The sequence below is a fragment of the Streptomyces sp. NPDC029122 genome (assembly GCF_055569445.1).
The window spans coordinates 105,838-147,067 of the sequence record NZ_JBVHWK010000020.1 but is presented as its reverse complement, the minus strand read 5'-3'; the positions used below and the strand labels follow the sequence as shown (position 1 = coordinate 147,067).

The window sequence follows — 41,230 nt, the reverse complement described above, 5'->3', positions numbered from 1 at the left end:
CAGATGTGGAAGCCCGGTAACGGGTGGAGCTGACTGGTACTAATAGGCCGAGGGCTTGTCCTCAGTTGCTCGCGTCCACTGTGTTAGTTCTGAAGTAACGAACTCGCCTTGTCGGCTTGAGTTCCAACTTCATAGTGTTTCGGTGGTCATAGCGTTAGGGAAACGCCCGGTTACATTCCGAACCCGGAAGCTAAGCCTTTCAGCGCCGATGGTACTGCAGGGGGGACCCTGTGGGAGAGTAGGACGCCGCCGAACAACCCGCCCTTTTAGCTCAGTCGGTAGAGCGTCTCCATGGTAAGGAGAAGGTCAACGGTTCGATTCCGTTAAAGGGCTCTGACTTGAAAAGGCCCCCGCCTCGTGGCGGGGGCCTTTTTGCGTTCCAGGTGTGCCTCGGCCGCGAGGCGAAGGCCGTGGCCCTTGTCGGAAGGGCCGGGTTCCCGGAGACGCCGGAAGGCCGGCTGTCGGCCGGGACAGGGCAGTTGCTCTTCCGCTCGCACGGAAGGGGCAGGGCTCAGGAACCCTCGCGCTGCTGGGGGACGCGGAAGGCCAGGATGGCCATGTCGTCCGAGGCCGGTTCGGCGGCGAAGCGCTCGACCGCGCGCAGGACCCGGGAGGCGACGGCGCCCGCCGTGAGGCCGGTACAGGTGCTGAGGACCTCGGCGAGGCCGTCGTCACCGAGCATCCTGGTGCCTTCGCGCCGTTCGGTCACGCCGTCCGTGACGCAGAGCAGCACGTCACCCGGCTCGAGGGTCAGGGTCTGCTCGTAGAGGTCGAGGTCGTCGATCACGCCGAGCAGCGGCTGCGGTTCCGCCGCCGCGGTGACCTGGCCGTCCGGGCGCAGGCGCAGCGGCAGGGGGTGGCCCGCGCAGACGACCTTCATCAGGGCGCCGCCGTCGGGCTGGGGGTGGAGTTCCCCGTAGAGGAGAGTGAGGAAGCGGCTCCGGGCGCCCTCGTCGAGGATGGCCGCGTTGAGCCGCTCCAGCACCGCGGGCCCGCCGAGGCCCTCCCGGGCCAGGAGGCGCAGGGCGTGGCGGGCGAGGCCGGTCACCGCCGCCGCCTCGGGGCCCGTACCGCAGACGTCTCCGATGGCGAAGCCGTACGCGCCGTCGCGGATCGGGAAGACGTCGTAGAAGTCGCCGCCCACCTCGTTGCCCTCGCCGGCGGCGCGGTAGATGACCTCGACCTCCATGCCGGGGATGGCGGGGGAGCCGGGCGGCAGGAGGCTGCGCTGGAGGGAGCGGCTGATGGCGGTGCGCTCGGAGTAGAGGCGGGCGTTGTCGAGGGCGAGGGCGGCCCTGCGAGAGAGGTCGTCGGCGAGTTCGAGGATCTCCTGGCGGAAGTGCTCCCCGGTGGGCTTGCCGAGGGTCAGCATGCCGATCACCCGGTTCCGGGCGAGGAGGGGCAGGACGACCGTCTCCCCGCCGACGGCGGCGGTTGCCGCCAGCCAGTGGCGGGCACCGGCCTCACGGACCGGCTCGGGCGGGCTGACGCGGGAGAGCAGGGCCTTCAGGCCGTCGATGCGTTCCTCGTCCTCGTGTAGGACGTAGGCGAGGTAGGGGTCCGAGGCCGGATCGGCGATGGTGTAGACGGCGCACCAGGTGGCGAGCGTCGGGACGGTCATCTGGGCCATGAGGGCCAGGGTCTGGTCCCGGTCGAGGGTGCCGGCGAGCAGGTCGGAGGCTTCGACGAGGAAGGAGAGCGAGCCGCGGCGCAGCCGTTCCAGCTCGCCGAGGCGGGCGGACTCGACGGCGAGGGCGATGCGGTCGGCGGCGAACTGGAGGCGCAGGGCCTCTTCGTTGGTGTACCGGCCGGGGCCCTCCGCCGCGACGCCGAGGGAGCCGGTGAGACGGCCCTCGACCTTGAGGGGGACGGTGACGACGGAGCGCATGCCGGTGGACTCCAGGAGCGGTACGGCTCCGGGGACGACGGAGAGGTCGTCGTGGACGGCGGGCAGGCGGGCCGATCCGTAGCGGCTGGTACCCGCCTCGACGGGGACGCGGGCGAAGCGCTGGCGGGTGGAGGGCAGGCCGGTGGTGGCGCGCACCTCGAGCTCGGTCTCGTCGTCCGTGGCCAGCAGCAGGAAGGCGGCGTCGGCGTCGAGCATGTCACGGGCCCGCTCGACGGTGCGCTGGAGCAGTCCGTCGAGGTCGTCGGGGGCCGGGGAGCCGATGAAGACCTCGAAGGGGTCGGCGGGGCGGGGCTCGCCGTGCTGGCCGTCGGAGGAGGGTACGCGTACGGGGGTCTGGAGCAGGGCGCGCTCGTCGTCGTGCACGAGGAGGCAGACGATGGAGGGTTCGCCGTGGGCGTCGCGGACCCGCAGGTGGGAGGCGTAGACGGGGATGACGCGGCCGTCGGCGCCCCGGATGCCGTAGCTGCCCTCCCAGCGGGACAGGCGCAGGGCCTCGGCGATGCCGGTGCCCGTGCCGGGGGTCTGGGGCCAGGCGGCGATCTCGGCGAGGGGACGGCCGAGGACCTTCTCGGCGGGGTAGCCGAAGATGTGCTCGGCGTCCTCGTTCCAGGCGGAGATGGCGCCGGTGGCGTCGATCTGGAGCACGGCGACGCGGACCCGGCTGTCGGTCAGGGGCAGGAACTGGTCCGGTACGACGGGGCCCGCGGAGCGGGTACCGACCGGCCGGTCCGGGAGGTCGAGGCGGAACCACACGTGTTTGTGGGTGGCGGTGTACTCGACGCCCCAGCGGGTGGCCAGGGCGGCGCAGAGCATCAGCCCGCGGCCGCTCTCGCGGTCGGGATCGGCGTACGGGCGCTCGCCGGGGTGCCGCAGCGGCAGCTCCCGCTCGGGGTAGCGGTCGCCGACCTCGACGCGTACGCCGCCCTCCGCGCGCAGGCACAGGACCTCGGCCCTGGTTCCGGCGTGGACCACGGCGTTGGTCACGAGCTCGCTGGTCAGCACGACCGCGTCGTCGACGATGTCCGCGAAGCCCCAGCCCTGCAGGGTGTCGCGGACGAACGCGCGGGCGGCGGCGACCGACCGCCCTTGAGGGTCGAAACTGGCAGCCGCCCGTGCCGTGATCACAAGTCTCCTTCGACGCGGTTGGACATCGGATGCCAGGTTACTTACCTTCGCGGTCGCCAGGAGCCGTCGTACGGGATTCCACCCGGAGGGTGCGGCGGGTGTGCGATGGTGCCGAAGTGTTATCGCCGGGTTCGGCCAGGGTGAAACACTGGGCAGGCTTGGAGAGCCGGCTCTTGGACGGTCGGCGTCCGGTGGAACAGCGGTCGACCCTTTCGGGAGGGACACGGTGGAGTCTGGCGCAGCGGTGCGGCGTACGGGAACGCGCCCCAAGGGGGGACGGTCCCGGCGGAACGGGACGACGGAAGTCGATACCGCCGCTCTGAACCGCCTGCTCACGGCCCTGGTGTCGATGCGGGACGGGAATTTCCGCAAGCGGCTGACGGTGTCCGGCGAGGGCGTGATGGCGGAGATCGCCGCCGTCTACAACGAGGTCGCCGACCGCAATCTGCACTTGACCGGGGAGCTGTCCCGGGTCCGGCGCACGGTGGGCCGCGAGGGCAAGCTGAGCGAGCGGCTGGAAACGGGGGCCTGCGAGGGCTCCTGGGCGGCCGCGATCGACGCGTCGAACCAGCTGGTGGACGATCTGGCCCGGCCGGTGTCCGAAGTGGGCCGGGTGCTGTCGGCGGTGGCCGAGGGCGACCTCGACCAGCGGATGGACCTGCGGACGCAAACGTCGGACGGGGCGGGGCATCCGCTGCGCGGAGAGTTCCTCAAGGTCGGGCGTACGGTCAACAACCTGGTCGACCAGCTGTCGGCGTTCACCGACGAGGTGACGCGGGTGGCGCTGGAGGTCGGTACGGAGGGCAAGCTGGGCGGTCAGGCCCAGGTGCGGGGGATGTCCGGTTCGTGGAAGGACCTGACCGACTCCGTCAACACGATGGCGTACCGGCTCACCGCGCAGGTGCGTGACATCGCCCTCGTGACGACGGCGGTCGCCAAGGGCGACCTGTCGCGCAAGGTCACGGTGCACGTGGCCGGCGAGATGCTCCAGCTGAAGAACACCGTGAACACCATGGTGGACCAGCTGTCCTCGTTCTCCTCCGAGGTGACGCGGGTCGCCCGGGAGGTGGGTACGGAGGGCGAGCTGGGCGGCCAGGCGAAGGTGCCCGGGGTCGCGGGCGTGTGGAAGGACCTGACCGACTCCGTCAACACGATGGCGGGGAACCTGACCGCGCAGGTGCGGGGGATCGCGCAGGTGACGACGGCCGTCGCGAACGGCGACCTGTCGCAGAAGGTGCGGGTCAGCGCGCGCGGCGAGGTCGCGCAGCTGGCCGAAACGATCAATCAGATGACGGAGACCCTGCGGACCTTCGCGGACGAGGTCACGCGCGTGGCCAGCGAGGTCGGCGCGAAGGGCCTCCTCGGCGGGCAGGCACAGGTGCCGGGGGCCGCCGGTACCTGGAAGGACCTCACCGACTCGGTGAACACGGTCTTCCGCAACCTCACCACGCAGGTGCGGGACATCGCCCAGGTGACGACCGCCGTGGCCAACGGCGACCTGTCGCAGAAGGTCACGGTCAACGTGGCCGGGGAGATGCTGGAGCTGAAGAACACCGTCAACACGATGGTGGACCAGCTCCAGTCGTTCGGTGCCGAAGTGACGCGTGTGGCCCGTGAGGTCGGCGTCGAGGGTGAGCTGGGCGGGCAGGCGCAGGTGCCGGGGGCGGCCGGTACCTGGAAGGACCTCACCGACTCGGTGAACACCGCCTTCCGCAACCTCACCGGGCAGGTGCGCAACATCGCCCAGGTGACCACGGCGGTCGCCAACGGCGATCTGTCCCAGAAGGTCACGGTGGACGTCTCCGGCGAGATGCTCCAGCTGAAGAACACCGTGAACACGATGGTGGACCAGCTGTCCTCCTTCGCCGACCAGGTCACGCGGATGGCGCGGGACGTGGGCACGGAGGGCAGGCTCGGCGGTCAGGCCCGGGTCGAGGGGGTCTCCGGCACCTGGAAGGAGCTCACCGACTCCGTCAACTTCATGGCCGGGAACCTGACCTCGCAGGTGCGCCAGATCGCCCAGGTGACGACGGCGGTGGCGCGCGGCGACCTGTCGCAGAAGATCGACGTGGACGCCCGGGGCGAGATCCTGGAGCTGAAGAACACCATCAACACGATGGTCGACCAGCTCTCCGCCTTCGCGGAGCAGGTGACCCGGGTGGCCCGGGACGTGGGTACGGAGGGGCGCCTGGGCGGCCAGGCACAGGTGCCCGGTGTGGCCGGGGTCTGGCGTGACCTGACGGACTCCGTCAACGGCATGGCCGGGAACCTGACCTCGCAGGTCCGCAACATCGCTCAGGTCGCGACGGCGGTGGCGCGCGGTGATCTGTCGCAGAAGATCGACGTGGACGCCCGGGGCGAGATCCTGGAGCTGAAGAACACCCTGAACACGATGGTCGACCAGCTGTCGAACTTCGCCGAGCAGGTGACGCGGGTGGCCCGCGAGGTGGGTACCGAGGGCATCCTGGGCGGTCAGGCCGAGGTCAAGGGCGTCTCGGGCACCTGGAAGGACCTCACGCAGTCCGTCAACTTCATGGCGAACAACCTGACCTCGCAGGTCCGCAACATCGCCGAGGTGACCACCGCCGTCGCCATGGGCGACCTCTCCAAGAAGATCACGGTGGACGCCAAGGGCGAGATCCTGGAGCTGGTCACGACGGTCAACACGATGGTGGACCAGCTGTCGTCGTTCGCGGAGCAGGTGACGCGGGTGGCGCGCGAGGTGGGTACCGAGGGCATCCTCGGCGGCCAGGCGCGGGTGCGCGGGGTCACCGGCATCTGGAAGGACCTCAGCGACAACGTCAACACCATGGCCGGGAACCTGACGGCGCAGGTGCGCGGGATCGCGCAGGTGTCGGCGGCCGTCGCCAACGGCGATCTGACGAAGAAGGTCACCGTCGAGGCGCGCGGCGAGGTCGCGCAGCTCGCGGACACCGTCAACACGATGGTGAAGACCCTGTCCTCCTTCGCGGACGAGGTCACGCGGGTGGCCCGCGAAGTGGGTACGGAGGGCCGCCTGGGCGGCCAGGCGCACGTCCCCGGGGTCTCCGGGACGTGGAAGGACCTCACCGACTCGGTGAACTTCATGGCGTCCAACCTCACCGGGCAGGTGCGGCAGATCGCCATGGTCACGACCGCCATCGCCAAGGGCGACATGACCAAGAAGATCGACATCGACGCGCGGGGGGAGATCCTGGAGCTGAAGACGACCATCAACACGATGGTCGACCAGCTGTCCTCCTTCGCCGACCAGGTGACGCGGGTGGCGCGCGAGGTGGGTACCGAGGGCATCCTCGGCGGCCAGGCGCGGGTGCGGGACGTCGACGGCACCTGGCGGGACCTCACCGAGTCCGTGAACGAGATGGCCGGCAACCTCACCCGGCAGGTGCGCGCGATCGCGGCCGTGGCCACCGCGGTCACCCGGGGCGACCTGAGCCTGAAGGTCGACGTGGACGCGGCGGGCGAGATCCAGGTGCTCCAGGACAACATCAACACGATGATCGTGAACCTGCGCGACACCACCCTGGCCAACAAGGAGCAGGACTGGCTCAAGGGCAACCTCGCCCGGATCTCGGCCCTGATGCAGGGTCGTCGGGACCTGGACGACGTGGCCTCGCTGATCATGAGCGAGCTGACCCCGGTGGTCTCCGCGCAGCACGGGGCGTTCTTCCTCGCCGTACCGGCGGGCGGGACCAGCGAGATCGGGACGGACGGCGGCGCGGAGGGCTCGTACGAGCTGCGGATGCGCGGGAGTTACGCGTACGCGGGCGCCCAGATGCCCATCTCCTTCCGGCCGGGCGAGGGGCTGATCGGCACGGTCGCCGAGGAGAAGCGGACGATCCTCGTCGAGAACACCCCGCCCGGCTACCTGAAGATCTCCTCGGGGCTGGGCGAGGCGCCGCCGGCGCACGTGATCGTGCTGCCGGTGCTGTTCGAGGGGAAGGTGCTCGGCGTCATCGAGCTGGCGTCGTTCACGGGGTTCACGCAGATCCAGAAGGACTTCCTGAGCCAGATCGCCGAGATGATCGGTACGAGCGTCAACACCATCTCCGTGAACTCCAAGACGGAGATGCTGCTCAAGCAGTCGCAGGAGATGACCGAGCAGCTGCGCGAGCGCTCCGACGAACTGGAGAACCGGCAGAAGGCACTCCAGGCCGCCAACGCGGAACTGGAGGAGAAGGCCGAGCTGCTGGCCCAGCAGAACCGGGACATCGAGGTGAAGAACACCGAGATCGAGGAGGCCCGGCAGGTCCTGGAGGAGCGGGCCGAGCAACTCGCGGTCTCGATGCGCTACAAGAGCGAGTTCCTCGCGAACATGTCGCACGAGCTGCGCACCCCGCTGAACTCGCTGCTGATCCTGGCGAAGCTGCTCGCCGACAACGCGGACGAGAACCTCTCGCCGAAGCAGGTGGAGTTCGCGGAGACCATCCACGGCGCGGGCTCGGACCTGCTCCAGCTGATCAACGACATCCTCGACCTGTCGAAGGTCGAGGCGGGGAAGATGGACGTCTCTCCGACGCGGATCGCGCTGGTCCAGCTCGTGGACTACGTGGAGGCCACCTTCCGGCCGCTGACCGCGGAGAAGGGACTGGACTTCTCGGTGCGGGTCTCCCCGGAACTGCCCGCCACGCTGCACACCGACGAGCAGCGGCTGCTCCAGGTGCTGCGCAACCTGCTGTCGAACGCGGTGAAGTTCACCGACAACGGGGCGGTGGAGCTGGTGATCCGGCCCGCCGGGTCGGACGTTCCGACGGCCATCCGGGAGCAGCTGCTGGAGGCGGGGTCGCTGCGCGACGCGGACGCCGACCTGATCGCCTTCTCCGTGACCGACACGGGGATCGGGATCGCGGCGAGCAAGATGCTGGTGATCTTCGAGGCGTTCAAGCAGGCCGACGGCACCACCAGCCGCAAGTACGGCGGTACGGGCCTGGGGTTGTCGATCAGCCGGGAGATCGCCCGGCTGCTGGGCGGGGAGATCCACGCGGCCAGCGAGCCCGGGCGGGGGTCGACCTTCACGCTGTACCTGCCGCTGCACCCGAGCGAGCTGCCGCCGCAGGGGTACGCCGCGCCGACGCCCGGCGGGGCGCGCGGGGAGTACCGCAGGGCGGCGGAGGAGGAGCCGTTCGCCGCGCAGCCGCTGCCGGCGGCGCTGGCGGCGCCGCTGGGCGCGGCTCAGCCGCAGCGTGCGCTGCCGGTGGCGGAGGCGGCCGCTCCGGGCTCGTCGGCGCTGTTCCGGCGCCGGCGCAAGCCGCTGGCGGGCCCGGCGCCGCGCACCGAGGTGCCGGGGCAGCCGGAGGGTGACGCGTGGAACGTGGAGGAGCCGCTGCCGGTGGCGCCCCGTACGTACGACTTCCACGGCGAGCGGGTGCTGATCGTGGACGACGACGTGCGGAACGTCTTCGCGCTGACGAGCGTGCTGGAGCAGCACGGGCTGGCGGTGCTGTACGCGGAGAACGGCCGGGAGGGCATCGAGGTCCTGGAGCAGCACGACGACGTGGCGGTGGTGCTGATGGACATCATGATGCCGGAGATGGACGGGTACGCGACGACCTCGGCGATCCGGCGGATGCCGCAGTTCGCGGGGCTGCCGATCATCGCGCTGACGGCCAAGGCGATGAAGGGGGACCGGGAGAAGGCCATCGACTCCGGGGCTTCCGACTACGTCACGAAGCCGGTCGAGCCCGACTACCTGCTGACGGTCATGGAACAGCACATGCGCGGAAACTGATCGGAGTGCGGGGCGTGGGGGGAGGCCGGGAGGGGAACCTTTGGGCCTCTCCTCACGTTTCCGCTACGTGCACAGTGACATCTTGGTGACAGGGTGTGGCGATCTCGGGACTGGGGCTACGATGACCGGCACAAGGACGGACGGCGCAAGGATGCCGTCCTCTGGGGCGGGGCCCGGCGCGCACGCCGGCGCCAGGAGCCGGGGAGGCCCCATGCCGGGGCGAGGAGGACAGGGCATGGTGCAGAAGGCCAAGATCCTCCTGGTCGACGACCGGCCGGAGAATCTGCTGGCGCTGGAGGCCATCCTCTCCGCGCTCGATCAGACACTGGTCCGGGCGTCGTCGGGGGAGGAAGCGCTCAAAGCGCTGCTGACGGACGATTTCGCGGTCATCCTGCTGGATGTCCAGATGCCGGGCATGGACGGATTCGAAACGGCCGCGCACATCAAGCGGCGCGAGCGGACCCGGGACATCCCGATCATCTTCCTCACCGCGATCAACCACGGTCCGCACCACACCTTCCGCGGTTACGCGGCGGGGGCGGTGGACTACATCTCCAAGCCGTTCGACCCCTGGGTGCTGCGCGCCAAGGTCTCCGTGTTCGTCGAGCTCTACACCAAGAACTGCCAGCTGCGGGAGCAGGCGGCCCTGCTGCGCCTCCAGCTGGAGGGCGGCGGTACGAACGGCGACGGCGGCAGGGAGACGGCCGGGCTGCTGGCCGAGCTCTCCGCGCGGCTGGCGGCGGTCGAGGAACAGGCCGAGGCGCTGACCAAGCAGCTCGGCGAGGACGCGGCGGACGCCGGGGTGGTGGCGACGGCCGCCCACCTGGAGCGGAAGCTGACCGGGCTGCGGCGGGCGCTGGACGCGCTGGAGCCCGGAGCCAGCGGCGGAGCGCCGGTCCTGCCCGCGCAGGGCTGAGGCGCCGGGCCGCCCGCCGCCCCGTCGGGCGGTGGTGAAACGGCCCGCCGGGAACGCCCGCTGGGTATCCGTCAGTTCTGTCGCGGAGTCAGAGCGCCCGCGGGCGGGGCGACACGAACGGGTGAAGGGGTGGGCACGCGTGTCCACCGGCGTGCGCCCGGGTAACCTCGGGCCCATGGCCTCACGTACGTCCGGCAAGGGTTCCCAGAGCACGGCGGGCACCGCGAAGGGCCGCACCGGCCGTACGACGGAGCCGGCCAAGAAGGCGGCCCCGCGTAAACCCCCCGCCAAGAAGGCCGCCGCGGCCAGGCGTCCCCCGGCGAAGAAGGCCGCCGCCAAGCCGGCGCCGACGCCGACCGGGGGAGTGGTGCGGCTGGTCCGCTGGTGCTGGCTCGCGATCGCGCACGCGGTCGGCGGGCTCTTCCGCGGGCTCGGCCGGGGGGCCAGGAACCTGGATCCGGCCCACCGCAAGGACGGCGTGGCGCTGCTGCTGCTCGCCCTCGCGCTGATCGTCGCCGCCGGAACCTGGTCGAATCTGAGCGGGCCCGTCGGTGACCTGGTCACGATGCTGGTCACCGGGGCCTTCGGGCGGCTGGACCTGCTGGTGCCGATCCTGCTGGGGGTCATGGCGGTACGCCTCATCCGCCATCCCGAGCAGACCGACGCCAACGGGCGCATCGGGATCGGCCTGTCCGCCCTCGTCATCGGCGTCCTCGGGCTGGTGCACATCGCCTGCGGGGCGCCCGGCCGGGGCGAGGGGACCACCGCCATGCAGAACGCGGGCGGGCTGATCGGCTGGGGCGCCTCCAAGCCGCTGATCTTCACCATGGGGGCGCCGCTGGCCGTGCCCATGCTGGTGCTGCTGACGGTCTTCGGGCTGCTGGTGGTCACCGCCACTCCCGTCGCCGCGATCCCGCAGCGGCTGCGCCGCCTGGGGATCCGGCTGGGGATCATCCAGCCCAACGAGTACGACGAGGGGTACGGGGAGCCCCAGGCCGCCGGGCGGCCCGGCCGGTCGGACCGCCCTGACGCGGGACAGTGGCAGGCCAGCGCCGGCGGCACCGGTGGCGCGGTGGACGAGGCCGAGGAAGCGGCCCTGGCGCGGCGGCGCCGGCCCCGGCGGGGCGCCGCGCGGCCGGGCGAGCGGGAGCCGGACGCCGTCGACGTGGCCGCGGCGGCCGCGGCCGCGCTCGACGGGGTGGTCTACGGAGGGCTGCCGCCGAACCCGCTGGTCGCCGATCTCACCCAGGGCATCGCCGCCCGGGGGGAGGGGGCGGAGGTCACCGCTCCGGTGCCGCCCGCCCGGGAGGAGCGGCCCGCTCCCGCTCCCGCTCCCGCCCCCGCCGCGGCTCCGGCGGACGACTGCGACGTGCCGCAGGAGCGCACCGCCGCGGCGTCCGGGACGCTGGCGGTGCCGGACCTGACGAAGACGCCGCCGCCGGCCCAGCCGCTGCCGCCGCGCGCCGAACAGCTCCAGCTGCGCGGGGACATCACGTACGCGCTGCCCTCGCTGGACCTGCTGGAGAAGGGCGGGCCCGGCAAGACCCGCAGCGCCGCCAACGACACGGTGGTGGCCGCGCTGACGAACGTGTTCACCGAGTTCAAGGTGGACGCGCAGGTCACCGGCTTCACCCGGGGCCCGACGGTCACGCGCTACGAGGTGACGCTCGGCGCCGCGGTGAAGGTCGAGCGCATCACGGCGCTGGCGAAGAACATCGCCTACGCCGTGGCCTCCCCGGACGTACGGATCATCAGCCCGATCCCGGGCAAGTCGGCCGTGGGCATCGAGATCCCGAACACCGACCGCGAGATGGTCAACCTGGGCGACGTCCTGCGGCTCGCGGACGCCGCCGAGGACGACCACCCCATGCTGGTCGCGCTCGGCAAGGACGTCGAGGGCGGCTACGTGATGGCCAACCTCGCGAAGATGCCGCACGTGCTGGTCGCGGGCGCCACCGGCTCCGGCAAGTCCTCCTGCATCAACTGCCTGATCACCTCGATCATGGTGCGGGCCACCCCGGAGGACGTCCGGATGGTCCTGGTCGACCCCAAGCGGGTGGAGCTGACGGCCTACGAGGGCATCCCGCACCTGATCACGCCGATCATCACCAACCCCAAGCGGGCCGCGGAGGCCCTCCAGTGGGTCGTGCGCGAGATGGACCTGCGCTACGACGACCTGGCCGCCTTCGGCTACCGGCACATCGACGACTTCAACCAGGCCATCCGGGACGGCAAGATCAAGCTGCCGCCGGGCAGCGAGCGGGAGCTCAGTCCCTACCCGTACCTGCTGGTGATCGTCGACGAGCTCGCGGACCTGATGATGGTGGCCCCGCGCGACGTCGAGGACTCGATCGTCCGCATCACCCAGCTGGCCCGTGCGGCCGGCATCCACCTGGTGCTCGCCACGCAGCGCCCCTCGGTGGACGTGGTGACCGGTCTGATCAAGGCGAACGTGCCCTCTCGGCTGGCCTTCGCCACCTCCTCCCTCGCCGACAGCCGGGTCATCCTGGACCAGCCCGGCGCGGAGAAGCTGATCGGCAAGGGTGACGGACTGTTCCTGCCGATGGGCGCGAACAAGCCGGTCCGCCTCCAGGGCGCCTTCGTCACCGAGGACGAGATCGCCGGGATCGTCCAGCACTGCAAGGACCAGATGGCGCCCGTCTTCCGGGACGACGTCACGGTGGGGCAGAAGCAGAAGAAGGAGATCGACGAGGAGATCGGCGACGACCTGGACCTGCTGTGCCAGGCGGCGGAGCTGGTGGTCTCCACCCAGTTCGGCTCCACCTCGATGCTCCAGCGCAAGCTGCGGGTGGGCTTCGCCAAGGCGGGGCGGCTCATGGACCTGATGGAGTCCCGGGGGGTCGTCGGGCCGAGCGAGGGCTCCAAGGCGCGCGACGTGCTGGTCAAGCCCGACGAGCTCGACGGGGTGCTCGCCGTCATCCGCGGCGAGGAGACCCCGTAGGACACCGGGAGTCCCCTGGCGCTCGGGACCCCGCTGTCGGGGGCTCATGGGCGGCCCGCTAGAACGGGGGTCCGGCCGTCTCACCCGACCGAATGGGATCGTGGCCGTATCGTCACCGGATCCGACGGCAACCGTTTCCCCTGGGCGTGCGTCAAGTTGAGGGAGGCACCGGCGGCCGGTTTCCGTCGCCATTCGGATGGCGTAGGAAGGTGCCCCTCCGGTTGCCCCACCCTTTCGTCACCCCCCTAGACTGGACATCCAGCAGGTGGCTACACGCTCGAAAGGCGCCCTTGTGTCCATCGGCAAATCCAACTCCCCCGAAGAAGAGCGGACTTCGGCCGACGTCCGGTCCGAGGACCGGTCCGAGGACCGCATCGTCGAGCGCTCCGTCGAAGAGCCGTCCATCGGGACGGCCCTGAAGAAGGCCCGGATCGCCGCCGGGCTCACCGTCGACGAGGTCAGTTCCACCACCCGCGTGCGCATCCCGATCGTGCACGCGATCGAGGAGGACGACTTCACGCGGTGCGGCGGCGACGTGTACGCCCGCGGTCACATCCGTACGCTCGCCCGCGCCGTCGACCTCGATCCGGTACCCCTGGTCGACAGGTACGACGCGGCCCACGGCGGCCGGCCGGCACCCACTCCCGCCGCGCCCATGTTCGAAGCCGAGCGGATCCGCCCCGAGCGGCAGCGGCCCAACTGGACCGCCGCCATGGTCGCCGCCATCGTCGCGGTCATCGGCTTCGTGGGCTTCACCGCCTTCGGCGGCGGCAGCGACGAGTCGGCCAAGCGGCCGGTGGCGGAAGGTTCCGCCTCCCCGAAGCCCGCGCCCAAGCAGTCCGCGGGCAAGCAGCCGGCCGCCCCGACCCCCCAGGCCACCAGGCCCAAGCCCGAGGACAGCGCCATCGCCGCCGCTCCGAAGGGCGTCGTCACCGTCGTCCTGACGGCCGACGTCGGCGAGAGCTGGATCTCCGCGAAGGACAGCACCGGCCGGCTCCTCTTCGACGGCACCCTCACGCAGGGCGAGTCGAAGACCTTCACGGACAAGGAGTCCGTCGACCTCGTCCTCGGTGACGCCGGAGCCGTCAAGCTGTTCGTGAACGGCAAGGAGATCAAGGAGAGGTTCGAGTCGGGTCAGGTCGAACGTCTCACCTACACCAAGGACGACCCGCGCCAGGGGCAGGCCCAGGCGGGCTGACCAGCACGGAATAGAAAATTCCAGATCCCCGGGATCCCGCGCGGCGACCGCCGCCGGCCCCGGGGATCTTGTCGTGGGGGGACGTGGGCGGGGGTCGGCGCCGGGACGAAGTAGTCTTGAGTCCATGCCCGAACGCCGTACCGTCGCCCTTGTCACTCTTGGCTGCGCCCGTAACGAGGTGGACTCGGAGGAGCTCGCAGGCCGCTTGGCGGCGGATGGCTGGGAGCTCGTCGAGGACGCCGCCGACGCGGACGTAGCCGTCGTCAACACCTGCGGCTTCGTCGAAGCCGCCAAGAAGGACTCCGTAGACGCCCTGCTGGAAGCCAACGATCTCAAGGATCACGGCAAGACCCAGGCCGTCGTCGCCGTCGGCTGCATGGCCGAGCGCTACGGCAAGGAACTCGCCGAAGCGCTTCCCGAGGCCGACGGAGTCCTCGGCTTCGACGACTACGCCGACATCTCCAACCGTCTCCAGACCATCCTCAGCGGTGGCAGCGTCGAGGCGCACACCCCGCGCGACCGGCGCCAGCTGCTGCCGATCAGCCCGGCCGAGCGCCAGAGCGCCGACGTGGCGCTGCCCGGCCACGCGCAGGCGGCCCCCGAGGAGCCCGCGCCGGCCCCCGCCGACCTGCCGGACGGGCTCGCGCCCGCCTCCGGGCCGCGCGCGCCGCTGCGCCGCCGCCTGGACAAGAGCCCGGTCGCCTCGGTGAAGCTCGCCTCCGGCTGTGACCGCCGCTGTTCCTTCTGCGCCATCCCGTCCTTCCGCGGCTCCTTCATCTCGCGCCGTCCCAGCGACGTGCTGGGCGAGACGCGCTGGCTCGCGGAGCAGGGCGTCAAGGAGATCATGCTGGTCTCCGAGAACAACACCTCGTACGGCAAGGACCTGGGCGACATCCGCCTGCTGGAGACCCTGCTGCCCGAGCTGGCCGCCGTCGACGGCATCGAGCGCGTCCGCGTCAGCTACCTCCAGCCCGCCGAGATGCGGCCCGGGCTGATCGACGTCCTCACCTCGACCCCCAAGGTCGTGCCGTACTTCGACCTGTCCTTCCAGCACTCGGCCCCCGACGTGCTGCGCGCCATGCGCCGCTTCGGCGACACCGACCGCTTCCTGGAGCTGCTGGACACCATCCGCTCCAAGGCCCCGCAGGCCGGCGTCCGGTCCAACTTCATCGTCGGCTTCCCCGGTGAGAAGGAGTCGGACTTCGCCGAGCTGGAGCGTTTCCTCACGCACGCGCGGCTCGACGCCATCGGCGTCTTCGGCTACTCCGACGAGGACGGCACCGAGGCCGCCGGCTACGACGGCAAGCTGGACGAGGACACCATCGCCGAGCGGCTCGCGCACATGCAGCGGCTCGCCGAGGAGCTGACCTCGCAGCGCGCGGAGGACCGGATCGGCGAGACCCTCGAGGTGCTCGTGGAGACGGTCGTCCCGCTCGACGAGGCGGAGGACGGCGAGGGCGCCTACGGGCGTGCCGCGCACCAGGCCCCCGAGACCGACGGGCAGGTCGTCTTCACCGACGGCGCCGGCCTGGTCCCCGGGCGCATCGTCACCGCCAAGGTGGTCGGGACCCTGGGCGTCGACCTCGTCGCCGAGCCCCTCGGCGTGGAACTCGAGGAGGCGGCCGGATGACCGGAGTCCCGGCATCGGCGGCGGGCGGGACCGGCCGCCGGCCCACGCCCGGCGCGAAGCTCGGGACTGCGGCCGTCAACCAGGCCAGCCTGTGGAACATCGCCAACATCCTGACGATGATCCGGCTCGTCCTCGTGCCGGGATTCGTCCTGCTGCTGCTCGCCGACGGGGGCTACGACCCCGTCTGGCGGGCGCTGGCCTGGGCGGCCTTCGCCGTCGCCATGATCACGGACATCTTCGACGGGCATCTGGCGAGGACGTACAACCTGGTCACGGACTTCGGGAAGATCGCCGACCCCATCGCCGACAAGGCGATCATGGGGTCGGCGCTCGTGTGTCTCTCGTGGCTGGGTGACCTGCCCTGGTGGGTGACCGGGGTGATCCTCGGGCGTGAGCTCGGCATCACGCTGATGCGGTTCTGGGTGATCCGGTACGGGGTGATCCCGGCGAGCCGGGGCGGCAAGCTGAAGACCCTGGCCCAGGGCACGGCGGTGGGGATGTACGTCCTCGCGCTGACCGGGCCGCTCGCCACCCTGCGGTTCTGGGTGATGGCCGTCGCCGTGGTGCTGACCGTCGTCACCGGTTTGGATTACATCCGGCAGGCCGTGGTGCTGCGCCGGGCCGGTCTGGCGGCGGAGCGGACCGCGAAGTGACACACGGGGCGGGGGAGGCGCCGGAGGCCGCGGAAGCGGCGGAAGGCGCCGCGGGAACGGCGGCGGTGGCCGAAGACGTGCTCCGGATGCTTGCGGAGAGTGATCAGACGCTGGCGGTCGCGGAGTCGCTGACCGGCGGAATGGTGGCTTCGGAGCTGACGGCGGTGCCCGGGGCCTCGCGCGCCTTCCGCGGCTCGGTGACGGCGTACGCCACGGAACTGAAGCACCGCGTCCTCGGGGTGGACGCGGCGCTGCTCGCGGCCGAAGGCGCGGTGAACGCGCAGGTCGCGGAGGAGATGGCCGCCGGAGTGCGGCGGGTGCTGGGTGCCTCGTGGGGGATCGCGACGACCGGGGTGGCCGGCCCCGACCCCCAGGACGGGCAGCCGGTGGGCACCGTTTTCATCGCCGTGGCAGGCCCGGCGGGCAGGAAAACGGCCCGGCTGCGGTTGAACGGCTCCCGTGCGGAAATCCGTAGGGAAAGCGCACGGACAGTGCTCGAACTCCTCTCGAGCGAACTCCGCGAGAATCTGCGGGGGCAGGATACGGAACAGAACGGGGGGATTTGATGTTTGCAGCCCTGAGTGAACACGACATCGCTCCCCGCACGGCCGCGGCGCGAGGCGGTACGGTGGGGCGTGAAGGTTACGGCTACACGGTCAGAGGAGGGAGCCACCGATGATTCTGCTCCGTCGCCTGCTGGGTGACGTGCTGCGTCGGCAGCGCCAGCGCCAGGGCCGTACTCTGCGCGAAGTCTCCTCGTCCGCCCGAGTTTCGCTCGGCTATCTCTCCGAGGTGGAGCGGGGGCAGAAGGAGGCATCCTCCGAGCTGCTCTCCGCGATCTGCGACGCGCTGGACGTACGGATGTCCGAGCTGATGCGCGAAGTCAGTGACGAGCTGTCGCTGGCGGAGCTTGCGCAGTCGGCCGCCGCAAGCGAACCGGTGCCGGCACCGGTGCGCCCGATGCTCAATTCGGTCTCCGTGGCCTCGGTCACGGGCGGACCGGAGCGGGTGACCATCAAGGCACCCGTGGAAGCGGTGAACGTCGTAGCCGCTTGAGCGTGCCGTTGGTAGGTGAGCGTGGCGGGAGCCCCGGATGGTGCGTCGAGCATCGGCCGGGGCTCCTTGCCGTTCCCGGGGCGCGCGTGTCCCCGGAGCCCTTGCGGGGCTGCCGACGGGCGTTCTGGGTGCGGGGGCGGGGAGGGTGCGGGAAGATGGGCGCGTCGGGGAACCTGCCCCCTGGGAGGTGGCCGTGCGGCGGTTGCTGCGCATGCCTGTCCCGGCGCTCCTCGCCCTGGTGGTGGCGGCGCTGTGGTGGTGGGCCGTACTGAGGCTCGCGCTGGCGCCGGCCGAGGCGGGCGCGGTGGAGGGTGCGATGGCGGTCGGCGGCTGGGGCCTGGGACTGCTGCCGGTGCACTGCGTGCCCGGACCCGTGCGCGGGGCCGGCCGGGCGGGGTCCGGGGCGGGCGCTACCAGGGCATCGACACCCCGCCGTTCGGGCGCAGGATCTGGCCCGTCATGAAGGACGAGGCGTCGCAGGCCAGGTAGAGCACGGCCTGGGCGACGTCCTCGGCTTCCCCGACCCGGCGCAGCGGCGACATGCGGACCATGGCGGCCTCGGTCCGCCGCTGCACCTCGGGGCCGTGGCGGCCGGTCATGGGGGTGCGGATCCATCCCGGGGCGACGGCGTTGACGCGGATCCCGTGCGGGCCGCACTCGGTGGCCAGGGTCCGGGTCAGCTGCACCACGGCGGCCTTGGCGGCGCTGTAGCAGAGCAGGCCCGGCTGGGCGGCGTCCACGGCGCCGGAGGCCATGGTGACGACCGACCCGGGGCGGCCGGCGGAGATCATGGCGCGGACGGCCTCCTGGCAGGTGCGCAGCACGCCCTTGAAGTTGACGTCCAGGATCCGGTCGGGGTCCTCGTCGGTGGTCTCCAGGACGCTGCTGGTGTGCATGACCCCGGCGATGGCGGCGACGGCGTCGAGCGGTCCGGCGGCGGCGACGGCGGTGCGCAGGGCGGCCCGGTCGGTCACGTCGAGGGGGTGGACGGTGGCGGAGCCGCCGTCCTCGGAGATCAGGGCGGCGGTCCCGGCGAGGCCCCGTTCGTCGAGGTCGGCGCAGTGGACGGCGGCTCCGGCCCGGGCGAGGAGGAGGGCGGTGGCGCGGCCTATGCCGCTGGCGGCTCCGGTGACGAGCGCGGTGCGGTCGGTGAGGTCGTACGGGGCGGTCGGTGTGGGCATGCCAGGACGGTACGAGCCTATCTGACGGACCGTCAACGGCCGGGGCGTTCCGGAACCGGGCCGGACTGGCAGCCCGGACACCAGTACGTGGGCCGGCCGTCCTGCGGGGCCTCGCGCACCGGGGTGCCGCAGCGCAGGCAGGGGCGGTGGGCGCGACCGTAGACGAAGAGCTCCCGGCCGGGGCGGCGGATGCCGGTGGTGTTGCGGGAGCCGCCGTGGCCGGCGTTGGCCGCCAGGAGGCGCTGGGCGGCGGCCGCGATGCGGGGGAGGGTGGTCCCGGGGTCGGGGAGCGCGCCGACCGGGGTCCAGGGCGTGACCCCGGCCAGGAAGCAGAGCTCGCACTTGTAGATGTTGCCGATGCCCGCCAGGTTGCGCTGGTCGAGCAGGGCCTCGCCGAGGGGGCGTCCGGGGTCCGCGAGGAGGTTGGCGGCGGCCAGGGCCTGGTCCCAGTCGGGGCCGAGCAGGTCGGGGCCCAGGTGGCCCACGGCCCGGGCCTCGTCGGCGGTGCGCAGCAGTTCCAGTACGGGGAGCCGGTAGCCGACCGCGGTGGCGTCGGCGGTGGCCAGCACGGCCCGGATCTCGAATGCGGGTCCGCCGCGCCACTTCTCGCCGGGGCCGAAGAGGTTCCAGGTGCCGTCCATCCCGAGGTGGCTGTGAAGGGTGAGGCCGCCTTCGAGACGGGCGAGGAGGTGCTTGCCCCGCGGGGTGACGGCGAGGGTGGTGCGCCCGGTGAGGTCGGCGGTGGCGAAGCGGGGCACGCGCAGGTCGGCGTGGGTGAGGGGCTTGCCCGCGAGGGCGGCGTGCAGACGGGCCGCCGCGCGGTGGACGCTGTCTCCTTCGGGCATGGGGCCATTGTCGGGCCTGGGAACGCGCGGAACCCCCCGGGCGGGGTCGCCGCGCGGGGGGTTCCGGGCATCAAGAGGCGGAGGGCCGGGCGGGCCGCCGGTCACTTCCAGGTGAGGCTCTTCTGGGGAGGGCTGCTCAGGTTGTTGTACGGGTTGCCCCAGTACTCGGCGCCGGAGACCTTGGCCGCGGCCGGCGCCAGGGTGATCACGCAGTTGGTCTGCGACTGGCCGTTGGTGAAGCCCTTCGGCAGCGAGTTGTCCTTGCACTTGTCGAACTTGCCGATGACCGAGACGCCCTGCGCCTCGCTGCCGTCGCCGAGCAGGCCCTTGATGTGGCCGACCGAGGAGTACGAGAGGTCCGTCGTGCCCGTGTTCTTGACCGTGTAGCGGATGTAGTAGGGCACCAGGCCCTTGGCCTTGTCGCCGAGCTTGAGCGGCTCCAGGTCGGCCGGGTCGCCCTGCTCGATCGAGGCGACGGTGAGGGCGAGCTGGCCGCCCTTGTTGCTGCCGTAGCTGAACGGCACGGTGGCCGTCTCGCCGATCTTGAAGGCCTGGCCGGACTTCGCCACCGCGCCGCCGCCGGAACCGCCCGGGGCCGCGGAAGCGCCCGCCGAGCCGTCGTAACCGGCCGCCGGGGAGCTGGGCGCCGCCGGGGCGCTCGGCTGGGCCGACGAGCCGGCGGACGCGGCGGCGGACGGTGCGGCCGGAGCCGCCGGGATCTCCTCGTTGCCGTCCTTGCAACCGGTCAGGACGAGGGCTCCGGCCACGGCGAGGCCGGCCGCGGCGAGGGTGCTTCTGCGCATGGTGTTGGTGCTCACTGTCTTGTCCCCCATGGATGCGCACCGCCGAGCGCGGTGCCTGTGAGCACCCTTGATAAGCCACGGATAAGCGGCTGGGCCAGCTCAGAGGCCCTCGCGGAGCGGCTGGCAGCCGTTTCGTGACATGCCCAAGACATACGTGTCCGGGCCGAGACCGGACCGCCGCCTCAGTTGCGCAGCCGCAGCCCCCTGGGGGTGGCGTGGAAACCGGCCGCCTCCAGGGCCGGGCCCAGCGGGGAGGTCAGCGCCGCCGCCGCGTTGATCCGCTCCACCGTCAGCGCCGGCAGGTTCCCCGCGCGCGAGCCCGCCGCCAGCGCCTCCGTGGCCGCCGTCAGCCGCGGATCCCCGGGATCCGGCCAGGCCAGCAGGGTCTTGCCGCCGCGCTCCAGGTACAGGGTCAGCTCGCCGTCGACCAGGACCACGAGGGACCCCGCCTTGCGGCCCGGCTTGTGCGTGGCGCCCGCCGGAGGCTCGGGCCACGGCAGGGCCGCCCCGTACGCGTTCGCCGGATCGGCGGCCGCCATGACCACCGCCGCCAGCGGGGGAGGGTTCTTCTCCGCCGCGCGGAGCCGGTCCACCGCGCCGTCCATCGCGAACTGGGCCGCGCCCAGCCCCTCGACCACGTACCCCCGGCGGGCCTGGCCGCTGTCCTCGAACGCCGACAGCACCCGGTAGACCGCGCTGAAGCCGCCCTCGACGCCCTCCGCCGCCACGGCCCCCCGGGTCACCACCCCGTGCCGGTCCAACAGCGTGCGCGCCAGGGCGTGGGCACGGTGGGTCGGGTCCGGGGCCGTCGCGGGCAGCAGGGACCAGCGGCCCGAGACCGTGGGCGGGCCCGTACGGGACACCGTGGCGCCCAGGCTGCCGTACCGGCCGCGCGGCACCGTACGCCGGGCCCGGTGCGCGGTCGCCCCCGCCGTGCGGCCCGAGCCCAGCAGGGAGCGCAGGGGGGCCAGGGTGTCGTTCGTCAGCCGACCCGACCAGGCCAGGTCCCAGAGCACCTCGGAGAGCTCCAGGTCCGAGGCCTCCGGGTGGCTGGTGCGGACGGACTGGGTGATCTGGCGGAAGAACAGGCCGTACCCGCCCGAGAGGCTCTCCAGCACCGCCTGGTGCAGCGGACCCAGCTCCAGCGGATGCGGCTCGGGGAGCAGCAGCGGAGCGGACTCCGCCAGGTACAGCGAGACCCAGCCGTCCTTGCCCGGCAGGGCTCCCGCGCCCGCCCACACCACCTCCCCGGTGGTGGTCAGCTCGTCCAGCAGCGTCGGCGAATACCCCGCCACCCGGGAGGGCAGGACCAGCCGCTCCAGCGCCGAGGCCGGCACCGGTGCCCCCTGGAGCTGCTCCACGGCCCGGGCCAGGCCGTCGATCCCGCGCAGGGCCCCGCCCAGGTGCTGCCACTGGGGCAGGAACGTGGCCAGGGAGGCCGGCGGGACCGGCTCCAGCTCCTGGCGCAGCGCGGCCAGCGAACGCCGCCGCAGCCTGCGCAGCACCGTCGCGTCGCACCACTCCTGGCCGATGCCCGCCGGATGGAACTCGCCCTGGACCACCCGGCCCGCCGCGGCGAGCCGGTGCAGGGCGCCCTCGGTCACCGCCGCGCCCAGACCCAGCCGGGCGGCCACCGAGGCCGTGGTGAAGGGGCCGTGGGTGCGCGCGTACCGGGCCAGGAGATCGCCCAGCGGGTCCTTGACGGGCTCGGTGAAGGCCTCCGGCACCCCGACCGGCAGGGCCGTGCCCAGCGCGTCCCGGAGCCGGCCCGCGTCCTCGATCGCCGCCCAGTGTTCCGCGCCGCCGATCCGCACCCGGACGGCCCGCCTGGCCGCCTCCAGCGCCCGCGGCCAGGCGGGCTCCGCCCCGCGGGCGGCCAACTCGGCATCCGTCAGCGGGCCCAGCAGCCGCAGCAGGTCCGCCACCGACTCGGCGTCCTTGGCGCGCCGGTCCTCCGTCAGCCACTGGAGCTCCCGCTCCAGCTCCTCCAGGACCTCCGCGTCGAGCAGCTCCCGCAGCTCCGCCTGGCCCAGCAGCTCCGCCAGCAGCCGCGAGTCCAGCGAGAGCGCCGCCGCCCGCCGCTCGGCCAGCGGCGAGTCGCCCTCGTACAGGAACTGGGCGACGTAACCGAACAGGAGCGAGCGGGCGAACGGCGAGGGCTCGGGAGTGGTGACCTCGACCAGCCGGACGCGGCGCGCCTCGATGTCCCCCATCAGCTCGGCCAGGCCCGGTACGTCGAACACGTCCTGGAGGCATTCGCGTACGGCTTCCAGCACGATCGGGAAGGAGCCGAACTCCGAGGCCACCTGGAGCAGTTGCGAGGCGCGCTGACGCTGCTGCCACAGCGGGGTGCGCTTGCCCGGACTGCGGCGCGGCAGCAGCAGGGCACGCGCCGCGCACTCGCGGAACCGGGAGGCGAACAGCGCCGAGCCGCCCACCTGTTCGGTGACGATCCCCGAGACCTCGCCCCGGTCGAAGGTGACGTCGGCCGCGCCCAGCGGGGCCTGTTCGTCATCGAACTCGAAGGGCGCCGGCCGGGCCGGGTCGTGGTCCAGCAGGTCCATGGAGAGCAGGTCGGCATCGGGCAGGCGCAGCACGATCCCGTCGTCGGCGTGCATCACCTGGGCGTCCATGCCGTACTTCTCCGCGAGGCGGGCACCCAGCGCCAGCGCCCACGGGGCGTGCACCTGGGCGCCGAAGGGGGAGTGGACGACGACCCGCCAGTCGCCGAGCTCGTCCCGGAACCGCTCGACCAGGATGGTCCGGTCGTCCGGCACGTGCCCGCAGGCCTCCCGCTGCTCCGCCAGGTACGCCAGCACGTTGCCCGCGGCCCAGCCGTCCAGGCCGGCCGCCAGCAGCCGCAGCCGGGCGTCCTCGTCGGAGAGCGCGCCGAGCTCCCGCAGGAACGCGCCGACCGCGCGGCCCAGTTCGAGGGGCCGTCCCAGCTGGTCGCCCTTCCAGAACGGCAGCCGGCCCGGCACCCCGGGGGCGGGGGTGACCAGGACCCGGTCGCGGGTGATGTCCTCGATCCGCCAGGAGGTGGTGCCCAGGGTGAACACGTCGCCCACGCGGGACTCGTAGACCATCTCCTCGTCGAGCTCGCCGACCCGGCCCCCGCCCTTCTTCGGGTCGGCGCCCGCCAGGAACACCCCGAACAGGCCCCGGTCGGGGATCGTGCCGCCGGAGGTCACCGCGAGGCGCTGCGCTCCGGGCCGGCCGGTGATCGTCCCCGCCACCCGGTCCCACACCACCCGGGGCCTCAGCTCCGCGAACGCGTCCGAGGGATAACGGCCCGCCAGCATGTCCAGCACCGAGGTGAACGCCGACTCGGGCAGCGCCGCGAAGGGCGCCGCCCGCCGCACCAGCGCGAGCAGCTCGTCCAGCTGCCAGGTGTCCATCGCGGTCATCGCCACGAGCTGCTGGGCGAGCACGTCCAGCGGGTTGGAGGGGATCCGCAGCGACTCGATCGCCCCGGTCCGCATCCGCTCGGTGACCACGGCGGCCTGGACCAGGTCGCCCCGGTACTTCGGGAAGACCACACCGGTGGAGACCGCGCCCACCTGGTGCCCTGCGCGGCCCACGCGCTGGAGCCCCGACGCCACCGACGGCGGCGACTCCACCTGCACCACGAGGTCCACCGCGCCCATGTCGATGCCCAGCTCCAGGCTGGAGGTGGCCACCACGGCGGGCAGCCGCCCCGCCTTCAGGTCCTCCTCGACCAGCGCCCGCTGCTCCTTGGACACCGAACCGTGGTGGGCGCGGGCCAGCAGCGGCGGGGCGCCCAGGGCGGCACCAGACTGGGCCATGACCTCGGCCGGGGGCGGCGCGCCCTCGGCGAGCGGCGTGCCCGTGGCGCGCTCGTGGGCGATCTCGTTGAGCCGGTTGCACAGGCGCTCCGCGAGACGGCGCGAGTTGGCGAACACGATCGTCGAGCGGTGGGCCTGCACCAGGTCCGCGATCCGCTCCTCCACATGGGGCCAGATCGACGGCTTGTCCCCGCCCTCCCGGCCCTCGGTCGCCGGGGAGCCCCCCAGCTCGCCCATGTCCTCGACCGGAACGACCACCGACAGGTCGAACTCCTTCGCCGACGGCGGCTGCACGATCTCCACCCTGCCGCGCGGCGCGAGGTAGCGGGCCACCTCCTCCACCGGCCGGACCGTCGCGGAGAGCCCGATCCGGCGGGCCGGGCGGGGCAGCAGCTCGTCCAGCCGCTCCAGGGACAGCGCCAGGTGGGCGCCGCGCTTGGTCCCGGCGACCGCGTGCACCTCGTCCAGGATCACCGTCTCCACCCCGGACAGGGCCTCCCGCGCCGCCGAGGTCAGCATCAGGAACAGCGACTCCGGAGTGGTGATCAGGATGTCCGGCGGCCGGGTCGCCAGCGCCCGGCGCTCGGCGGCCGGGGTGTCCCCGGAGCGGATCCCCACGCGGATGTCCGGCTCCGGCAGGCCGAGGCGGGCCGACTCCTGCCGGATCCCCGTCAGCGGGCTGCGCAGATTGCGCTCCACGTCGACCGCCAGGGCCTTCAGCGGAGAGACGTACAACACCCGGCAGCGCTTGCGCGCCTCGGCGGGCGGCGGCTGCGAGGCGAGCCGGTCCAGGGCGGCGAGGAAGGCGGCCAGGGTCTTGCCGGAACCGGTCGGTGCCACGACCAGGACGTCCGAGCCCTCCCCGATGGCCCGCCAGGCGCCCTCCTGGGCGGCAGTGGGCGTACGGAAGGCCCCCGTGAACCACGAGCGGGTCGCGGGGGAGAACGAGTCGAGCGCAGCGCCTGCCATGCCCCCATCGTGCACCCCACCACTGACAGGGCGGCCGACCTGGGCAAACGCGCCGCCGGGGCGGGGCGCAGAATGAGGACATGGGGACGGACGGCGGGCGCGGGGAATGGGCACGGCACTGGCAGTACGAGGAACTGCCCGGGCTGGACCTGCTGCGCGCCCACTACGTGCGCCACACCTTCCCGCGCCACGCCCACGACGGCTACGTCATCGCCGCCGTCACCGGCGGCGTCGAGGAGATCGGCCTGCCCGGCGGCACCGTACGGGCCGGGCCGGGCAGCGTGGTGCTGATCAACCCGGAGGTCGCGCACACCGCCCGCGCCGGGGTCCCCGAGGGCTGGGCGTACGCCACCCTCTACGCCCCCCGGGACCTGATCGCCCAGGTCGCCGCCGAGATCGCCACCCCGCGCGGCACCCCCGGCTTCACCGCCGACACGGTCGCCGACGCGCAGGGCGCGCGGGCCGTCAGCGAGGTGCACCGGGCCGCCGAGGCCGGGAACGCGCTGGCCGCCGACACCCTGCTGCGGGGCGTGGTGGCCCGCATGCTCAGCCGGTACGCCGGCCCGCTGCCCGCCCGTACGGTCCGCGGCGCGGGCGCCGCCGACGCCGAACGGGCCCGGGCCGTGCTGGAGGAGCGGATGGCGGAGCCGCCCTCGCTGGAGCAGCTCGCGGCCGGGCTCGGGACCAGCCCCTTCGCCCTGCTGCGCGCCTTCCGGGAGCGGTACGGGATGCCCCCGCACACCTGGCTGACCGACGCCCGGGTCCGCAGGGCGCGCCGGCTGCTAGACGCGGGGATTCCGCCCGCCGAGGCGGCCGTCACCGTCGGCTTCACCGACCAGCCGCACCTGAACCGGCACTTCACCCGGATCGTCGGCGTCCCGCCGGGCGCCTACCGGCGGGAGCGGGCCGGTTAGACCCCCGCCCCACGTAACGGCGACGAGGGCACCGCGCCGCCGGGGCCGGGCCGGCGCGCGCAAGAACGTACAAGACCCGCCCGCACCGCCCCGCGTACGTTCGCGGCGTGGGAGAACAACGAATGGTGATGCAGGAGGCCCCCCGGGGGGCCGTCGACGGCAGGCCGCGCGCCGCCGTCGTGCGGGATTCGCTCGGGGTCGGCGTGGCCGTCGGGCTGTCGGGGTTCGCGTTCGGGGTGACGGCGGCCGGGGCCGGGATCAGCGTGCTTCAGGCCTGTGCGCTGAGCCTGCTCGTCTTCACCGGCGCCTCGCAGTTCGCGCTGGTCGGAGCCCTCGCGGCGGGCGGGAACCCGTTCACCGCCGCCGCCGGGGCCTTCTTCCTCGGCACCCGCAACGCCTTCTACGGGCTGCGGCTGTCCCAGCTGCTCGCGCTGCCGAGGGCCGTACGGCCCCTCGCCGCGCACTGGGTGATCGACGAGACCACCGCCGTGGCCCTGGCACAGCCCGACCGCCGGTCGGCCCGGCTCGGCTTCACCGTGACCGGGCTCGCCCTGTACGTGCTGTGGAACCTCACCACCCTGCTGGGCGCGCTCGGCGCCGAGGCCATCGGGGACACCGCCGCGTGGGGGCTGGACGCCGCCGGACCCGCCGTGTTCCTCGCCCTGCTCGCGCCGATGCTGAAGAGCGCCACCGAGCGGGCCGTCGCCGCCCTCGCCCTGGTGCTGGGGCTGGGCTTCCTGCCGGTGCTGCCCGCCGGGGTGCCCGTACTGATCGCCGCACTGGCCGCGCCCGCGGTGCTGTGGCTGAAGGGCTGCCGATCGCCGAAGGGAGGGCGCTCGTGAACGTCTGGATCGCCATCGGGCTCACCGTCGCCGGATGCTACGCCGTCAAGCTCGCCGGACTGCTCGTGCCCGCGGGGGCCCTGGAGCGGCCCGTCGTACGGAGGCTCTCCGCCCTGCTGCCCGTCGCGCTGCTCGCCGCGCTCACCGCCCAGCAGACCTTCAGCACCGGCCACGCGCTGGTCCTCGACGCCCGGGCCGCCGGGCTCGCCGCCGCCGGGGCCGCGCTGCTGCTGCGGGCTCCGTTCCTGGTGGTCGTCGGCGCGGCGGTGGTGGTCACCGCGGGCGTCCGGGCCCTGGGAGGCTGACCCCGCCGCCCTCGGCCGTGTCGGCGAAGTCCCGCCTGGTCCGGCGCTACTTCGACGGCACAGCCTCGGCGGGCGCCCCCGGCGGCCGCCCGTACGCCCGCAGCGTCAGCAGGGCCTCCAGGGTGGCGATCGGCCGGCGCTCCAGCGAGCTGCCCGGTGCCCAGGCCCGGCGGCGGACCGGCCAGCCTCCGTCGGGCTGCTGCTCCGCCGCGAGGAAGTCCAGCGAGCGCCGCATCTCCTCGTCGGTGAACCAGCCTCGGGCCAGCGACTCCGGCCGCCGCGCGTAGTCGTACGGGAACAGCTGCTCGCCCGGTGCGCCGCCGGGCACGGCCGGGTACTCCGCGCGCCGGTCCGGTTTGAGCACCGCCAGCCGCCGCTCGCGCACCAGCCGGCCCAGCCGGTCGGCGGCCGCCGCGGCGCGGGCCCGGTCGGGGGCGCCGTCGAGGAAGGCCACCGCGCCGCGGACCTCGTAGGGGTGAGGGCGGCGCAGCGCCTCGACCCGCTCCCAGCAGAAGTCCGTGGCCCGGAACAGCCAGGCGTGCCAGATCCGGTTGCGGTGCAGCACCCCGACGACGGGGCCCGTGGTCAGCAGAGACCCCGGCGGGTCGTCGCACACCGGGTGGTAGGGGGCGGCCGGATAGTCGCGCGGGCCCGGGACGACCAGCGGGAGCGCGCCCTCCGGGGTGGAGACCCGGGTCAGGTGGCGGCAGAGCCGCTCGACGCGCTGCCCGGCGCACCGGCCGAGGCCGTCGAGGATCCGCAGGGCGTACGCGGTGTGCAGGGGCTGGCTCAGCGGGCCGCGCAGGTCGGGGTCGAGCGCGTGCCCGTAGCCCCCGTCCTGGCCGAGGTAGGAGCCGAGCGCGGCGTCCACCGCGTCGGGGTCCCCGCCGAGGAAGTGGAACGCGAACCGCCGCTGCTCCAGTACCCGGGCCGTCAGCCAGACGAACCGCTCGGCGCGGGCCAGCGGGGTGGACGCGGCGGGAAGGGCGGAGGGGGCCGAGGGTGCGGCCGGGCCCGGTGGGGCCGGCGCGGAAGCTTCGTCTCCAGGCATGCGTGACACCGTAGGGCGCGCGCACGGGGGCACAGGGGGCAACGGGGCCGGTGCACTCTCCGGGGCGGGATACTGGAGGCATGCGGTTGACGATTTTCTGGGAGCGGATGGCCGAGCACTTCGGCGCGGCCTACGCGGACTCCTTCGCCCGGGACCACGTGATGGCCGAACTGGGCGGGCGCACCGTCCACCAGGCGCTGGACGCCGGCTGGGAGGCCAAGGACGTGTGGCGCGCGGTGTGTTCCGCGATGGACGTGCCGGCCTCGCTGCGCTGACGCGCTGACGCACCGCCCGGGCCGCCCCCGCGCGGGACCGGCGGGCGCGCGCCGCGGGCGGACGGCTGCGTGGTCAGGGCGGACGGTGGGACAGACTGGACGCGTGGCAGCGAAAGACGAGACGACCGGCCGGCCCGAAGCCCCGCAGGACGCGGGGCTTCGGGCCGGCCCCGCGGCCCCGGCGGGGCCGCCCTTCCCGGGGCGGGGCGACGCGGACGGCGGGCCCGGGAACCCTTCGCCCGGTACCGTCCCGGCGACGGGCGCGGGCGGCGGGGCCGAGGGCCCGCCCGGCACCGCCGGGGCGGGCGCGGACGCGCGGATGCCCCGCTGGCTGCCGCGCGCCGTGGTCCTCGTACTGGCCCTCGTCGCGTGCTTCCAGCTCGGCAGCTGGGCCTTCCACCAGCTGACCGGGCTGCTCGTCAACATCCTGATCGCGTTCTTCCTCGCGCTCGCGATCGAACCGGCCGTGGCCAGGATGGCGGCCCGCGGCATGCGCCGCGGGCTCGCCACCTTCCTGGTGTTCCTGGCCGTGTTCGCCTTCGCCGCCGGATTCCTCGCGCTGCTCGGCTCCATGCTCGCCGGGCAGATCATCGAGATGGTCGAGGGCTTCCCGCGCTACCTCGACTCGGTGATCGACTCGATCAACCGGACCTTCCGCACCGAACTGTCCCGGCTGGAGATCCAGGACAGCCTGCTGCATTCCGAGTGGCTCCAGAAGTACGTGCAGAACAGCGCCAGCGGCGTGCTCGACGTGTCCGCCACCGTGCTCGGCGGGCTCTTCAGGCTGCTGACGGTCTTCCTGTTCTCCTTCTACTTCGCCGCCGACGGGCCCAGGCTGCGGCGCGCGCTGTGCTCCGTACTGCCGCCCGCCAAGCAGCGCGAGGTGCTGCGCGCCTGGGAGATCGCCGTGGTGAAGACGGGCGGCTACCTCTACTCGCGCGGACTGATGGCGCTGGTCTCGGGCCTCGCGCACTACGTCCTCTTCGCGGTGCTCGAGGTGCCGTACGCGCCCGCGCTCGCCGTGTGGGTGGGGCTGGTCTCGCAGTTCATCCCCACCATCGGCACCTATCTGGCGGGCGCGCTGCCGATCCTGATCGCGTTCGCCGTCAATCCTTGGTTCGCCCTGTACGTCCTCGGGTTCGTGGTGGTGTACCAGCAGTTCGAGAACTACGTGCTCCAGCCGAAGCTGACCTCCAAGACGGTGGACATCCACCCCGCCGTGGCCTTCGGGTCGGTCATCGCGGGCACCGCCCTGCTGGGCGCGGTCGGGGCGCTCATCGCGATCCCGGCCGTCGCCACCCTGCAGGCCTTCCTCGGCGCGTACGTGAAGCGGTACGAGCTGACGGGCGCGGCGGCCGGCGGGGCTACTTCTCTCCGTCGCCGCCGAGTACGGCTCCGAGGACTTCGGTGACGGTCGCCTCGGCGGCGGCCTTGTCGAGGCCGGCGCCGCTGAGCGGGCCCTCGCCGTTCTCCAGCTCCAGGAGCGCGAGCAGGACGTGCTCGGTGCCGACGTAGCCGTGGCCCAGGCGCAGCGCCTCGCGGAAGGTGAGCTCCAGGGCCTTCTTGGCGTTCGCGTCGAAGGGGACGAGCTCGGGGACGTCCTGCTCCGCCGGGGGCAGTGAGGCGGTCGCGGCGGCGCGCAGGGCTTCCGGGGTGACGCCGCGGGCGGTGAGGACGTGGCCCGCCAGGCCCTCGGGTTCGGCGAGCAGGCCGAGCAGCAGGTGCTCGGTGCGGATCTCGGTGTTGCCGGCCGCGCGGGCCTCGTTCTGCGCGGACATGACGACGTTGCGGGCGCGGGGGGTGAAGCGGCCGAAGCCCGCGTTCGGGTCGAGGCCCGGGTCGCCGTCCTTGTCCGCCTTGGGGACGAAGCGCTTCTGCGCGGCCTGGCGGGTGACGCCCATGCTGCGGCCGATGTCGGTCCAGGAGGCGCCGGAGCGGCGGGCCTGGTCGACGAAGTGGCCGATGAGGTGGTCGGCCACGTCGCCGAGGTGTTCGGCGGCGACGACGGCGTCGCTGAGCTGGTCGAGGGTGTCGGAGTGGACCTTCTTGATGGCCTCGATCAGGTCGTCGAGGCGTACCGGGTTGGTCATGCGAACGGGTTCCACCGAAGGGTTCGTCATGGATGCAACCCTAGGTTGACAGTCGAGGGGTGTCAACCAAAGGTTGTCACTCGGGCGGCGTCCGGGGTGGCCGGAGCGCGTGGGGCTGTCGTATAGGGCTGGGATGTGAGGGGTGCGTAGATCTGGCCCCATGAGCGTGGACACGAGTGACACCCGTACCGGCCGGGCCGCGAAGGCGCCCGGTCGCGGCCGCCCGGCCCTCCCGAACCCGCTGGCGGGGCGGGCCCCCGCGCCCGCGTCGCCCGCCCGGGTCACCGCCCTGCACAGCGGCGGGGTGGCGGCGGCGGCGCTGCTGGCGCTCGTCGGCATCGGCGCGGTCCTGCGCGAGCCGGTGCTGATCCCGCCGATCGCGGCGAGCGCGGCGATCGTCTACGGCGTACCCGCGCTGCCGCTGGCGCAGCCGCGCAGCGTCGTCGCCGGGCACCTGCTGTGCGCGGCGGTGGGCTACCTGGGGCTGGCCCTGCTGGGGGGCGCGCCGTGGGTGGCGGCGCTGGCGGCGGGGCTGGCGGTGGGGGTCATGACCTTGGCCCGGACCCCGCATTCGCCGGCGGCGGCGACCACTGTGGTGGTGGTGCTCCAGGCGCCGGATCCGGTGGTGTTCGTACCGCTGCTCGCGGGGGCGGCGATGCTGCTGGTGCTGGCGGGGATGGCGGCCTCGCGCGCGCGGCGGGGGGCGGTGCGGTACCCCGTGTACTGGTGGTGAGCGGGGCGGGGGCGGAGGGGGCTGGGGACGGGTCCCCTCCGCCGTGCCGGACCGTCGGGCGTCAGGCGGCGGGCTGGCCCTGACCCGTGAGCAGGCCGAGCAGCTGGTCCATCTCGCCGCGCCAGATGCGGTGCACGTTCATCCGGGTCGGTGCGGCCTGCCCGGGCAGCTGCATGCGGAACGAGCTCCAGACGGCGTTGCGCTTGACCTCGGTGATGCTGCCGGCGGCCTCGGCGGGCGATATCGCGAAGACGATCTCCTGGGGGCGGTTGCTCATGCGGCTCGCCTTGTGGAGCACCACGGCCTGCTCGGTCACGGTGACGAAGTAGTACGAGAGGAACGCCTGGCCGATGAGGCCGAGCATGCTCATCAGCCACACGCTGGGGCCGGCGATGGCCTGGATCGTGACGATGGGCCGGTCGGCGGGGTTGGCCTGGGCGAGGGCGTCTGCCACCTGCTGCTGGATCGTGGCCTTCTTGATGGCCATGGGTCCTCCTGAGCGGAATTTCGGGGCCCCCGTCGTCGGGGGCACCGCAGAGTACCGGCCGTTCCGGGGGCCTTCCGGCGCGGCCCGGGGGGCTGGCCCGTGCGCCCCGGTATCGACAGTCCCGCCCGCCTCGTGGGGTGTTGGAATGATTGCTTCCGGATGGCTTCCCGGTGGGCTTCCGGCCGTTCCGGTGGATCCGGTCCTCAACGGGGAAGGCCCTCTTGTGAGTTGCTGCCCTCTGGTTTGAGAATGCGCATGACAACCGAAGGATCTTCGGTCGCATCCGTCACCAGAGGGGACCCCCACATGAACAAGCCTCTCGCCGCCGTCGCGCTCTCCTTACTCCTGACCGGAGCGGCAGCGGCCCCGGCCATGGCCTCGGCCACCGACACCGCGCCCGCCGTCGCGGTCACCTACGCGGGCACGGTCGCGCTCAGCAACTGCTCCGGCTCCGTCGTCCGCGCCCCCGGCTCCCAGCCCGGCGACCCCGCGCTCGTCCTGTCCAACGGCCACTGCCTGGAAACCGGTTTCCCGGCGCCCGGCGAGGTCCTCGTGAACCGGGCGTCCAGCCGTACGTTCTCCCTGCTCAACGCCGCCGGCTCGAAGGTCGCGACGCTGCGCGCCAGCAAGATCGCGTACGGGACGATGACCGACACGGACGTCTCGCTCTACCAGCTGACCACGACGTACGCGCAGATCCAGAGCCAGTACGGGATCAGCGCGCTCACCCTCAACGACGCCCGGCCGGCGCAGGGTTCGGCCATCAAGGTCGTCTCCGGCTACTGGAAGCGCACCTACAGCTGCAACGTCGACGGGTTCGCGTACCGCCTCAAGGAGGGCGCCTGGACCTGGAAGGACTCGGTCCGCTACACCTCGTCCTGCAACACCATCGGCGGCACCTCGGGCTCCCCGGTCATCGACACGACCACCGGCAAGGTCGTCGCCGTCAACAACACGGGCAACGAGGCCGGCCAGCGCTGCACGGACAACAACCCGTGCGAGGTGGACGAGAGCGGCAACGTCACGGTCCGCCGGGGCATCAACTACGCCCAGCAGACCTACACCCTCGTCCCCTGCATCGGCCCCGGCAACCAGATCGACCTGACCCGCCCCGGCTGCGCGGTCCCGAAGCCGTAACCCCACCCGGTATCCACCCCCGAGCCCCGGCCGCCCACGGCGCCGGGGCTCGGTCTGGGCGGGGTCCGGCGCCCGATCCGCGACGCGGTGCGGCACGCACAACCGGGGAGGACGACCGCGGGCACTGGGGTGACGCAGGTCGCCGACCGGAAGGCTCGGTCACCTGCACCGCCCGTGTCCTGTCCCCGTAGTGAAGTGGCCCGTGAGCGCTTACTCGCCTCCGCCGCCGCCGCCTCCGCCGCCGCCTCCTCCTCCGTCTCCGCCGCCACCTCCGCCGCCACCTCCGCCGCCTCCGCTGTCGAAGTATGGAGCGGAGTCGACGTCCAGGCGCGAGAACCTGCGCCCCGACGTCGGACCCTGGCGGCCGCGCCTCGGAGTGGGGCCGTGACGTGGCGGGACCGCCTGAGTGCGGCCGACCGGGTGTCGCACCGTCGCGTCCAGGAGGCGCGCGGCCCCGCGCAGGACGTACTCGGGCATGTCCGGATCACGCTCGGCCTGCTGGAGGTGTCGCCGGCCCGCACGGGTCGGCTGACGGTCCGCGCCCGCCACCAGGCCCCATACGGCCAGCCCGCGGCCGATCTCTTCGATCTCCGGGGAGCGTCGCAGGCCGGCCCGTACGCTGTCGATGCTCTTGGCGTGCCCGCAGAAGGCGACCACGGCGCGCTCGACCGCGTGCGGGGGCTGCTCCTCATCCACCGTACGCACCTGCGAGGCGTGCACCACGAGCAGCCCGCGCCGGTTCAGCGCGATGACCGCGCTGTCCACCACCCGCCGGGCCCCGCCCGCCAGGAACGCCACGTCGTACACATCCAGAGCCCGCGTCTCGCCCGAGCCCCTCACGATCCACCGGAACACCCGCCCCATAGCTGATCCGCCCCCGTTTCGGCCCACTTCGCCTGTCGGCAGTGTCACCTGACAGCACAGCGGCCAACCCTCTTCCCTTCATCTCAGAGCAACACTTGAGCTACGGCCGTGGCCGCGGCCACGGCAGCGCGTGGGGCGCACACACCTGGCCGACGACGGCCCGCGCGATCAAGCTCCGACGGCACGGGACAAACCGCCCGCCGGGGTGGCGCGTGGCTGGCTTGACAGAGAAATCGAACATCCATTCTGATGGGTTATCCACAGCCAGGACGGGCGTGGGAGCGCATTGTCAGTGGCAGGCGTTAGCGTCAATGGCGTGAAGCGATCGACTCAAGCAAACCGGGTGGAACCCATGGCAGGCACCGACCGCGAGAAGGCTCTCGACGCCGCGCTCGCACAGATTGAACGGCAATTCGGCAAGGGTGCGGTCATGCGCCTCGGCGACAAGCCGAACGACCCCATCGAGGTCATCCCCACCGGGTCGACCGCGCTGGACATCGCCCTCGGCGTCGGCGGTCTGCCGCGCGGCCGTGTGGTCGAGATCTACGGCCCGGAGTCCTCCGGTAAGACGACCCTGACCCTGCACGCCGTGGCCAACGCGCAGAAGGCCGGCGGCACCGTGGCCTTCGTGGACGCCGAGCACGCGCTCGACCCCGAATACGCCAAGGCCCTCGGCGTGGACACCGACAACCTCATCCTGTCCCAGCCGGACACCGGTGAGCAGGCGCTCGAGATCGTCGACATGCTGGTCCGCTCCGGCGCGCTCGACCTGATCGTCATCGACTCCGTCGCGGCGCTCGTACCGCGCGCGGAGATCGAGGGTGAGATGGGCGACTCCCACGTGGGTCTCCAGGCCCGCCTGATGAGCCAGGCGCTCCGCAAGATCACCGGTGCGCTGAACCAGTCCAAGACCACCGCGATCTTCATCAACCAGCTCCGCGAGAAGATCGGCGTGATGTTCGGCTCGCCGGAGACCACGACCGGTGGCCGCGCGCTAAAGTTCTACGCCTCCGTGCGCATCGACATCCGCCGCATCGAGACCCTGAAGGACGGCACGGAGGCGGTCGGCAACCGCACCCGCTGCAAGGTCGTCAAGAACAAGGTCGCGCCTCCCTTCAAGCAGGCCGAGTTCGACATCCTCTACGGCCAGGGCATCAGCCGCGAGGGCGGCCTGATCGACATGGGCGTGGAGCACGGCTTCATCCGCAAGGCCGGCGCCTGGTACACGTACGAGGGTGACCAGCTGGGCCAGGGCAAGGAGAACGCCCGCAACTTCCTGAAGGACAACCCCGACCTCGCCAACGAGATCGAGCGGAAGATCAAGGAGAAGCTCGGCGTGGGCGTCCGCAAGGACAGCGAGGCCGTCGAGCCCGCCGCCGCGCCGGCGGCCGACGCCTCCGTGCCCGCCCCGGCGTCGAAGGCCAAGCCGGCGGCCAAGGCCGCCGTGGCCAAGAGCTGACCGTGCGGGAAGAGCAGGAGAGGGGCGGCAGGGCGAGGGGTGGCCGTGAGGGCCGCCAGGAGCTGCCGCCCCAGAGTCCCGAGGAGCAGGCGCGGGCGATCTGCCTGCGCCTGCTCACCGGGATGCCGCGCACCCGGCGGCAGCTCGAGGAGGCCCTGGCGAAACGGGGCATCCCCGAGGAGGTGTCGCAGGAAGTCCTCTCCCGGTACGAGGAGGTGGGCCTGATCGACGACGCCGCCTTCGCCGGGGCCTGGGTGGAGTCCCGGCACCGCGGCCGGGGCCTGGCCCGCCGGGCGCTCGCGCAGGAGCTGCGGACCAAGGGGGTGCACACCACCCTCGTCCAGGAAGCCCTGGAGCAGCTCGACTCCGAGCAGGAGGAGAAGACCGCCCGGGAACTCGTGGAGCGCAAGCTCCGCGGCACCCGGGGGCTGGAGCGGGACAAGCGGCTCCGGCGCCTCGCCGGGATGCTCGCCCGCAAGGGATACCCGGAGGGCATGGCCCTGCGGGTGGTCCGGCGCGCGCTGGAGGCCGAGGCCGAGTGCGGGGACGCCGACGAGCCGGGGTATCCCGGGCACTGAGCCCGGTCCGGCGGCCGGCCCCGGGGCGGCGGCCCGGGGGTGGGGGTAGCCCCCGGACGAGGACGCCGGGGCGCTCCAGTGCCGGGAAACCGGTGCGCGGCCAGAGTAGACCGCATGATGCTGCGTTACGCCCTTCAGACCCTCCGGGACCGCAAGGCCGGCTTCCTCGGAGCCTTCGTCGCGCTCCTGTGCGCGGCGGCCCTGATCACCGCCTGCGGCACCCTCCTGGAGACCGGACTCCGCGGCCGGATCGCCCCCGAGCGCTACGCGGGCACCCCGGTGGTCGTCTCCGCCGACCAGAACGTCCACCAGACGACGGTCAAGGAGAAGAAGGGCAAGACCAAGACGAAGCACAAGGCCAAGCCCGTCGCCGAGCGGGCCTGGCTCCCCGCCTCCACCGTGGAGACCGTACGTTCCGTCCCGGGCGTCGAGCACGCCGTGCCCGAGCTGACCTTCCAGGCCGTGCCGATGGTCAACGCGCCCGGCGGCACGGCGAAGCCCTCGTACGGACACGCCTGGACCTCCACCGTCCTCACCCCCTTCACCCTCGCCGAAGGCCACGCCCCCCGCGGCGGTGACGAGGTCGTCGTCGACCGCGCACTGGCCGCCCGGGCGGGACTCGGCGCCGGAGCCCGGCTGACCGTGCAGGCCACCGGCGAGCCCAAGACGTACACCGTCAGCGGCATCGCGCGGACCGCCCACGGCGACCCCGGCCGACAGACCTCGCTGTTCTTCAGCGACGCCGAGGCCGAGCGGCTCGCCGCCCGCGCCGGACAGGTCAGCGCCATCGGTGTGCTGCCCCGGCCCGGAGCGGACGCCGCAGAGCTCGCCGGCCGCGTCGCGAAGGCCCTGGCCGGCACCCCCGGGGGCGCCACCGCACAGGTGGCCGCCGGCGACGACCGCGGTCCGGTCGAGTTCCTCGACGCCGCAGGAGCACGGATCAAGCTGGTCTCCATGGGCGGGGCCATGGGCGGCACCTCGCTGCTGGTCGCGATCCTCGTGGTCGTCGGCACCTTCGCCCTCTCCGTGCAGCAGCGCTACCGCGAACTGGCCCTGCTGCGCGCCATCGCCGCCACCCCCAAGCAGCTGCGCCGCATGATCGGCCGCGAAGCGCTGCTCGTGGGCCTGGCCGCCGGAATCACCGGCTCCCTCGCCGGACTGCCCCTGGCCGCCTGGCTGCACGGCCGCTTCGTCGCCACCGGCGTGGTCCCGGCCACCCTGGAGCGCACCGCCGGGATCTTCCCGATGTTCGCCGCCGTCGGAGCGAGCCTGCTCGGGGCCTGGGCCGCCGCGCGGATCACCGGACGGCGGATCGCCCGGATCCGCCCCGCCGAGGCGCTGGCCGAAGCCGCCGTCGAGCGCGGACGCCCCGCCTGGATCCGGATCGCGGCCGGACTGCTCCTGCTGGCCGGCGGGGCGGTGCTGGTCGTCGTCCTCGGCTCGCTGCGCACCGAGCCCGCCTCCACCCCGGTCACCTTCCTCGCCGTGGTCGTACTGGCCGGCGCGGTGTCGCTGCTCGGACCGCTGCTGGTCCGGCTCGCGACCGCGCTGCTCGCCGGACCACTGCGGCTGGCCGGCCCCGGCGGCCGCCTGGCCACCGCGAACCTGCGCGGCAACGCCACCCGCATGGCCTCCGCCGTCACCCCGCTCACCCTGCTGATCGGCATGACCTGCACCGTGCTCTTCGTCACCCCGACGCTCGGCGACGCGGCCCGCGCCCAGGCCCGCGACGGGATCCGGGCCCAGTGGGTCCTCACCCCGCAGGGCCCCGGAGTGAGCGCCGACGCCGCCGAGCGGATCCGCCGTACGCCCGGCGTCACGGCGGCCACCGAGATCGTGCACACCTCGGTACGGGTCGGCCTGACCAAGTACGCGGCCCAGGGCGTGACCCCGGAAGGCCTCACCCGTACCTGGGACCCGCAGGTCACCCGGGGCAGCCTGGACGGCTTCGGCCCGGGCGGCGTCGCCGTCAGCGAACTCGCCGCCGACCAGCTGGGACTGAACCCCGGCAGCCCGCTGAAGCTGGCCCTGGGCGACGGGACGCCGGTGACGCTGACGGTGACCGCCGTGTACGCGCGGGGGCTGGGCTTCGGAGACCTGACGCTGCCGCACGGCCTGCTGGCCGCGCACGTCGACAACCCCCTCGCCACCGCCGTGCTCGTCGCGGCCGAGCCGGCCGTCGGGCGGGAACAGCTGGCCGCGCCGGGCGTGTCGGTGCTGTCCGCGGCCGAGGCCGACGCGGCGAGGGCGGAGCGGCAGGCGGCCGGAGCCGAGATCAACCTGCTGGCCATGGGCCTGGTGCTGGCCTTCACCGCCATCGCCGTGGTCAACACCCTGGCGATGTCCACCGCCGAGCGGTTCCGGGAGTTCGCGATGCTGCGCCTGGCCGGGGCGAAGCGGCGGCAGGTACTGCGGATGCTCCGTACGGAGACCCTGGCCGTACTGCTGATCGGCGCGGTGCTGGGATCGGGGATCTCCCTGGCCGTACTGACCGCGTTCAGCGTGGGCATGACGGGGTCAGCGGCGCCGGCGGTGCTGCCGCTGGTGTACGCGGTGGTGGTCGGCGCGGCCGCGCTGCTGGCCCTGACCGCCACCGCCCTTCCGGGCCGGGCCGCGCTCCGGCGGCGCCCGGTGGAGGTGGCCACGTCCAAGGCGTAGCCCGGGCCCGGTGGCGTCCCGCCCCTCCCTCGCCGGACGGAACCCGGCGGAGGAGGGGCAGGGGCACGTCAGGAAGGGGCGGTGGTGGGCAGGCCCGCGGCGCGCCACGCCTGGAAGCCGCCCGTGAGGTCCGTCGCGCGGCGCAGGCCCAGCCCGTGCAGGGAAGCGACGGCCAGCGAGGACGCGTAGCCCTCGTTGCAGATCACCACCACCCGCAGGTCGTGGGAACCGGCCTGCGGCAGCCGGTGGGAGCCCTGGGGGTCCAGGCGCCACTCCAGCTCGTTGCGCTCCACGACCACCGCGCCCGGGATCAGTCCGTCCCGCTCGCGCAGCGCCTGGTAGCGGATGTCCACCAGCAGGGCGTCACCGGCCCGCCAGGCGTCGTGGGCCTCCCGCGGGCCGACGCGGGTGTACGTCGCGCGGACCCGCTCCAGCAGCTCGTCGACGCCGGCCGGCGGCACGGCGGCGCTCACTGCCAGTCCGCCGGGCGCTCGACGTGCTCCAGGCGGAGCACCGGACCGCTGCGGCCGTACCGGCGGATCAGCGGCAGCGGCGGATAGTAGGCGTGGACGGAGACCGCGTGCTCCGAGGGGGACTCGTTGAGCACCTCGTGGACGTGGTGCTCGCCGAAGGCCCGCCCGCTGACCGCGCCGAGGCTGCGGCTGCGGTCCACACCGGGGGACAGCTCCAGGCTCCGCCAGCCCTCCGAGGGCAGACGCACCGTCAGGGAGCGCTCGGTGAGCCGCCCCCGCGCGGTGGCGAACGCGCCCCGGGACTCGGCGTGGTCGTGCCAGCCGGTGCCGGTGCCCGGCGGCCAGCCGATCAGCCAGGCCTCACTGCCGCCCGGCCCGTCGAGCCGGATCCAGGTCCGGCCCTCCGGGTCGAGGGGGAGCGAGTCGACGATCGCGGGGTCGGCGGCGGTGCGCAGGGCGAAGTCGAGCAGTTCCGCCGCCGTCGGGGCCGCGGAGCGGGCAGGGGCGTGCGTGGACAAGGGCGAAGGCATGGGTGGTGACCGTCCTGGGGTTCGCGAAGGTGCGCGCGCCGGCCGGCAGGGCACGGGGGCGCGCGGAGGGAAGGCGAATCAGCAGGAAGGGCGACACACGCAGCCCGCGTAGCGGAGCAGGTCCATGTGGACCCTCCGCCACAGGCGTACGTCGTTGCCGGTCATGGCGGCGAGTGAACCACGCGCCCCCGTGACCGGTCAATCGATCACAGGGGCGGGTGTGGCGGGAGCGCCCGCCGGGGCTCCCGCCCGGACGGCGTCGGCCGCCTCGTACAGCTCGGCCGGCCGGACCCCCGCGAAGGTGGCCGCCAGGTGCCCGTCGGGCCGCACCAGGAGCACGGTGTGCGCCGGAGCCCCCGGGTAGCCGTCGGCGACCAGCAGGTCGGCCGGGACCGGCAGGGCGCTCACCGCCGCCGCGAGACGAGGCATCACCCCGGCTCCCAGCCAGTGCCGCCGGTCCCACACCCCGGTGCCCGGCGCGACCAGCAGCACCAGCAGCCGGCCCCGCCCCAGCAGGTCGCGCAGCGGGACGGTGGCTCCGTCGGGCGCGGTCACCGGTACGTTCGCCACGGGCCCGCCCGGCTCCGTCGCCGTCGGGACCTCGCGTACGGCCACGGGCGGGGCGTACACGGGCTGCGCGCCCAGCGGCCCCCGCCCCAGGTGCCCGTCGGTCAGCAGGGCCTCCGCGGACCGCCCGGTCCCCGGCAAAAGGGTGCGCAGCCCGCCACCGCCGCGCAGTACGGGCACGGCCTGGTCGGCGGCGCGCAGCCGGGCGGCCACCGCGGTGCGCCGTTCGCCCTCGTAGCTGTCGAGCAGGGCCTCGGAGGCCCCCTGGTGCCAGGCCAGGGCCAGCTTCCAGGCGAGGTTCTCCGCGTCGCGCATCCCCTCCTCGACGCCCTGGGTGCCGACCGCGCCCAGCAGGTGCGCGGCGTCCCCGACGAGGAAGGCCCGGCCGTCGCGCCAGCGCAGGGCCAGCCGGTGGTGGAGCGTGTGCACCCCGGTGTCGATGAGGTCGTACGGAGGAGTCGTGCCGCCGCACCACAGGGCCAGCGTGTCCCGGATGAGGGTGACGAGTGCGTCCGGGGTGACGAGGTCCCCGCGCGCGGGCAGCAGCCAGTCGAGCCGCCACACCCCGTCGGGCAGCGGCCGGGCGGTGATCTCCTCCGGCCCGGACGGCGGGCTGCGGTGCAGCAACGCTTCGCCCGGCCAGGGCAGTTCGGCACGCAGGGCGGCCACGGCGTGCCGCTCGACGGCGGTCCGGCCCGGGAAGCGGATGCCGAGCAGCTTGCGCACCGTGGAGCGGGCCCCGTCGCAGCCGACGAGGTGGCTGCCGCGCCACCAGGTGGTCTCGGCGCCCCGGGTGCGCGCGGTGACCCCGTGGCCGTCCTGCTCGAGGGAGTCCAGCTTGGCGCCGGTGACCAGCTGGACCAGGGGGTGCGCCGCGGCGGCGTCGCGCAGGCCGCGCACGAGGGCGTGCTGCGGCAGGTGCAGGGGGGCGCCCGGGCCTTCGAAGGTGATCCGGCGGGACTCCTGACGCCGCCTGATGGTGCGCCAGGCCGCGTACGGCGCGCCCTCGTCGCGCAGGGTCGTGCAGCCCAGCCGGTGGGCCATGGCCGCGGTGTCGGTGTGCAGGACGACGCTGCGGGCGGGCCGGGGCTCCTCCTTGCCGGGCCCCTCGTCGAGCAGGACGCTGGGCACGCCGTGGCCGGCGAGGGCGAGGGACAGGGACAGCCCGACGGGCCCCGCGCCGACGACGATCACCGGGTCCATGATGCGGCTCCCGATGTCCGGTATGTGATCACAGAACGTATGCAACCCACTGGAAGTTCCGGCGTCAAGTGACACCGGGGGGCTGGAGTCGGTGAGGGGCCCGGCCGTCCAGAGGAATGCGGGCGTGAGGTGTCGGGCCCGAGTAGTCGTAGGTACCGAACAGGCGTGGGGGGGGGGGGGGGGGGGGGGGGGGGGGGGGGGGAGGGAAGAGGGGGGGGGGGGGGGGGGGGGGGGGGGGGGGGGGGGGGGGGGGGGGGAGGGAGGGGGGGGGGGGGAGGGGGGT

At 73.3% G+C, this 41,230-nt stretch carries 31 protein-coding genes, 1 tRNA gene, 1 rRNA gene and 1 pseudogene; 21 read left to right on the top strand and 13 right to left on the bottom strand.

Going from position 1 to position 41,230, the window contains the following annotated elements; genetic code table 11:
- Window positions 1–138 precede the first annotated feature (138 nt).
- Window positions 139–255, top strand: a 5S ribosomal RNA gene (gene rrf / locus ACZ4WZ_RS22935).
- A gap of 5 nt (window positions 256–260) precedes the next feature.
- Window positions 261–333, top strand: a tRNA-Thr gene (locus ACZ4WZ_RS22930).
- Between the two features lie 178 nt (window positions 334–511).
- Here ACZ4WZ_RS22930 and ACZ4WZ_RS22925 read toward each other — a convergent pair.
- A complete protein-coding gene (locus tag ACZ4WZ_RS22925; RefSeq protein WP_467892960.1) occupies window positions 512–3,034 on the bottom strand; it encodes a SpoIIE family protein phosphatase in 2,523 nt (840 codons plus the stop codon).
- 226 nt (window positions 3,035–3,260) lie between these two features.
- Here ACZ4WZ_RS22925 and ACZ4WZ_RS22920 point away from each other — a divergent pair, with 226 nt between their 5' ends.
- The 9 genes from ACZ4WZ_RS22920 to ACZ4WZ_RS22880 all read left to right on the top strand — a co-directional run bounded on the left by ACZ4WZ_RS22920 (window position 3,261) and on the right by ACZ4WZ_RS22880 (window position 17,640).
- Entirely contained in the window at window positions 3,261–8,762 is a 5,502-nt protein-coding gene (locus tag ACZ4WZ_RS22920) for a HAMP domain-containing protein (RefSeq protein WP_467892958.1), read from the top strand.
- Between the two features lie 235 nt (window positions 8,763–8,997).
- Window positions 8,998–9,678: a response regulator gene (locus ACZ4WZ_RS22915; RefSeq protein ID WP_467892956.1), complete on the top strand. Its 681-nt coding sequence runs from the start codon at window positions 8,998–9,000 to the stop codon at window positions 9,676–9,678.
- A 175-nt stretch (window positions 9,679–9,853) separates the two neighbouring features.
- Window positions 9,854–12,640 carry an FtsK/SpoIIIE family DNA translocase gene (locus ACZ4WZ_RS22910; RefSeq protein WP_467892955.1) on the top strand — a complete coding sequence of 929 codons (2,787 nt, stop codon included), beginning with the start codon at window positions 9,854–9,856 and terminating at the stop codon, window positions 12,638–12,640.
- A gap of 292 nt (window positions 12,641–12,932) precedes the next feature.
- Window positions 12,933–13,838, top strand: coding sequence for a helix-turn-helix domain-containing protein (locus ACZ4WZ_RS22905; RefSeq protein WP_467892953.1), 906 nt, complete (start codon window positions 12,933–12,935; stop codon window positions 13,836–13,838).
- 124 nt (window positions 13,839–13,962) lie between these two features.
- Window positions 13,963–15,468 carry a 30S ribosomal protein S12 methylthiotransferase RimO gene (gene rimO / locus ACZ4WZ_RS22900; protein WP_467892951.1) on the top strand — a complete coding sequence of 502 codons (1,506 nt, stop codon included), beginning with the start codon at window positions 13,963–13,965 and terminating at the stop codon, window positions 15,466–15,468.
- A complete protein-coding gene (gene pgsA / locus ACZ4WZ_RS22895) occupies window positions 15,465–16,121 on the top strand; it encodes a CDP-diacylglycerol--glycerol-3-phosphate 3-phosphatidyltransferase (protein WP_467892949.1) in 657 nt (218 codons plus the stop codon). The genes rimO and pgsA overlap by 4 nt, the downstream gene beginning before the upstream one ends.
- 86 nt (window positions 16,122–16,207) lie before the next feature.
- Window positions 16,208–16,687 carry a CinA family protein gene (locus tag ACZ4WZ_RS22890; RefSeq protein WP_467892972.1) on the top strand — a complete coding sequence of 160 codons (480 nt, stop codon included), beginning with the start codon at window positions 16,208–16,210 and terminating at the stop codon, window positions 16,685–16,687.
- Between the two features lie 109 nt (window positions 16,688–16,796).
- A complete protein-coding gene (locus ACZ4WZ_RS22885) occupies window positions 16,797–17,177 on the top strand; it encodes a helix-turn-helix domain-containing protein (RefSeq protein ID WP_007266936.1) in 381 nt (126 codons plus the stop codon).
- 211 nt (window positions 17,178–17,388) lie between these two features.
- A complete protein-coding gene (locus tag ACZ4WZ_RS22880) occupies window positions 17,389–17,640 on the top strand; it encodes a hypothetical protein (RefSeq protein WP_467892971.1) in 252 nt (83 codons plus the stop codon).
- Here ACZ4WZ_RS22880 and ACZ4WZ_RS22875 read toward each other — a convergent pair.
- From ACZ4WZ_RS22875 to ACZ4WZ_RS22860, 4 genes are all read right to left on the bottom strand, one after another.
- The gene (locus tag ACZ4WZ_RS22875; RefSeq protein WP_467892947.1) at window positions 17,588–18,358 is read right to left on the bottom strand and encodes an SDR family NAD(P)-dependent oxidoreductase; all 771 of its coding nucleotides are present in this window, start codon (window positions 18,356–18,358) and stop codon (window positions 17,588–17,590) included. The two genes, ACZ4WZ_RS22880 and ACZ4WZ_RS22875, sit on opposite strands and share 53 nt — an antisense overlap.
- Before the next feature lie 32 nt (window positions 18,359–18,390).
- Window positions 18,391–19,203: a DNA-formamidopyrimidine glycosylase family protein gene (locus ACZ4WZ_RS22870; protein ID WP_467892945.1), complete on the bottom strand. Its 813-nt coding sequence runs from the start codon at window positions 19,201–19,203 to the stop codon at window positions 18,391–18,393.
- A 101-nt stretch (window positions 19,204–19,304) separates the two neighbouring features.
- Window positions 19,305–20,036: a hypothetical protein gene (locus ACZ4WZ_RS22865; protein ID WP_467892943.1), complete on the bottom strand. Its 732-nt coding sequence runs from the start codon at window positions 20,034–20,036 to the stop codon at window positions 19,305–19,307.
- 152 nt (window positions 20,037–20,188) lie between these two features.
- Window positions 20,189–24,781, bottom strand: coding sequence for an ATP-dependent helicase (locus tag ACZ4WZ_RS22860; RefSeq protein ID WP_467892941.1), 4,593 nt, complete (start codon window positions 24,779–24,781; stop codon window positions 20,189–20,191).
- 80 nt (window positions 24,782–24,861) lie between these two features.
- Here ACZ4WZ_RS22860 and ACZ4WZ_RS22855 point away from each other — a divergent pair, with 80 nt between their 5' ends.
- From ACZ4WZ_RS22855 to ACZ4WZ_RS22845, 3 genes are all read left to right on the top strand, one after another.
- Window positions 24,862–25,695, top strand: coding sequence for an AraC family transcriptional regulator (locus ACZ4WZ_RS22855; RefSeq protein WP_467892940.1), 834 nt, complete (start codon window positions 24,862–24,864; stop codon window positions 25,693–25,695).
- Window positions 25,696–25,817: 122 nt separating this feature from the next.
- Window positions 25,818–26,537: an AzlC family ABC transporter permease gene (locus ACZ4WZ_RS22850; protein ID WP_467892970.1), complete on the top strand. Its 720-nt coding sequence runs from the start codon at window positions 25,818–25,820 to the stop codon at window positions 26,535–26,537.
- A complete protein-coding gene (locus tag ACZ4WZ_RS22845) occupies window positions 26,534–26,842 on the top strand; it encodes an AzlD domain-containing protein (protein ID WP_388938167.1) in 309 nt (102 codons plus the stop codon). The genes ACZ4WZ_RS22850 and ACZ4WZ_RS22845 overlap by 4 nt, the downstream gene beginning before the upstream one ends.
- Window positions 26,843–26,888: 46 nt before the next feature.
- Here ACZ4WZ_RS22845 and ACZ4WZ_RS22840 read toward each other — a convergent pair whose 3' ends face one another.
- Window positions 26,889–27,893, bottom strand: a complete 1,005-nt coding sequence (locus ACZ4WZ_RS22840) for a hypothetical protein (RefSeq protein WP_467892938.1) — start codon at window positions 27,891–27,893, stop codon at window positions 26,889–26,891.
- Window positions 27,894–27,973: 80 nt separating this feature from the next.
- Between ACZ4WZ_RS22840 and ACZ4WZ_RS22835 the strand changes: the two genes are divergently transcribed.
- Window positions 27,974–28,168, top strand: a complete 195-nt coding sequence (locus ACZ4WZ_RS22835) for a DUF3046 domain-containing protein (protein WP_388938171.1) — start codon at window positions 27,974–27,976, stop codon at window positions 28,166–28,168.
- Between the two features lie 319 nt (window positions 28,169–28,487).
- Window positions 28,488–29,579: an AI-2E family transporter gene (locus ACZ4WZ_RS22830; RefSeq protein ID WP_467892969.1), complete on the top strand. Its 1,092-nt coding sequence runs from the start codon at window positions 28,488–28,490 to the stop codon at window positions 29,577–29,579.
- Here ACZ4WZ_RS22830 and ACZ4WZ_RS22825 read toward each other — a convergent pair.
- Window positions 29,533–30,288 carry a Clp protease N-terminal domain-containing protein gene (locus tag ACZ4WZ_RS22825; RefSeq protein WP_467892937.1) on the bottom strand — a complete coding sequence of 252 codons (756 nt, stop codon included), beginning with the start codon at window positions 30,286–30,288 and terminating at the stop codon, window positions 29,533–29,535. The two genes, ACZ4WZ_RS22830 and ACZ4WZ_RS22825, sit on opposite strands and share 47 nt — an antisense overlap.
- Window positions 30,289–30,418: 130 nt before the next feature.
- Here ACZ4WZ_RS22825 and ACZ4WZ_RS22820 point away from each other — a divergent pair, with 130 nt between their 5' ends.
- A complete protein-coding gene (locus tag ACZ4WZ_RS22820) occupies window positions 30,419–30,991 on the top strand; it encodes an HPP family protein (RefSeq protein WP_467892935.1) in 573 nt (190 codons plus the stop codon).
- A gap of 61 nt (window positions 30,992–31,052) precedes the next feature.
- On the opposite strand, the gene ACZ4WZ_RS22815 is transcribed toward ACZ4WZ_RS22820, so the two are convergent.
- Window positions 31,053–31,478: a hypothetical protein gene (locus ACZ4WZ_RS22815; protein ID WP_467892933.1), complete on the bottom strand. Its 426-nt coding sequence runs from the start codon at window positions 31,476–31,478 to the stop codon at window positions 31,053–31,055.
- 306 nt (window positions 31,479–31,784) lie between these two features.
- Here ACZ4WZ_RS22815 and ACZ4WZ_RS22810 point away from each other — a divergent pair, with 306 nt between their 5' ends.
- Complete coding sequence (locus tag ACZ4WZ_RS22810) at window positions 31,785–32,615, top strand: S1 family peptidase (protein ID WP_467892931.1); 831 nt, start codon at window positions 31,785–31,787, stop codon at window positions 32,613–32,615.
- Between the two features lie 210 nt (window positions 32,616–32,825).
- Here ACZ4WZ_RS22810 and ACZ4WZ_RS22805 read toward each other — a convergent pair whose 3' ends face one another.
- Window positions 32,826–33,479 (bottom strand): TIGR04222 domain-containing membrane protein, encoded by a 654-nt coding sequence (locus ACZ4WZ_RS22805; protein WP_467892930.1) that lies wholly within the window; start codon window positions 33,477–33,479, stop codon window positions 32,826–32,828.
- 352 nt (window positions 33,480–33,831) lie between these two features.
- Here ACZ4WZ_RS22805 and recA point away from each other — a divergent pair, with 352 nt between their 5' ends.
- The 3 genes and pseudogenes from recA to ACZ4WZ_RS22790 all read left to right on the top strand — a co-directional run bounded on the left by recA (window position 33,832) and on the right by ACZ4WZ_RS22790 (window position 38,174).
- Entirely contained in the window at window positions 33,832–34,938 is a 1,107-nt protein-coding gene (recA, locus tag ACZ4WZ_RS22800; protein WP_467892928.1) for a recombinase RecA, read from the top strand.
- Window positions 34,860–35,516 (top strand): annotated as a pseudogene (recX, locus tag ACZ4WZ_RS22795) (recombination regulator RecX); the annotation flags it as partial. The gene recA and the pseudogene recX, both read left to right, overlap by 79 nt.
- 114 nt (window positions 35,517–35,630) lie before the next feature.
- Window positions 35,631–38,174 carry an FtsX-like permease family protein gene (locus ACZ4WZ_RS22790; protein ID WP_467892927.1) on the top strand — a complete coding sequence of 848 codons (2,544 nt, stop codon included), beginning with the start codon at window positions 35,631–35,633 and terminating at the stop codon, window positions 38,172–38,174.
- A gap of 68 nt (window positions 38,175–38,242) precedes the next feature.
- Here ACZ4WZ_RS22790 and ACZ4WZ_RS22785 read toward each other — a convergent pair whose 3' ends face one another.
- The 4 genes from ACZ4WZ_RS22785 to ACZ4WZ_RS22770 all read right to left on the bottom strand — a co-directional run bounded on the left by ACZ4WZ_RS22785 (window position 38,243) and on the right by ACZ4WZ_RS22770 (window position 40,947).
- Window positions 38,243–38,647 (bottom strand): rhodanese-like domain-containing protein, encoded by a 405-nt coding sequence (locus ACZ4WZ_RS22785; RefSeq protein ID WP_467892926.1) that lies wholly within the window; start codon window positions 38,645–38,647, stop codon window positions 38,243–38,245.
- Window positions 38,644–39,177 (bottom strand): cupin domain-containing protein, encoded by a 534-nt coding sequence (locus ACZ4WZ_RS22780; RefSeq protein WP_467892924.1) that lies wholly within the window; start codon window positions 39,175–39,177, stop codon window positions 38,644–38,646. Before ACZ4WZ_RS22780 ends, ACZ4WZ_RS22785 begins: the two co-directional genes overlap by 4 nt.
- 78 nt (window positions 39,178–39,255) lie before the next feature.
- Entirely contained in the window at window positions 39,256–39,342 is an 87-nt protein-coding gene (locus tag ACZ4WZ_RS22775) for a putative leader peptide (protein WP_311318651.1), read from the bottom strand.
- Window positions 39,343–39,375: 33 nt separating this feature from the next.
- Window positions 39,376–40,947, bottom strand: coding sequence for an FAD-dependent oxidoreductase (locus ACZ4WZ_RS22770; protein WP_467892922.1), 1,572 nt, complete (start codon window positions 40,945–40,947; stop codon window positions 39,376–39,378).
- Between the last annotated feature and the right edge of the window lie 283 nt (window positions 40,948–41,230).

Coding starts and splice junctions, on each gene's coding strand:
- ACZ4WZ_RS22915 (WP_467892956.1), top strand. CDS start 8,998: ATGGTGCAGAAGGCCAAGATCCTCCTGGTCGACGACCGGCCGGAGAAT.
- ACZ4WZ_RS22910 (WP_467892955.1), top strand. CDS start 9,854: ATGGCCTCACGTACGTCCGGCAAGGGTTCCCAGAGCACGGCGGGCACC.
- rimO (WP_467892951.1), top strand. CDS start 13,963: ATGCCCGAACGCCGTACCGTCGCCCTTGTCACTCTTGGCTGCGCCCGT.
- pgsA (WP_467892949.1), top strand. CDS start 15,465: ATGACCGGAGTCCCGGCATCGGCGGCGGGCGGGACCGGCCGCCGGCCC.
- ACZ4WZ_RS22890 (WP_467892972.1), top strand. CDS start 16,208: ATGCTTGCGGAGAGTGATCAGACGCTGGCGGTCGCGGAGTCGCTGACC.
- ACZ4WZ_RS22885 (WP_007266936.1), top strand. CDS start 16,797: ATGATTCTGCTCCGTCGCCTGCTGGGTGACGTGCTGCGTCGGCAGCGC.
- ACZ4WZ_RS22880 (WP_467892971.1), top strand. CDS start 17,389: ATGCCTGTCCCGGCGCTCCTCGCCCTGGTGGTGGCGGCGCTGTGGTGG.
- ACZ4WZ_RS22875 (WP_467892947.1), bottom strand. CDS start 18,358: ATGCCCACACCGACCGCCCCGTACGACCTCACCGACCGCACCGCGCTC.
- ACZ4WZ_RS22870 (WP_467892945.1), bottom strand. CDS start 19,203: ATGCCCGAAGGAGACAGCGTCCACCGCGCGGCGGCCCGTCTGCACGCC.
- ACZ4WZ_RS22865 (WP_467892943.1), bottom strand. CDS start 20,036: ATGGGGGACAAGACAGTGAGCACCAACACCATGCGCAGAAGCACCCTC.
- ACZ4WZ_RS22860 (WP_467892941.1), bottom strand. CDS start 24,781: ATGGCAGGCGCTGCGCTCGACTCGTTCTCCCCCGCGACCCGCTCGTGG.
- ACZ4WZ_RS22855 (WP_467892940.1), top strand. CDS start 24,862: ATGGGGACGGACGGCGGGCGCGGGGAATGGGCACGGCACTGGCAGTAC.
- ACZ4WZ_RS22850 (WP_467892970.1), top strand. CDS start 25,818: ATGGTGATGCAGGAGGCCCCCCGGGGGGCCGTCGACGGCAGGCCGCGC.
- ACZ4WZ_RS22840 (WP_467892938.1), bottom strand. CDS start 27,893: ATGCCTGGAGACGAAGCTTCCGCGCCGGCCCCACCGGGCCCGGCCGCA.
- ACZ4WZ_RS22835 (WP_388938171.1), top strand. CDS start 27,974: ATGCGGTTGACGATTTTCTGGGAGCGGATGGCCGAGCACTTCGGCGCG.
- ACZ4WZ_RS22830 (WP_467892969.1), top strand. CDS start 28,488: ATGCCCCGCTGGCTGCCGCGCGCCGTGGTCCTCGTACTGGCCCTCGTC.
- ACZ4WZ_RS22825 (WP_467892937.1), bottom strand. CDS start 30,288: ATGACGAACCCTTCGGTGGAACCCGTTCGCATGACCAACCCGGTACGC.
- ACZ4WZ_RS22820 (WP_467892935.1), top strand. CDS start 30,419: ATGAGCGTGGACACGAGTGACACCCGTACCGGCCGGGCCGCGAAGGCG.
- ACZ4WZ_RS22815 (WP_467892933.1), bottom strand. CDS start 31,478: ATGGCCATCAAGAAGGCCACGATCCAGCAGCAGGTGGCAGACGCCCTC.
- ACZ4WZ_RS22810 (WP_467892931.1), top strand. CDS start 31,785: ATGAACAAGCCTCTCGCCGCCGTCGCGCTCTCCTTACTCCTGACCGGA.
- ACZ4WZ_RS22805 (WP_467892930.1), bottom strand. CDS start 33,479: ATGGGGCGGGTGTTCCGGTGGATCGTGAGGGGCTCGGGCGAGACGCGG.
- recA (WP_467892928.1), top strand. CDS start 33,832: ATGGCAGGCACCGACCGCGAGAAGGCTCTCGACGCCGCGCTCGCACAG.
- ACZ4WZ_RS22790 (WP_467892927.1), top strand. CDS start 35,631: ATGATGCTGCGTTACGCCCTTCAGACCCTCCGGGACCGCAAGGCCGGC.
- ACZ4WZ_RS22780 (WP_467892924.1), bottom strand. CDS start 39,177: ATGCCTTCGCCCTTGTCCACGCACGCCCCTGCCCGCTCCGCGGCCCCG.
- ACZ4WZ_RS22775 (WP_311318651.1), bottom strand. CDS start 39,342: ATGACCGGCAACGACGTACGCCTGTGGCGGAGGGTCCACATGGACCTG.
- ACZ4WZ_RS22770 (WP_467892922.1), bottom strand. CDS start 40,947: ATGGACCCGGTGATCGTCGTCGGCGCGGGGCCCGTCGGGCTGTCCCTG.